At 67.3% G+C, this 56,383-nt stretch carries 53 protein-coding genes and 1 tRNA gene (2 of these 54 only partly in view); 26 read left to right on the top strand and 28 right to left on the bottom strand.

From position 1 onward, the window contains the following. Positions 1–2,329 carry the 3' portion of a DEAD/DEAH box helicase gene (locus ACYVGS_RS08010; protein ID WP_460588144.1) on the top strand. It extends 902 nt beyond the left edge of the window, so the window shows 2,329 of its 3,231 coding nt (coding positions 903–3,231); its start codon lies off the left edge, out of view; the stop codon is at positions 2,327–2,329. Positions 2,330–2,367: 38 nt separating this feature from the next. Here ACYVGS_RS08010 and ACYVGS_RS08005 read toward each other — a convergent pair whose 3' ends face one another. Continuing rightward, on the bottom strand, positions 2,368–3,471 hold the full coding sequence (locus ACYVGS_RS08005) for a glycosyltransferase (protein WP_460588143.1): 1,104 nt from the start codon (positions 3,469–3,471) through the stop codon (positions 2,368–2,370). Between the two features lie 219 nt (positions 3,472–3,690). On the opposite strand from ACYVGS_RS08005, the gene ACYVGS_RS08000 reads away from it, so the two are divergent. From ACYVGS_RS08000 to ACYVGS_RS07980, 5 genes are read left to right on the top strand one after another with little or no spacing between them, the layout of a single operon-like run. Further along, positions 3,691–4,995, top strand: a complete 1,305-nt coding sequence (locus ACYVGS_RS08000) for a hypothetical protein (RefSeq protein ID WP_460588142.1) — start codon at positions 3,691–3,693, stop codon at positions 4,993–4,995. After that, positions 4,995–6,416: a hypothetical protein gene (locus tag ACYVGS_RS07995; protein ID WP_460588141.1), complete on the top strand. Its 1,422-nt coding sequence runs from the start codon at positions 4,995–4,997 to the stop codon at positions 6,414–6,416. Before ACYVGS_RS08000 ends, ACYVGS_RS07995 begins: the two co-directional genes overlap by 1 nt. After that, positions 6,410–7,807 (top strand): undecaprenyl-phosphate glucose phosphotransferase, encoded by a 1,398-nt coding sequence (locus ACYVGS_RS07990; protein WP_460588140.1) that lies wholly within the window; start codon positions 6,410–6,412, stop codon positions 7,805–7,807. The genes ACYVGS_RS07995 and ACYVGS_RS07990 overlap by 7 nt, the downstream gene beginning before the upstream one ends. Then, entirely contained in the window at positions 7,797–8,729 is a 933-nt protein-coding gene (locus ACYVGS_RS07985; protein WP_460588139.1) for a sulfotransferase family protein, read from the top strand. Before ACYVGS_RS07990 ends, ACYVGS_RS07985 begins: the two co-directional genes overlap by 11 nt. Beyond that, positions 8,722–9,522 carry a WecB/TagA/CpsF family glycosyltransferase gene (locus ACYVGS_RS07980; RefSeq protein ID WP_460588138.1) on the top strand — a complete coding sequence of 267 codons (801 nt, stop codon included), beginning with the start codon at positions 8,722–8,724 and terminating at the stop codon, positions 9,520–9,522. Before ACYVGS_RS07985 ends, ACYVGS_RS07980 begins: the two co-directional genes overlap by 8 nt. A gap of 45 nt (positions 9,523–9,567) precedes the next feature. Here ACYVGS_RS07980 and ACYVGS_RS07975 read toward each other — a convergent pair whose 3' ends face one another. From ACYVGS_RS07975 to ACYVGS_RS07960, 4 genes are read right to left on the bottom strand one after another with little or no spacing between them, the layout of a single operon-like run. Beyond that, the gene (locus ACYVGS_RS07975) at positions 9,568–10,593 is read right to left on the bottom strand and encodes a glycosyltransferase family 2 protein (RefSeq protein WP_460588137.1); all 1,026 of its coding nucleotides are present in this window, start codon (positions 10,591–10,593) and stop codon (positions 9,568–9,570) included. Beyond that, positions 10,581–11,483, bottom strand: coding sequence for a sulfotransferase family protein (locus tag ACYVGS_RS07970; protein WP_460588136.1), 903 nt, complete (start codon positions 11,481–11,483; stop codon positions 10,581–10,583). The genes ACYVGS_RS07975 and ACYVGS_RS07970 overlap by 13 nt, the downstream gene beginning before the upstream one ends. Before the next feature lie 14 nt (positions 11,484–11,497). After that, the gene (locus ACYVGS_RS07965; RefSeq protein ID WP_460588135.1) at positions 11,498–12,868 is read right to left on the bottom strand and encodes a lipopolysaccharide biosynthesis protein; all 1,371 of its coding nucleotides are present in this window, start codon (positions 12,866–12,868) and stop codon (positions 11,498–11,500) included. A 29-nt stretch (positions 12,869–12,897) separates the two neighbouring features. Then, positions 12,898–13,872: a UDP-glucuronic acid decarboxylase family protein gene (locus ACYVGS_RS07960; protein ID WP_460588134.1), complete on the bottom strand. Its 975-nt coding sequence runs from the start codon at positions 13,870–13,872 to the stop codon at positions 12,898–12,900. A 185-nt stretch (positions 13,873–14,057) separates the two neighbouring features. Between ACYVGS_RS07960 and ACYVGS_RS07955 the strand changes: the two genes are divergently transcribed. The 8 genes from ACYVGS_RS07955 (at position 14,058) to ACYVGS_RS07920 (ending at position 18,744) form a co-directional block, all read left to right on the top strand. Beyond that, the gene (locus ACYVGS_RS07955) at positions 14,058–14,711 is read left to right on the top strand and encodes a midcut-by-XrtH protein (protein WP_460588133.1); all 654 of its coding nucleotides are present in this window, start codon (positions 14,058–14,060) and stop codon (positions 14,709–14,711) included. A gap of 202 nt (positions 14,712–14,913) precedes the next feature. Continuing rightward, positions 14,914–15,150 carry a hypothetical protein gene (locus tag ACYVGS_RS07950; protein WP_460588132.1) on the top strand — a complete coding sequence of 79 codons (237 nt, stop codon included), beginning with the start codon at positions 14,914–14,916 and terminating at the stop codon, positions 15,148–15,150. Then, on the top strand, positions 15,150–15,986 hold the full coding sequence (locus ACYVGS_RS07945; protein WP_460588131.1) for a hypothetical protein: 837 nt from the start codon (positions 15,150–15,152) through the stop codon (positions 15,984–15,986). The genes ACYVGS_RS07950 and ACYVGS_RS07945 overlap by 1 nt, the downstream gene beginning before the upstream one ends. Continuing rightward, the gene (locus tag ACYVGS_RS07940) at positions 15,986–16,882 is read left to right on the top strand and encodes an NHL repeat-containing protein (RefSeq protein WP_460588130.1); all 897 of its coding nucleotides are present in this window, start codon (positions 15,986–15,988) and stop codon (positions 16,880–16,882) included. Before ACYVGS_RS07945 ends, ACYVGS_RS07940 begins: the two co-directional genes overlap by 1 nt. Positions 16,883–16,891: 9 nt before the next feature. Next, entirely contained in the window at positions 16,892–17,320 is a 429-nt protein-coding gene (locus ACYVGS_RS07935; protein ID WP_460588129.1) for a phage tail protein, read from the top strand. Between the two features lie 19 nt (positions 17,321–17,339). Further along, positions 17,340–17,753, top strand: coding sequence for a phage tail protein (locus ACYVGS_RS07930; RefSeq protein ID WP_460588128.1), 414 nt, complete (start codon positions 17,340–17,342; stop codon positions 17,751–17,753). 15 nt (positions 17,754–17,768) lie between these two features. Beyond that, the gene (locus tag ACYVGS_RS07925; RefSeq protein WP_460588127.1) at positions 17,769–18,191 is read left to right on the top strand and encodes a phage tail protein; all 423 of its coding nucleotides are present in this window, start codon (positions 17,769–17,771) and stop codon (positions 18,189–18,191) included. A 34-nt stretch (positions 18,192–18,225) separates the two neighbouring features. Further along, entirely contained in the window at positions 18,226–18,744 is a 519-nt protein-coding gene (locus tag ACYVGS_RS07920; protein ID WP_460588126.1) for a GNAT family N-acetyltransferase, read from the top strand. A 46-nt stretch (positions 18,745–18,790) separates the two neighbouring features. On the opposite strand, the gene ACYVGS_RS07915 is transcribed toward ACYVGS_RS07920, so the two are convergent. Both ACYVGS_RS07915 and ACYVGS_RS07910 read right to left on the bottom strand, forming a co-directional pair. Beyond that, on the bottom strand, positions 18,791–19,123 hold the full coding sequence (locus ACYVGS_RS07915; protein WP_460588125.1) for a DUF6916 family protein: 333 nt from the start codon (positions 19,121–19,123) through the stop codon (positions 18,791–18,793). A 46-nt stretch (positions 19,124–19,169) separates the two neighbouring features. Then, positions 19,170–19,613, bottom strand: coding sequence for a hypothetical protein (locus ACYVGS_RS07910; protein WP_460588124.1), 444 nt, complete (start codon positions 19,611–19,613; stop codon positions 19,170–19,172). A 123-nt stretch (positions 19,614–19,736) separates the two neighbouring features. Here ACYVGS_RS07910 and rimK point away from each other — a divergent pair, with 123 nt between their 5' ends. Further along, positions 19,737–20,654, top strand: coding sequence for a 30S ribosomal protein S6--L-glutamate ligase (gene rimK, locus ACYVGS_RS07905; RefSeq protein ID WP_460588123.1), 918 nt, complete (start codon positions 19,737–19,739; stop codon positions 20,652–20,654). 76 nt (positions 20,655–20,730) lie between these two features. On the opposite strand, the gene ACYVGS_RS07900 is transcribed toward rimK, so the two are convergent. Next, positions 20,731–21,363, bottom strand: a complete 633-nt coding sequence (locus ACYVGS_RS07900) for a trimeric intracellular cation channel family protein (protein ID WP_460588122.1) — start codon at positions 21,361–21,363, stop codon at positions 20,731–20,733. Positions 21,364–21,507: 144 nt separating this feature from the next. On the opposite strand from ACYVGS_RS07900, the gene ACYVGS_RS07895 reads away from it, so the two are divergent. Next, positions 21,508–23,778, top strand: coding sequence for a fatty acid cis/trans isomerase (locus tag ACYVGS_RS07895; protein WP_460588121.1), 2,271 nt, complete (start codon positions 21,508–21,510; stop codon positions 23,776–23,778). A 78-nt stretch (positions 23,779–23,856) separates the two neighbouring features. Here ACYVGS_RS07895 and sohB read toward each other — a convergent pair whose 3' ends face one another. The 5 genes from sohB to ACYVGS_RS07870 all read right to left on the bottom strand — a co-directional run bounded on the left by sohB (position 23,857) and on the right by ACYVGS_RS07870 (position 27,804). Continuing rightward, positions 23,857–24,930, bottom strand: coding sequence for a S49 family peptidase (gene sohB, locus ACYVGS_RS07890; RefSeq protein WP_460588120.1), 1,074 nt, complete (start codon positions 24,928–24,930; stop codon positions 23,857–23,859). 92 nt (positions 24,931–25,022) lie between these two features. Then, positions 25,023–25,826, bottom strand: coding sequence for an NAD(+) diphosphatase (nudC, locus tag ACYVGS_RS07885; RefSeq protein ID WP_460588119.1), 804 nt, complete (start codon positions 25,824–25,826; stop codon positions 25,023–25,025). Beyond that, positions 25,823–26,548, bottom strand: coding sequence for a DNA polymerase III subunit epsilon (gene dnaQ / locus ACYVGS_RS07880; RefSeq protein WP_460588118.1), 726 nt, complete (start codon positions 26,546–26,548; stop codon positions 25,823–25,825). Before dnaQ ends, nudC begins: the two co-directional genes overlap by 4 nt. Positions 26,549–26,554: 6 nt before the next feature. Further along, positions 26,555–26,995 carry a ribonuclease H family protein gene (rnhA, locus tag ACYVGS_RS07875; RefSeq protein ID WP_460588117.1) on the bottom strand — a complete coding sequence of 147 codons (441 nt, stop codon included), beginning with the start codon at positions 26,993–26,995 and terminating at the stop codon, positions 26,555–26,557. Next, positions 26,992–27,804, bottom strand: a complete 813-nt coding sequence (locus ACYVGS_RS07870; protein ID WP_460588116.1) for a class I SAM-dependent methyltransferase — start codon at positions 27,802–27,804, stop codon at positions 26,992–26,994. The genes rnhA and ACYVGS_RS07870 overlap by 4 nt, the downstream gene beginning before the upstream one ends. 110 nt (positions 27,805–27,914) lie before the next feature. On the opposite strand from ACYVGS_RS07870, the gene gloB reads away from it, so the two are divergent. The 3 genes from gloB to ACYVGS_RS07855 all read left to right on the top strand — a co-directional run bounded on the left by gloB (position 27,915) and on the right by ACYVGS_RS07855 (position 31,259). Then, positions 27,915–28,697, top strand: coding sequence for a hydroxyacylglutathione hydrolase (gene gloB / locus ACYVGS_RS07865; protein ID WP_460588115.1), 783 nt, complete (start codon positions 27,915–27,917; stop codon positions 28,695–28,697). Next, a complete protein-coding gene (locus ACYVGS_RS07860; protein ID WP_460588114.1) occupies positions 28,694–30,058 on the top strand; it encodes a lytic transglycosylase domain-containing protein in 1,365 nt (454 codons plus the stop codon). Before gloB ends, ACYVGS_RS07860 begins: the two co-directional genes overlap by 4 nt. A gap of 145 nt (positions 30,059–30,203) precedes the next feature. After that, positions 30,204–31,259 carry a 3-deoxy-7-phosphoheptulonate synthase gene (locus ACYVGS_RS07855; protein WP_460588113.1) on the top strand — a complete coding sequence of 352 codons (1,056 nt, stop codon included), beginning with the start codon at positions 30,204–30,206 and terminating at the stop codon, positions 31,257–31,259. 48 nt (positions 31,260–31,307) lie between these two features. On the opposite strand, the gene nfuA is transcribed toward ACYVGS_RS07855, so the two are convergent. Further along, positions 31,308–31,883, bottom strand: coding sequence for a Fe-S biogenesis protein NfuA (gene nfuA, locus ACYVGS_RS07850; protein ID WP_460588112.1), 576 nt, complete (start codon positions 31,881–31,883; stop codon positions 31,308–31,310). 213 nt (positions 31,884–32,096) lie between these two features. On the opposite strand from nfuA, the gene metH reads away from it, so the two are divergent. Both metH and ACYVGS_RS07840 read left to right on the top strand, forming a co-directional pair. After that, positions 32,097–35,780: a methionine synthase gene (gene metH, locus ACYVGS_RS07845; protein WP_460588111.1), complete on the top strand. Its 3,684-nt coding sequence runs from the start codon at positions 32,097–32,099 to the stop codon at positions 35,778–35,780. Positions 35,781–35,792: 12 nt separating this feature from the next. Next, the gene (locus ACYVGS_RS07840) at positions 35,793–36,077 is read left to right on the top strand and encodes a DUF2970 domain-containing protein (protein WP_460588110.1); all 285 of its coding nucleotides are present in this window, start codon (positions 35,793–35,795) and stop codon (positions 36,075–36,077) included. Positions 36,078–36,173: 96 nt separating this feature from the next. Here the strand turns inward: ACYVGS_RS07840 and ACYVGS_RS07835 are convergent, their stop codons facing one another. Next, a complete protein-coding gene (locus tag ACYVGS_RS07835) occupies positions 36,174–36,287 on the bottom strand; it encodes a methionine synthase (protein ID WP_460588109.1) in 114 nt (37 codons plus the stop codon). Between the two features lie 168 nt (positions 36,288–36,455). Between ACYVGS_RS07835 and ACYVGS_RS07830 the strand changes: the two genes are divergently transcribed. The 4 genes from ACYVGS_RS07830 to ACYVGS_RS07815 all read left to right on the top strand — a co-directional run bounded on the left by ACYVGS_RS07830 (position 36,456) and on the right by ACYVGS_RS07815 (position 40,367). Then, complete coding sequence (locus tag ACYVGS_RS07830) at positions 36,456–38,120, top strand: nitrite/sulfite reductase (RefSeq protein WP_460588108.1); 1,665 nt, start codon at positions 36,456–36,458, stop codon at positions 38,118–38,120. Further along, positions 38,104–38,574 (top strand): DUF934 domain-containing protein, encoded by a 471-nt coding sequence (locus ACYVGS_RS07825; RefSeq protein ID WP_460588107.1) that lies wholly within the window; start codon positions 38,104–38,106, stop codon positions 38,572–38,574. The genes ACYVGS_RS07830 and ACYVGS_RS07825 overlap by 17 nt, the downstream gene beginning before the upstream one ends. A 97-nt stretch (positions 38,575–38,671) precedes the next feature. After that, positions 38,672–39,316: a hypothetical protein gene (locus ACYVGS_RS07820; protein WP_460588106.1), complete on the top strand. Its 645-nt coding sequence runs from the start codon at positions 38,672–38,674 to the stop codon at positions 39,314–39,316. Between the two features lie 34 nt (positions 39,317–39,350). Continuing rightward, positions 39,351–40,367, top strand: coding sequence for a GGDEF domain-containing protein (locus tag ACYVGS_RS07815; protein ID WP_460588105.1), 1,017 nt, complete (start codon positions 39,351–39,353; stop codon positions 40,365–40,367). A gap of 149 nt (positions 40,368–40,516) precedes the next feature. Here ACYVGS_RS07815 and ACYVGS_RS07810 read toward each other — a convergent pair whose 3' ends face one another. Beyond that, positions 40,517–41,446, bottom strand: coding sequence for an electron transfer flavoprotein subunit alpha/FixB family protein (locus ACYVGS_RS07810; RefSeq protein ID WP_460588104.1), 930 nt, complete (start codon positions 41,444–41,446; stop codon positions 40,517–40,519). Further along, a complete protein-coding gene (locus ACYVGS_RS07805) occupies positions 41,446–42,195 on the bottom strand; it encodes an electron transfer flavoprotein subunit beta/FixA family protein (RefSeq protein ID WP_460588103.1) in 750 nt (249 codons plus the stop codon). Before ACYVGS_RS07805 ends, ACYVGS_RS07810 begins: the two co-directional genes overlap by 1 nt. Before the next feature lie 337 nt (positions 42,196–42,532). Here ACYVGS_RS07805 and ACYVGS_RS07800 point away from each other — a divergent pair, with 337 nt between their 5' ends. Beyond that, on the top strand, positions 42,533–44,185 hold the full coding sequence (locus ACYVGS_RS07800; RefSeq protein WP_460588102.1) for an electron transfer flavoprotein-ubiquinone oxidoreductase: 1,653 nt from the start codon (positions 42,533–42,535) through the stop codon (positions 44,183–44,185). Between the two features lie 115 nt (positions 44,186–44,300). On the opposite strand, the gene ACYVGS_RS07795 is transcribed toward ACYVGS_RS07800, so the two are convergent. From ACYVGS_RS07795 to ACYVGS_RS07745, 11 genes are all read right to left on the bottom strand, one after another. Further along, positions 44,301–44,828 (bottom strand): DUF1285 domain-containing protein, encoded by a 528-nt coding sequence (locus tag ACYVGS_RS07795; protein WP_460588101.1) that lies wholly within the window; start codon positions 44,826–44,828, stop codon positions 44,301–44,303. 52 nt (positions 44,829–44,880) lie between these two features. Beyond that, entirely contained in the window at positions 44,881–46,056 is a 1,176-nt protein-coding gene (locus ACYVGS_RS07790) for a phosphoglycerate dehydrogenase (protein WP_460588100.1), read from the bottom strand. A gap of 156 nt (positions 46,057–46,212) precedes the next feature. Then, positions 46,213–48,093, bottom strand: coding sequence for a peptidyl-prolyl isomerase family protein (locus ACYVGS_RS07785; RefSeq protein ID WP_460588099.1), 1,881 nt, complete (start codon positions 48,091–48,093; stop codon positions 46,213–46,215). A gap of 92 nt (positions 48,094–48,185) precedes the next feature. Then, positions 48,186–48,461, bottom strand: a complete 276-nt coding sequence (locus tag ACYVGS_RS07780) for an HU family DNA-binding protein (RefSeq protein WP_460588098.1) — start codon at positions 48,459–48,461, stop codon at positions 48,186–48,188. Between the two features lie 137 nt (positions 48,462–48,598). Continuing rightward, positions 48,599–51,004 carry an endopeptidase La gene (gene lon / locus ACYVGS_RS07775; protein ID WP_460588097.1) on the bottom strand — a complete coding sequence of 802 codons (2,406 nt, stop codon included), beginning with the start codon at positions 51,002–51,004 and terminating at the stop codon, positions 48,599–48,601. A gap of 136 nt (positions 51,005–51,140) precedes the next feature. After that, positions 51,141–52,439 (bottom strand): ATP-dependent Clp protease ATP-binding subunit ClpX, encoded by a 1,299-nt coding sequence (gene clpX / locus ACYVGS_RS07770; protein ID WP_460588096.1) that lies wholly within the window; start codon positions 52,437–52,439, stop codon positions 51,141–51,143. A 122-nt stretch (positions 52,440–52,561) separates the two neighbouring features. After that, complete coding sequence (gene clpP / locus ACYVGS_RS07765) at positions 52,562–53,200, bottom strand: ATP-dependent Clp protease proteolytic subunit (protein ID WP_460588095.1); 639 nt, start codon at positions 53,198–53,200, stop codon at positions 52,562–52,564. 50 nt (positions 53,201–53,250) lie between these two features. Continuing rightward, positions 53,251–54,573: a trigger factor gene (gene tig / locus ACYVGS_RS07760; RefSeq protein WP_460588094.1), complete on the bottom strand. Its 1,323-nt coding sequence runs from the start codon at positions 54,571–54,573 to the stop codon at positions 53,251–53,253. Between the two features lie 84 nt (positions 54,574–54,657). Continuing rightward, positions 54,658–54,742, bottom strand: a tRNA-Leu gene (locus tag ACYVGS_RS07755). A gap of 183 nt (positions 54,743–54,925) precedes the next feature. Next, positions 54,926–55,996, bottom strand: coding sequence for a beta-N-acetylglucosaminidase domain-containing protein (locus ACYVGS_RS07750; protein WP_460588093.1), 1,071 nt, complete (start codon positions 55,994–55,996; stop codon positions 54,926–54,928). Positions 55,997–56,227: 231 nt separating this feature from the next. Continuing rightward, positions 56,228–56,383: the 3' portion of a PilZ domain-containing protein gene (locus ACYVGS_RS07745; protein ID WP_460588092.1), read on the bottom strand. Its footprint extends 198 nt past the window's final position; 156 of the gene's 354 nt are visible here — the last part of the coding sequence; the start codon falls outside the window, past its right edge — the gene reads right to left on this strand; its stop codon occupies positions 56,228–56,230.

Genomic DNA, 56,383 nt, shown 5'->3' with positions numbered 1-56,383 from the left:
CATGCCCGCCAGCCAGCTGCGCCTGCTGCTGGACATGCCCCCGGTGAGCAACGCCGAGCTCGGTCGGGTCGGTCAGCAACTGCGGCAGCATTTCCCCGCCACCACCCTGCCGCTGCCGGAAGAGCCGGATATCCTCACCCTGGATACCCCGGTACCCCACCTGATCCTGGTGGCCGCGGACGCCGGCGCCGGCTATCGCGTGCCCGGCGCGCTGCTGCACTTTAGCTACGGGCCGGTGCGCGTCGAGGCCATGTATCAGCCCGGGGCCGCAATGAACTGGGACAGCTTCCAGCATTGCGAAGGGCAGGATTATCTGGTCGCGCGCGACTGGGAGCGGGAAATCGCCTATGGCGACCAGCTGGTCGACCTGGGGCTGGCCCTGTATGACCAGATAGGCCAGCACGCCAATATCTGGACCGTGAACTCAGACACCAGTATCGAGCTGCTGCGCCGCTGGCGAATACTGGAGCGAGAGGCCCTGCCCCAGCTTCAGGACGAGGGCTGGCAGATCGACACCGATGTCGACTACCACATCCCCGTCCACACCCTGCAGATGGACCTGAGCATCCGTGACGCCGAGCGCAGCTGGTTCGACTTTGAGCTGTCCCTCAACCTGGGGGAGCGCAAACTGCCCACGGAGACACTGGTCGCCCACTGGCTGGAGAACGGCGCCCCCGACGACCTGCTGATACCCACCGAGGAAGGCTGGCTGCAACTCGATGCCCGCCCCCTGCAGGGCCTGCGCGACCTGATTGAGTCCCTGTTTGGCGAACAGCCCCTGGACGGTCCAATACGCCTGCCCGCTTTTCGGGCGGCGCAGCTGCCCGAGTCCGCCGCGCTCGACGACCGCGAAGCACCACTGACCCGCCAGTTGGCGGCACAGCTGCGGGAGTTTCGCGGTCTGGAGGCGGTACCGCCTTCGCCGCATCTGCAGGCCGCATTGCGCGCCTACCAGCAGCAGGGGCTGGACTGGCTCTACTTTCTCTACCGGCACGGTTTCGGCGGCATCCTGGCGGATGACATGGGGCTGGGCAAGACCCTGCAGACCCTGGCCCTGCTCCAGCACCTGAAGGACGAGGGGCAGCTGCAGCGCCCGGCTCTGGTGCTAGCCCCCACCAGCGTGGCGGCCAACTGGTTGCGCGAAGCGGCACACTTCGCCCCAACCCTGCGCAAGCTGTTGCTCCACGGGCCTGATCGCAAGGCGCATTTCGACAGCATCGACCAGCAGGACCTGGTGGTGAGCACCTACCCCCTGCTGCTGCGTGACCGCGAGGTCTATCGCGAGCGGGAGTTCAGCCTGATCGTGCTGGACGAGGCCCAGGCGATCAAGAACCCCAATACCAAGCTAGCGCGGGAAATGCGTCATCTGTATGCCCCCTGCCGCCTGTGCCTGAGCGGCACACCCCTGGAGAATCACCTGGGGGAGCTGTGGTCGCTGATGGACTTCGCCCTGCCCGGCCTGCTCGGCGGGCAGCAGCATTTTCGCCAGCACTTTCGCACCCCGATCGAAAACCACGGCGATCGCGAACGACAGCGGCAACTGGCGGCGCGGGTAGCGCCCTTCCTGCTGCGCCGAACCAAGGCCGAGGTGGTGGCCGAGTTGCCGCCGAAGACCGAAACCATCGAATACGTGGAGCTCTCGGGGCGCCAGCGTACCCTCTACGAAAGCATCCGGGTGAGCATGCAGAAGCGCATCCGCGATCTGATAGCCAGGCAGGGTATGGCGCGCAGCCATATCGCCTTTCTGGATGCCCTGCTGAAACTCCGTCAGGCCTGCATCGACCCGCGCCTGGTCAAGCTAGACAAGGCCCGCGGCATTCGTGAGAGCGCCAAGCTGGAATGGCTGCGGGAGGCCCTGCCGCAGCTGCTGGAGGAAGGCCGCAACCTGCTGATCTTCTCCCAGTTCACCGAGGTACTGGGGCTGGTGGAAGGCGAGCTCAAGGCCCTGGGTATCGACTACAGCAAGCTCACCGGGCGCACCCGCAAGCGCCAGGCTGCCATCGACCGTTTCCAGCAGGGCGAGGTGAGCGTGTTCCTGATCAGCCTCAAGGCCGGCGGCAGCGGCCTCAACCTGACCGCCGCGGATGTGGTGATTCATCTGGACCCCTGGTGGAACCCGGCGGTGGAGGCCCAGGCCAGCGACCGCGCCCACCGCATCGGCCAGGACAAGCCAGTGTTTGTCTACAAGCTGATCGCCGCCGGCACGGTGGAGGAGCGTATCCAGCAGCTGCAGGGGGAAAAGCGCGACCTGGCGAATACGCTGTTCGATGACACTGGTACCGCGGGTTTGCCCAAGGATGGCGAGGCGCTATTGGCATTGCTGGAATAAGCGGGGAAGCTGCACAGGAAGCTGTGCTTACTCCGTCCTCAGTTAGGGTCCTGTCTCACCCCCAGTACCGCCAGGTAGCCCACCACTGCGGCCTCCCGGGAAAAGTGCGCCGCGCGCTCCCGCCCACGGCCATCACGAGGTGTCGCTAATGCCGCCTCGATGGCCGAGGCCATGGCCACGACATCGCCTACCGGGACCAGCCGCCCCCAGCGGCCGCCTTCGAGAATCTCCGCGGGACCGTGGGGGCAGTCGGTGGCGATCACTGTCGCCCCACAGGCCAGCGCCTCAATCAGGACCGTGGGCATCGCCTCGGTCCGCGAGCTGAGCACGACCACGTCGGCGGCGCGCATGTAGGCGTAGGGGTTATCGACAAAGCCCGCCAGTTGAACGTCTTCGGCCAGGCCCAGTCGATCGATGCCGGCCTGCAGCGCCGCGCGTTCCGCGCCTTCCCCGAGAATCAGCAAGCGCGCCTCGCGCTGCTTCCGCACACGGGCAAAGGCCCTGATTAGGACCGGGAAATCTTTCTCCACCGACAGACGACCGACCGCGAGCATGACTGGGGCGGCGCCGGGCTCAAACCAGGGGTGCTGCAGCGCTTCGTTCGCCTGCGCATGGAGCTGCTCGCTGACCACCGGGTTATGCACAACCCGTACCTGGCGCGGGTCCAGGGCGGCACAGGCAGCGACATCGTCGGCAACCTGGCGGGACACTGCGACGACGGCGCTGGCATGTGGGTAGCTCCAGCGCATCAGGCGGGGCACGAGGCGCGCGCTGATGCCCCGCTGTGTACGCAGAAAGTGACTCGGTGTGGTGTGCTCACTCAGCACCAGCCGGCCGCGACGGCCCGCGAGCCACCAGGCGCACACGGCGGCGCAGTTGATTCGCGTGGTCGCCGACAGCACGGCCGAGGGTCTCTCCCTGGCAAGGTAGCGCAACAGGGGGAACAAGGCCCGCAGGGTGCTGGCGGCGCGCAAGTCCACCACCCTGGCACCCGGGGGAACCTGCGGCAAAAACTCCCCCGAGGCCCGCAGCACCAGCAGGTCCACCGCGATACCCCGGCTCAACAAGCCTTCCGCCAGGCTCAGCATCACACGGGTGACGCCGCCGCCGGCAAAGCTGATCATGAGCAGGGAGATTTTCACGGCGTCCAGTCGTATGCCAGGGCTTGCAAGGATACATGAGCACCCGGGCAGGAGCATCGCAGGGCGTGCGACCCCGCCCCCACGCCTGTCGCCGGCACAGGCCCGCGCGCGTCTCCGCGGGCACTTTCTCGAGATTTCCCCAATCCCCCGCCCCCCATCTCTGGCCCTGCCACCGGATACGCGTACAATCCCCTGAGCAAGAGGCAGGGCACCGGACGCATGACCGACACGGCAGGGCACAAGCAACAATCACCGCGGCGGGCAGGCAGATGGGGGCACACGGCCCTGCTGGTTATCCTGCCCCCCTTGCTCGCCCTGGCGCTGCTGTGGCTGAGCATCCCGCTGTTCTACCCCGACGACCTGCGCCCGACACCGGCCGGCGACACGCTGCGACTCAAGGGCGAGGATTTTCGCGCCGTGGTCGCGCGCCGTGCTGAACCCGGCGAGGACGGCAGCCTGAGCATCCTCGAATTGAAGCCCGCCCGGCGAAATGGCGCATGGATTGGCGAGGGCGTGTTCAGCGCGGATACCCGCTCGGGCCTGGACGCACCTTTGCCCGCAGAGGCATTCAGTCAGCTGCGCCTGCACCTCGAGGGTGTGCAGCCCCGGCAGCAGGTGCTGCTATTCTGGCGCACCACCACCGCGCCGACCCAGCAGCGCTTTATCAAGCTGGAGAACCTGCCCAACGGGGTCAGCTGGCACACCCTGCCCGCCGACGATGTCTGGGAGGGACAGATCCTGGAGGTGGCGGTCGGCGTGTTTGGGCGCGGCAAGCCGCAAGCGCTGACCTTGCACTCGCTGACTCTGGCCGCAACAGACCGAAACACGGTGGCGCAGCGCGCGCTGGAGGAGTGGCGGCGCTTCGTGCCCTGGTTGCAGTCCTCCACCAACCGCTATGACCCGGGCCGGGGCGCGACGATCTGGGAGCCCGGCGCGGCGGCCGCCCTCTGGGCCGGCCTGGCCCTGCTGATCCTGGTCACCTGGGTATTGCTGACGCGGGGCTACCGGAACCCCCGGGGCCCGGTGATTGCCGGCCTGTGCAGCGTCTTCCTGCCCTGGCTGTGCCTCGACCTGCTGTGGCAGGAACAGTTGCAGCAGCAGCTGGATGTGACCCGGGCGCGCTACGCCGGGCTGGACCAGCAGGCCAAGCACCAGCGCGAAGATGACGCCAACCTGCAGGCCTTCGCGGCCGAGCTGCAACAGCAGCTGGCGCCCCTGCGGGGCAAGCGGGTGTTCCTGCTCAACGACCTGGATGTCGGCCACAAGTACCACCGCCTGCGCCTGCAGTTTCATCTGCTGCCCCTGAACATCCACAACTACGGTCGCTACCTGCTGCCCCCCGGGCAGATGCGCCCCGGTGACCATGTTCTTCTGCTCGAGCCGGCCACGGCGGTCGAGTTCGATGTCGTGAACGGCCTGCTGGAGGACGCCTTCTTCCGCTATCGCGCCACGCGCCTGCTCAAGCACCCCCTCGGCGCGCTGTACCGGCTGGAGGCCCCCCTGCCCATGGAGGGACAGCCCTGATGCCCCTGCTCGATGGAATCAGCCTGAGCGGCCTGTTGCTGGCGACGCTGCTGCCCTGGCTGGCGGGCACCGCCCTGCTGCGCCTGCTCTTGCCGAAGTCACCCTGGACCCTGTCCCTGGGACACGGCTACCTGCTGGGGCAACTGCTGGTGGTGCTGCTGTTGCTGGCCTGGGATCGCGCGGGCCTGGATCTGGCCTGGTGGCCGCTGGCCGGTTTGCTGGCGCTGCTGACCCTGGTATTCGGCGCACCCTCCCTCTGGCGCGCCCCGGCGCGTCCGCGGCTGCCGTCCCTGGGCTGGCGCGACGCCCTCTGGCTATTGCCGCTGCTGCTCTTCCTCGGGCTGCGCGGCAGCCTGATGGCGGAGGAGCTGGCCCTGCGCCCGCTCTTCCCCTGGGACGCCTGGATGAACTGGGCGCCGCGGGCGGTGGTCTGGTTCGAGCATGCCCAGCTGACCGCCTTCGGCTCGCCCGAGGCCTGGCTGCAAACCGCCCCGGGGGAGGAGCTGTACACCCTCGGCAACCGCCCCGCCGGCAACTACCCGCCGGGCATTCCCCTCCTGCTGCTCTGGCACATGCTCGGTGCGGGCAGCGCCGACCACACCCTGGTCTACCTGCCCTGGCTGCTGCTGGGGCCGGCGATGGCGCTGGCCCTGTGGGGTCACCTGCGCGAAGCCGGGGCCGGGCGCGTCCTCGCCGCCCTCGCGGTCTACACCCTGCTCAGCATGCCGCTGCCGGCATCCCACATGATGCTCGCGGGTTACGCCGACCTCTGGCTGGGGGTGGCGTTTACCCTCGGGGTACTCGCCCTGGCACAGTTACAGGCCAGCGGCCGTCCGGGCTACGCGCTACTGGCCGTCGCCATGTCCCTGTTCTGCGGGCTGCTGAAAAACCCGGGGCTGGGCTTTGCCGCACTGCTGCTCGGCGGCCTGCTGCTGGTCTACTGGCGCCCGCCCCTGCGCTGGCTGCTAGCGCCGACCCTGGCGGGCCTGGCCCTCTTGCTCGCCGGCCTGCTGGCAGGCCTGAACCCGGACTGGGTCGCGGCCATGGATGCCCGCCCGGCGCTGGACCTGCCGGGCAATCTGCCCGACCTGAAGCTGCGCCTGAGCCCCCTGCTGCCCTACCTCGGCGAGACCTTCTTCCTGGGTGCCAATTGGCACCTGCTGGGGGTACTGGTGGTGGCCGCCCTCGCCGCCAGCCTGGTGCTGCCCGGCCGCGGCAGTCTCTGTGATATCGCCCTGTTCCTGCTGGTCGCCGGCACCGCCCTGCTGGTCTTCGTGTTCGGCTTTACCCAGTACGCCGGGAACGTGAGCGTGGGGGTCACCTTCCACCGCGCCTTCCTCTACGTGGTGCCGCTGGCCGTCTACGTCGCCTTCGCCCGACTGGCACCGCTGCTGCGCGCGCAGGGAGCGGGGCGATGCTGAGCCCGACACCCCCGCCCGCCGACAACCCCGCCGCCCTGCGCCTGGCGCCTTTACTGGACGCACTCGCCCTGGGGCTGGCCAGCTACGCCGCCTGGTGGTGGCGCTTCGAGCGCGGGGAGATGCCGCCCAATTACCTGACGGCCACGGTCCTGGGGATGCTGCTCGCGCTGGTGCTGTTGCCCGCGGCGCGCGCCTACCGCTCCGCCTTGTGGAGCCATCCCCTGCGCGGGGTCATTGCCGCTGGCCCCGGCGTGATCGCGGTGTTCGCAAGCCTGGTGCTGCTGGCAGCCCTGACCAAGAGCACCGCCGACTTTTCCCGCCTGTGGATGGCCGGCTGGCTCGCCCTGGCGCTGCTGGCCATGGCCCTGTGGCGCCTGGCCTGCCGCCCCCTGAGCGCAAGCCCGCTGCGGCAGGTGCTGGTGCTCGGCAGCGGCAAGCTGGCCGGGGCGCTGTGCCAGCGCCTGGCCGCCTCGCCCCGGGTGCGGGTGGTGGGCTGCGTCTCGCTGCCCGGGGAGACTCCGCTGGAGGCGCGGGACAGCGTGCCCGCCGTCCTGCCCCTGGGGAGTCTCGATGAACTGGAGGGCCTGCTCGCCGCCAGCGAGACTCCCGTCGACGAACTGTGGCTGGCCCCGGACCAGGCGCCGGGGCCCGGTGACGAAGACCTGGTGACCCGCCTGCGCCTGTACAGCCTGCCGGTGCGCTACGTCCCCGACCTGAGTGTGCTGCAGCTGATCGGCCAGCGCCCCAGCCAGGTCGAGGGCATCACCCTGATCGAGCTCAACGCCACGCCCCTGGACGGCCCCGACGCCCTGATCAAGGCCGTCATGGACCGGGTGCTCTCGGCCCTGCTGCTGGTGCTGCTGTCGCCGCTGCTGCTGGGCATTGCCCTGGCCATCCGCCTCGACTCCCCCGGGCCGGTGCTGTTTCGCCAGCCGCGCCACGGCGGTGGCGGGCGCATCATTCCGGTGCTCAAGTTCCGCAGCATGTTTCACCACGACAATCCCGGGGACCACCGCCAGGCGAGCCGGGACGACCCGCGCATCACCCGGGTGGGCGCCTTTCTGCGCCGCAGCAGCCTGGACGAGCTGCCGCAGCTGATCAACGTGCTGCGCGGGGAGATGTCCCTGGTCGGGCCGCGCCCGCACCCGGTGGCCCTGAACGAGGAGTACGCCCTGCGCCTGGGCACCTTCATGCAGCGCCACCGGGTGCTGCCGGGCATCACCGGCTGGGCGCAGATCAACGGCTACCGGGGCGAGACCGATACCCTGGAAAAGATGGCCGGCCGCCTGCAGCACGACCTCTACTACATTGAACACTGGTCCCTGGGCCTGGACCTGTACATCCTTATGCGCACTGCACTGATCGGCTGGGGGGGCCGCAATGCCTACTGAAACACGACGGCCCAACCTGTTCCTGGTGGGGGCCCAGAAAAGCGGCACCACCACCCTGGCGGTGATGCTCCGCCAGCACCCCGAGGTGTTCATGTCCACGCCCAAGGAGCCGGGCTACCTGGCCTTTGGCGAGGCCGGCTACACCGGTCTCGACGGCTACGGGCGCCTGGCCCACGCCGCGAGCTGGGTGGTCCGCTCGGAGGCGGCCTATCTCGACCTGTTTCGCGACACCGATGCGCGTCAAAGCGTGCTGGGGGAAGCCAGCACCTGGTACCTCTCGGAGCCGGGCTGCGCCGAGCGCCTGCGCGCCTACAGCCCGGAGGCGCGCATCGTGATGATCCTGCGCCAGCCGGCAGAGCGCGCCTACTCCGCCTGGAGCCACGCCCGGCGCGACGGCGAGGAACCCTGCGAGCGCTTCGCCGACGCCCTCGACGCCGAAGCCACGCGCAGCAATCCCTCTCACCTGCTGCGCTACCGCGAGATGGGGCACTACGCCCGCTACCTGCGCCACTACCGCGAGGTCTTCGGGCGCGAGCGGGTACTGGTGCTGTTCTACGAAGACCTGCGGGACCACCCGGAACGGCTCTGGCGGCAGTGCTGCGACTTCCTGGGTATTCAGGCAATTCCCGCGCCCACGGCCCACCGGCAGAACCGCTCGGGCATGCCCCGCAGCCGTCTGCTGCACAAGGTCCTGCGCGCCGAGGGTTTCAAGCGCGCGATCAAGGCCCTGCTGCCCCTGGGCTTCACCGCCTGGGTCAAGGGGCAGGTGGACGCGGTCAACCTGCAGAAGTTGCCGCCCATGGACGCCGAGGATAAAGCCCGGCTGACGGCCGAATTTGCCGACGAGATCCGCGAGCTGGAGGCCCTCACCGGTCGCGACCTGCGGCACTGGCTGACAGCGGGGCGAGGCGCCAATGGCTGACCCCCGCCTGCAGGGGAAGGCCGTGCGCACTTTCGCCGGCTGCGGCATCCAGCCGGAGACCCAGGCCGAGTTGCTGGCGCAGCTGCTGCCCCGCCTGCAGGCCGGGGAGCGCCGGCTGCTGGTGGGCCACCACAACCTGCACAGCCTCTACCTCTGCCAGCGCGACACCCGGGTGCACGACTTCTATCGCCAGTGCTGCCGCTGCTATGTCGATGGCGTGCCGGTGCTCTGGCTGCTGCGCGGCGCCGGCCTCGACCTGCGCGGGGCCAGCCGCTTCAGTTTCATGGACAGCCTGCCGGCGCTGTTCGACCAGGCCCAGTCCCTCGGCGTGCGGGTCTTCTACCTGGGCAGTGCCCCCGAGGTGGTGGCCCGCGCTGAACGCTGGGTGGCGCGGGAGTGGCCGCAGCTGGCGGCGGGGTTTCACCACGGCTACTTTGACTCGCGCGGCGAGGCCGGGGACAGCCGCGCGGTGATCGACACCATCAATGCCTTTCGCCCCGACCTGCTGCTGGTGGGCATGGGCATGCCGCGGCAGGAAGCCTGGGTGCTGGCACACCGGCAGGCGCTGGACGCGGGGGCAATCCTGCAGGCGGGGGGCACCCTGGACTATTACACCGGGGCCCAGGCCCGCCCCCCCGAGCGCTGGAGCCGCCTGGGCTTCGGCTGGCTGTACCGGCTGCTGCACGACCCGCGACGGCTGTGGCGGCGCTACCTGGTCACCCCCTGGGCCCTGCTGGGCCCGTGGTGGCGACTGCGCCGCGACCTGCGCCGCGTGGCCCCGGGGACGGACTGACCACCGTCACCGGGTTCTCCTTCCGCCGCGCACCGCGGGCCCGACTCAGCCGAAGGCGCGCAGTACCTGTACCAGCGCAGCGGGCTTGCGCCACCAGGGCCCGCGCGCCATCAGCACCGCCAGCACGTAGTTGAGCCGCAAGCGCAGCCGCCGGCGCCGGTAGCGGGGCCGACTGCGCTGCCCAGCTTCCGCGACCACCTCCGCCAGCGCCGGGCGCGGGTCGACCGCGAGGGCCCGCGCGGTCATTCCGGCGATGCGGTGGTTGCGCCGCAGGCGCACCCAGATGCGCCCCCACCAGCGCATCGAGGCAAAGGCATTGCCGCCGTGAATGCGATAGAAAAAACCCGGCTCGGGGTCGTGGCATTTGTCCAGATCGGCGATCGAGGCGGCTCGCACGATGATGCCGTCGGCCCCGAGGCGCAGCGCGGTATGTGCCCCCCGGGGCATGCCCACCCAGCGCGCGGTGCGCGGGGACAGGGGCATCCAGTCACTGAAGCTCTCGCGCGTCGACAACAACAACTCGACAAAGCTGCGCCGCAGGGCGAGGCCAGAGGTCGGTGCCCCCAGGTATTCACCCAGTACCAGCGCGCTGCAGCGCGAGCGGCCGGTCGGGCCGGGCTCGAGCCGCATGCGCTCCTGCATCTGGCGCATCTGCGCCACTCCCCGGGGGTTCTCGCCTCCGGCCTGGAAGCTGCAGAAAAAGAGTGCCGGATCCGGGTTGTCCCGCGCCTGCCGGCGCACCCGCTCGAGATAGCCCGGCAGGAAGTAATCGTCGCTGTCCAGCAGCAGGCACAGGTCGCCGCCGGCACGCGCCAGCCCATTGAAGATCGCCGCCAGCTGGCCCTGGTTTTCCTGGAGCACCACCTGTACGCGGGGGTCCTCCGCATAGCCGGCCAGGATTTCCCGAGAGCCGTCGGAGGAACCGTCGTCCACCACGATCAGCTCGTCCCCCGGCGCCAGCTGGGGCAGCGCCGAGTCCAGGGCCTCGCGCAGGTAAGGCGCGTAATTGTAGTTGTCCACCACCACGGAGAGGCGCGGCAGCGGGCGGCTGTCCGGCGTCACGAGGGCCACCCCCAGTCCTCTCCGAGTAAATCAAACAACTGGCGGTTCCAGGGGCGGTAGAACTCGGTGAGAAACTCGCGGCAATCGTTGGGCATGGGCTCGGGATACACGCCGCGGTTGGAGCGGCGCGCCTGGTAGGGATGCGGCGGTAGCCCGAGGAACTCGGTCACCCGCGCCGCCGCCTGCTCGGGTTCGCGCTTCCAGGTATCGAAGTTGAGGATCAGCATCTGCTCCCGCGGGAAGTGGCGCAGCCAGTGCGCCAGCTCCAGGGCATAGCGACCGCGGTTGAGGTAGCCGAACTTGACCAGCCGCTGCCCGTGTTGCCGAAAGTTGTCAGGGTTGACGCTGATCCCCTGCTCCAGCAGCGCCTGCTCGGTCCGCAGCGCCTCGGCAAAGGACAAACGCTCGGGCCGTGGGTGGTGGCGCATGTGCTGAAAGTGGGAGTAGGCCCGCTCCACCGGGTTGCGCAGGGTGACCACAAGCCGCGCGCCGGGCACCAGGGCGGCCGCATTCTCGGCGTACATGGGCACCGACATCGCGGGCGTCGCCTCGCCGGTCAAGGGGCGGTAGCCGAGCTGGTCGGCCAGGCGCTGCATGCGCTGCTCGCCGGGAAAATGGGCGCGGTACCAGGCTTCTCCCCGGGCGTGATTCCAGGGCTGGTTGAAGAACTGAATCTCCTTGGTCGCTGGCGGCTCCACCCCCGGATGGGTCGAGAGCATGTGGAACAGGGTGGTGGTGCCGCACTTCATGGAACCGATAATCAGAAAATCCGGCAGCACGCCGGGTGGCAGCAAGTGCTGCTTGAGGGTCATGCCCCGGCGCCGCAGGCGTCTGCGCGTGAAGGCCTGGAAGCGTCTTGTACGGTGTTGCAGGGACAGCAGGGAATCTCGCAGTGACATGATCGACCTTGGAGTCAGGGATGGTGCCAGCTGCGCGGTGACAGCAGGCCACTATGGAGTTGCAGACGGCGGCGCACCAGGACCCAGCAGGCCACGGCAATCAAGGTGGTGCTGCACCAGCTGGCCACCGCCGCCCCGAGGGCACCGAGGGTGGGGATCAGCAGCAACAGGGCCAGTAGGTGGACGACGGCGCCGCCCATGACCACGCGCATCACCAGCTGCTGGCGACCGCTCATGGACAGCAGCTGCTGGCAGGGCCCCAGCACGCTGCCCGACACATGCGCCACCACCAGCATGACCAGCACCGGGTAGGCCTGGCCAAAATCGGCGCCGAACAAGCCGAGCAGAAAATGCCCGGCCCAGATCAGCACCAGCCCCACGGCAATGCCCGGCCAGATGCCGACGTGGGTCGCCTGGGTGATCACCTGCTGAAGGCGATCGCGCTGGTCATCGGCGTAGGCGCTGGCCAGCCAGGGCTGGATCACCGCCGAGGTCACCGAGCCGGGTACGCTGCTGATCTGGGCCAGGCGCTCCGCTACGAAGAAGCTGCCCGCCGCCAGCGGGCCGCCCAGCACCCCGAGAATCAGGGTGTTGCCGTAGGTCATGGCCAGGTCCGCCAGGCGCGTCGCGAATACCGGCAGCGACTGCCGCAACAAGCCCCGGGGCAACTCGCGGCGCTCTGCTGTCGCGGCGCCCTCGATGGGGGCTTGCGGATGACCGGGCGGCGTCAACAGCTGAACCAGCAGCACGACGGCCAGGCTCAGCCAGAGCGCAACCAGGATATCCACGGCCTCGAGGGAACGCTGCAGCCACAGGAAGGCGACCAGGGCCAGCAGCCCGGTGAGCAGTGGCCGCAGGACCTGGGTGGGCAGGAAGGCGCTGAGCAGGCGCGAACCCGCGCGGGCCAGGGCCTGTCGCAGCATGGTCAGGGACACCAGGGGCGCGGTCAGCAGGGCCAGGCAGACAACCTCCCGGGACAGGCTGTGAAACAGGCTGTCGGGGAGTTGCCAGACAAGCAAAAGCCCGAGTGCCGACAGAAGCAGGCTGGTACCGCCGACCCAGCGGTGGGCCTCGCGGGTCACCTCCCGCTGGCGTTCCCGCTCCCCCCGGGCCAGGAAAACCGACACCTGGCGGCTGGCGATCACCGGCACCCCGAGGGCAAACAGGTTGCCCAGCAGGAAGAGCAGGTTCTGCCCCCAGGCGTAGGCACCGTAGGTGGTGGCGTCCACCGCCAGCCGGGCCAGCAGGATCTGCAGCAGGAAGACCACCCCCATGCCGAGCACGCGGATCACCGCGGCCACCGCGCTGGAGCGCAGCACCTCGCTTCGGCGCAGACGGCCCGCGCCGAGGAAACCGCGTAAACGCGGAATCAGACCGCTGCCCACCGGCTGCTGTCCGGGAGGTGGCGCGGCACTCACGGCAGGGGCCGGGCGCCACTCTCCGCCAGCTGGCGGCGGAAGTAATCGATGGTGGGCTGCAGCCCCGCCACCAGGTCGACCCGCGGCTCCCAGCCCAGCAGCTCCCCCGCCAGGCGGATGTCGGGCTGCCGCTGGCGCGGGTCGTCCTGGGGCAGCGGCAGCCGGGTCAGGATGGAGCGGGACCCGGTCAGCTGCACAATCTGCTCCGCCAGCTGGCGCATGGTGAACTCGCCCGGGTTGCCCAGGTTGACCGGGCCCGTGACCTCGTCCGGGGTGTCCATCAGGCGCATCAGCCCGTCCACCAGGTCGTCGACGTAGCAAAAGGAACGCGTCTGCTCGCCGTCGCCAAACAGGGTAATCGGCTCGTTGCGCAGGGCCTGGAGGATGAAATTGGATACCACGCGCCCGTCATTTGGGTGCATCCGCGGGCCGTAGGTATTGAAGATACGCGCCACCTTGATCGGCAGCTGGTGCTGGCGGTGATAGTCGAAGAACAGGGTCTCCGCACAGCGCTTGCCCTCGTCGTAGCAGGCCCGCGGACCGACCGGGTTGACCCGGCCCCAGTAATCCTCGGACTGCGGGTGCACCTCCGGGTCGCCGTAGACCTCGCTGGTGGAGGCCTGGAGGATCTTTGCCTTCACCCGCTTGGCCAGGCCGAGCATGTTGATCGCCCCGTGGACGCTGGTCTTGGTGGTCTGCACCGGGTCCAGCTGGTAGTGGATCGGCGAGGCCGGACAGGCCAGGTTGTAGATCTCGTCCACCTCGACATACAGCGGGAAGGTGACATCGTGGCGCATCAACTCGAAATGCGGGTTCTCCAGCAGCGGGAGGACATTGTCCCGGGTGCCGGTGAAAAAGTTGTCGACACAGAGCACGTCGCAACCCTGCTCGAGCAGGCGCTCGCAGAGGTGACTGCCGAGAAAACCGGCACCGCCGGTGACCAGAACGCGCTTGCGCAGGGAGTAATTCATGGGAACTCTTTATTGGAAAAGCACCATTTTGGCACGCAAAAACCGGCGCTGCCCCCTTTTTTGCGACTTTTCATGCCTTTACAGGGCCACGGGCCAGGACTAGGATGGGAGCTTGAGTTTTAGCAACGTTTGCCACAAAAACAAACGACTGTATATCGACAACAACAAACAACAAGGCCACTCCCATGAAAAGCAGCTTCGCGCGGCGGATCCCGATCCCGGCCCTTGCCACCCTTCTCCTCAGCAGCCCCCTCGCCAGCGCCGGTGTAGCGGGCGGTGCGGGGACCATTACCTACGGCCCCTTCTCCACCGCGGCGGTACCCACCCTGGGTGCCGGTGCCCTGGGCCTGCTGGCGGTTCTGCTGGCGCTTGTCGTCTACCGGATGCACCGCAACGGCCAGCTGCGTGACAGCGGCCTGCTGGGTGTTGCCCTGATGGTGGGCGTCGTCGCCACCGGTGCCGGTAGCGCCAAATTGGCCCAGGCCATCGTGGTCATTCCCCAGGTCGCCCTCAGCCAGGCCGGTGGTGGCCAGGGCGATCTGTCACCGGGACTAAACTGCGTGGGCAACACCTCTGGCGTCGCCCAGCAAATCATCGACATCCAGGCGGCCCCGGGACTTGTCTTCCTCGCGGGCGTGGCCAACGGTGGCATCGTCAACGGGGGTGTAGTCAACGGTGGAGCCAACGGCGGCGTTATCGTGCCCCTCAACGGCGGCGGCTGTCCGGATACCACCATTGCCAATGCCGGCGGGCCGGCCCCGGCCTGTGCCATTGGCGACACGCTGCAGCCCGATGCGGTCTGCGCGGCGCGCCTCGAGTCTGAGCTGCGGGAAGTCTGAGCCGAGGCCCCAGGCGTCTGCCATGCGTGGTGAGCGCTGGCGCCCAGGCGGAGCCAAAGGCTGCGTTTTGTGCGCTGGCTCACGGCCCGGGCCAAAACCTTTGGCCCGAGTCACCTGGCACTGCTAACGTCAATCCAATCTGATAACGCCAGCGGCAGGCGCCCACGTGACGCAAGCCGCAGGCTTCTGCATGGAGCACAGCATGACACGGAGGTTATCGTCGTGCCTGGCAACCCTGATTGCCGGCCTTCTCTCCGCCACCCCTGCCTTCGCCTTTACCTGGGGGACAGGAACCTGGGGCACTAGCCTCTGGGGCGTGCTCGATGCCCTTGGCATTCCCGCATTACCGGGGCCGCTGCTGGGCCTGCTGGCCCTGTTGGTCGCCCTCCTCCCCTTGCATCGACGGATGCGTCAACGCCGATCTGGAGATTCTCGATAATGAAGGCTGCTGTTTCCCGCCCCGCCCGGGCGCTGCTCTGGTGCCTGGCTGCCGCGCTATCCGGCACGTCCGCCCTGGCCGACCAGATCGACATCCCCCACCGCTTCAGCAACGGCGACCGCGCCGATGCCAATCAGGTCAACCAGAACTTTGATGTGCTGGCGAACGAATCCAACAGCCAGGATACGCGCCTGACGACCCTGGAGTCCGCCGGTGTCGAAGGCCCGCCCGGCCCGGAGGGTCCTCAAGGTCCCGAGGGCCCCCAGGGGCCGGAAGGTCCGCAGGGCGAGCCCGGGCCGGAGGGCCCACAAGGACCGCAGGGTGAACCCGGCCCCGAAGGTCCACAGGGTCCTGTCGGTGCCACCGGTGCCCAGGGCGAAACCGGTCCCGCTGGCCCACAGGGTCCCGTCGGTGCCACCGGACCGCAGGGTGAAGTTGGCCCCGCTGGTCCGCAAGGCCCGGAGGGGCCGCAGGGCCCTGTCGGTGCCACCGGTGCCCAGGGTGAAACCGGCCCGACCGGTCCCGTCGGACCCGCTGGCCCGATCGGGCCACCCGGTGCTCCTGGCCCGCAGGGGCCCCAGGGCCCGGCGGGGGCCGACGGTGTGGTCAGCGCCGCGGCGGTTACCCTGCGCAGCTGCAACGGCAGCTACAACTGCGCCTGCCTGGCCGGTGAGCTGCTGATCAGCGGCGGGGCCAGCTGTAGCAAGAACCAGTACCTGTACCGCTCCCAACCCATCAGCACCAGCACCTGGGAGGCCCGCTGCGAAATCTTTGCCAACGGCCTGGATACCCCGCCCAGCAACATCACTCTGATGTGTGCCCAGGAGGGCAGCTGATGGCAAGTCACGCTGACCTGCGCCCCGCGCTGCGCCGGCGTGCCCTGCTGCGCGGCGGCGCCATCCTTGGGGGCAGCAGTCTGCTGACCCCGCTGTCCCTGGCGTCGGCGGCTCCGGCCTCCACACAGGTGCAACTGGAACCCGGCCGGCGTGCGCTGAGCACCGGGCGCGAACTGCTGTGGAGCGACCGCACCGGCCGGCTCAGCCGGGAGTTGCGCGGCGGCACCCTGGCACCCCTGCCGAAAGCCGTCGAGGTCAATGCGGATACCGCTGCCGGCCCCGAGTCAACTGCGCTCCCTGCCCCGCACCACGCATCGCCCTATATCGCCGCTGTAGCCCTCGCGGGCGGCGAGTTGGCTCTGCTCGACCGCGAGCGAGCCCGGCTGCAGTTGCTGGCTGCCGATGGCACCCCGCGCGGCAGTCTCTCATTGCAGGATATCGCACCGCGCCCGAGCGCCATGCTCGCCGGCAGCGAGGGCCTGTCCCTGTGGCTGGCGGACAGCGCCCACCATCAACTGACCCTGATCGACCTGGAGGGCCGCATCCTGCGCCGCTGGGGCGGCCAGCCCTGGCAGCGACACGCGAGCAACGGCCCGCTTGCCCTGGCCCGCGACCGTCGCGGTCACTTGCACAGCCTGGAGTCGGGCCACGGCTGCGTGCTGGTGTGGAACGAGCAGGGTGACTGCCTGGGCCGCTACGCCGAGGGCCTATCCCCCGGTGTGCGCCACCTGGTGCCCGCCGGCCCGGAGAGCCTGTATACCCTCGACACCTGGCAGAACCGTCTGCAGGCCCTGGCGCCGGGCAAACAACAGGCAACCGCCTTGCACCTGGGACAGGATTTCCGCCCTGTGCAGCTGGCTCACGTCGCCGGGCGCGGCTACCTGCTCACCGCTTAGGAGAAACCCATGTCGGAACCCTTCATCGGCGAAGTACGCATGGTGGGCTTCAATTTTGCCCCCCGCGGCTGGGCCCTGTGCAACGGGCAACTGCTGCCGATCGCCCAGAACACCGCCCTCTTCTCACTCCTCGGCACCACCTACGGCGGCGATGGCCGCAGCACCTTCGGCCTGCCGGATCTGCGTGATCGCGGGCCGATGCACGCCGGCCGTGGGCCAGGCCTGACCGAGCGCCGCCTGGGCGAAAAAATCAACAATCCCGATAGCAGCCGGGTCAGCGCCGTCAACGATGCCAGCGTGGCGCGCGGCCTGGCATCCAGCGCCCAGCGCAGCAGCTTCGACGCTTACCCGGTGGACAGCGAGACCGACGGTCATCGCCCGGCGCTGGTCGTGAATTTCGCCATCGCCCTGGTCGGGCTGTACCCCTCACGCAGCTGATACATCGCCGGAGTTAATCATGTCAGAACCTTTTCTCGGCGAGATACGCCTGATGGCCTTCAACTTCGCACCCCGTGGCTGGGCCTTCTGCGACGGGCAAATTTTGCCGATCAACCAGAACCAGTCTTTGTACTCCCTGCTCGGCACCACCTACGGTGGCGACGGGCGCGTCAGTTTCGCACTGCCGGACATGCGCGGGCGCATGCCGATGCACCCGGGCAATGTCCTGCAACTGGGACAGAAGGTGGGCGCGGAGAATTTTTCCAGCGGGTTGGTGGAGGTCGTGGACAGCATCAGCGTCGACCGCGGACTGGTGTCGAACCGCAGTCAGCAGCTTGCCGCGACCGGCACCCAATCGCTGCCCCCAGCGGTGCCGGAGCTGACCCTCAACTTCTGCATTGCCCTCCAGGGGCTGTTCCCCTCACGCAATTGACCGGAGCTCCGCACCATGTCTGAACCCTTTGTTGGCGAGATTCGATTGTTTGCGGGTAACTTCGCGCCCCGCGGCTGGGCCTTCTGCGACGGGCAGCTGCTGGCGGTGTCCCAGAACGATGCGCTGTTCTCTCTGCTCGGTACCATCTACGGCGGCGACGGCCGCACCACCTTCGGCCTGCCGGATCTGCGCAGCCGGGTGCCAGTGCACGCTGGCAGTGGTCCGGGCCTTAGCCCACGCAACCTGGGGCAGAAGCTCGGCAGCGACAACCTGGGGCTGCCTACCCGCAATACCACCAACGGGATCAGCACCGAGCGCGGGGTCGCGGTCAACCAGACGACGCAGGCCCTCGGCACGCCCCGGGGCATGCCCGGCAACCCCGCCCTGGGGCTCAATTTCATCATCGCGCTCTTCGGCATCTACCCCTCGCGTTTCTGAAATGCCTCCCGCTTGCCAGCTGCCACGGGCTGCGGTGTCACAGGCTCCGGGGGAACCCTCCCTCGCGGGCCGCGAGCAAAACGCGGACGCCCTCCCCTGCAAACTGCGCCCCGAGACCCCCGACGACCGCGACTTACTGATCGCACTCTATGTCGACAGCCGCTGGCAGGCACTGGCGGCACTGCCCTGGGACGACGACCAGAAAACGGCCTTCCTGAGCCAGCAGTACCGGGCCCAGGAGGCCCACTACCGGCAGGCCTACCCCGCCGCGGTGCGGGAAATCATTGAAGTGGAGGGAGAAGCGGCGGGGCGTTTATCTTGGCATTTCACTGCCGATGAAAACCGCCTGATTGACCTCAGGCTGCTGGCGACCTATCGCGGCCAGGGCATCGGCTCGGCCCTGTTGCGCGCACTCCAGTTACGCAGCCAACAACAGGCGCTGCCCCTGCGCCTGAGCGTGGCCTGCGACAACCCCGCCCGGCAGCTCTATGAGCGACTGGGCTTCGTGGTCAGCGCTGACGACGGGCTGTACTGCCAGATGGAATACCGCTGAGCACTGGTTCAGACCCTCACGGGTGCCGGTCATGGCAAGCGCTCAGCTAGCTGCGACTGATCACCGCCTCATAGCGCCAGCGTTCCGGCGGCGCTGCGTCGTCCCCTGGCGCAGCGCCGGCCGGCCCCAGGGGCACCAGGAACAGGCCCAGCTCCCCCAGGCGTTCGTGTGCCAGCAGGTAGATGCCCTGCTCCGCGGACGCCGCCCCGGGGGCGGAGAACAGCAGACTGAAGCGCCCCGGGCTGGCCGGATCGAAGTCCACCGCCTCCAGGGTCGCCGGCTCGCCGCCGTCCCAGTGGAAAAAGTCCCCGCGGCAGGCCGCGAAATCCTCGGCCGCCAGGGCCTCCAGTGCGGCGAAGTGCCGCGCTTCCAATGTCACGCTATGACGTCCCTGTGCCTTGTTGCCTGTGAATCCAGTGCCGCCGTTACTCCTCGGCCTGGCTGTCCTCGCCTTCCACCGCGCGCTCCACCGCCTCGAACTTGCCCAGGGGGCAGGAGCCGAGCCGCATGCCAATCATGGTATCGATCTGGGTGATGATATCCAGGTCGCAGTAGTTGCTGGTCGAAGTGGCGTGCATGAAGGCGCCGCGACGCTTCAGCCCGGTGCAGCGATAGGGCAGATGGTTGAGATAGTCCGGGCCACTGCCGCGCATGTGGAACTTGAGGGTCTGGTCGTCGACCACCTCGATGCGCCGGATCTGGTTCAGCGACAGGCAGCGACGCTGCGTGCTCTCGCTGCTTTCGCTGCCGTTTTCCGCGGCGCTCTCGGATGCGGCCTTGCCCCCGTGCTCGTCGGCGGAAGCCGCGAGGGGCAGACTCGCTGCCAGGGTGGCCAGGCCCAAAGTGCGGAACAGTTTTTTCAGTTGCATGGCATGCCTCCTGGAAAATTATTCCTGTCGCATCACCGGGACAAGGTGCACGATGCCCCGCCGAACCGCTATGATTGCCTTGTGGAGCTCTCCACGTCAAATCCCCGCGCCCAAGGACGTCTCATGAAAATCGGCATTCTCTCCCGCAACCGCAGACTGTACTCGACCCGGCGCCTGGTGGAGGCGGCCACGGAACGCGGCCACGAGGTGCGCGTGGTGGACGTGCTCAAATGCTACATGAACATCACCGCCAACGACCCGACGGTGGTGTACCAGAAGTCCGCCCAGGATGTGGAAGACCTGGAGTTCGACGCGGTGATCCCGCGCATCGGCGCCAGCATCACCTCCTACGGTTGCGCGGTGCTGCGACAGTTCGAAGTTGGCCACGTCTATTCCATCAACGAGTCCATCGCCATCACCCGCTCCCGGGACAAGCTGCGCGCCCACCAGCTGCTGGCCCGGCGCGGCATCGGCCAGCCGGTAACCAGCTACGCCCACTCCGCGCGGGCGACCGACAAGCTGATCGAATCGGTGGGCGGCGCGCCCTTGATCCTCAAGCTCACCGCCAGCACCCACGGCAACGGCGTGCTGCTGGCGGAAACCAAGAAGGCCGCCGAGGCACTGATCAACGCCTTCCGCGGCATCGGCTCGGACTTCCTGGTGCAGGAGTTCATCAAGGAGGCCGGGGGCTCCGACATCCGCTGTTTCGTGGTGGGCGACAAGGTGATCGCCGCGATGCAACGCAAGGCGGTCAAGGGCGAGTACCGCTCCAACCTGCACCGCGGGGGCACCGCGGAAGTGATCAAGTTGCGCCCCGAGGAGCGCCGCCTGGCGATCAAGGCCGCCAAGGTCATGGGGCTGGACCTGGCGGGGGTGGACATTCTGCGCTCCGCCCACGGCCCCCTGGTGATCGAGGTCAACTCCTCCCCGGGCCTCGAGGGCATCGAGAAGGCCACCGGCATCGATATCGCCGCCAAGATCATCGCCTATATCGAGAAGGACTGCCTGGCCGGGCCCAACAAGCCGACCGGTAAAGGCTGATCCGGCACAGGCAATCCCCCCGGGACTCAGGGTCTGTTTCGCTCGGGACAGAAAGCAGCCGTGCCCTGAACTGGCTTCAGTGCTGCGGCCGGTACTTGGGCAACTGCAGGTTGAACAGGATGGCGCTGCCGCGCAGCAGGAAGGCGGCGCCGATAGAGACCGGCACCGCCCAGTCGGCCACCCAGTCCCAGCCCGGCAACCCCGCCAGGGCGGTCAGCCCGACATAGCTCAGGGCCCCCAGGGCCGCCGCGGTGACGTAGATGTCCGCCTCCAGCAGCACCGGGGGCTGCCCCAGCAGGCTGTCGCGGATCAGCGAGCCAAAACTGGCGGTCATCATACCCATGCCCACGGCCACCAGCACCGGGGCCTCCCAGATCAGTGCCTTCTGCGCCCCGATCACGCTGAACACCGACAGCCCGATGGCGTCCGCCCACAGCAGCACCCGCCGCAGTGATTGCAGGTGATGGGCAACAAACCAGGTGGCCACGCTGGCCAGGATGCACACCCACAAGTAGCGCGTGTCGCTGAACCAGAACACCTCGTCCGCCTGCAGCAGCAGGTCGCGGATGGTGCCGCCGCCGATGCCGGTGATGGTGCCGAAGAGGATGAAGCCGAGGATGTCCAGGCGTCGCTCGGCGGCGGCCAGCGCCCCGCTGATGGCGAAGACCACCATCCCCAGCATGTCCAGGAACCCTACGATTTCGTGCACCCTGCTTTCTCCTGTTCCCGGTCCCCGCCGGCACGCCCGTGGCGCTGCGCGGCCCGCCTGCCCCGCTTGGGCCCCTGATGCTGCCGGTCTGCCGGTGCCTATTATGCGTGCTACCATGGCGCTTCGACACCCCGGGACACACCCATGCACCAGATGATCCGCCTGCTCACGGCACTGTGGGCCAGTTTCGCCCTGCACAGCGCCCTGGCGGCGCCCCTGGAAACGCCGGGGCAAGTCATCGAGCAGCGCTGCGTGGTTTGCCACGCCTGTTACGACGCCCCCTGCCAGCTCAAGCTGGAAGCCCACATCGGCCTCGAGCGCGGGGCCAACCAGACCCTGGTCTACGACTCCACCCGCCTGCTGGCCGGCGACCTGACGCGACTGTTCGACGACGCCCAGGGCGAAGCGGCCTGGCGCAAGAAGGATTTTTACCCGGTGCTGGACCGCGAGCAGCCGGAGCGGGGCCTGCTCTACCGCATGCTGGCCCTGAAGCAGGCCCACCCCCTGCCCGCCCGCGGCCCCCTGCCGGAGGGTTTTGACTTTTCCCTGCACCGGGACCAGCAGTGCGTGAAGCCCGGCGGCTTCGACGACTTCGCCGAGGACTACCCGCAGTGGGGCATGCCCTACGGGCTGCCGGGGCTGCGCCCGGAGGAGCACAGTCTGATGCTCGACTGGCTGGAAGCCGGGGCGCCGGCGCCACCGGTCCCCGCCCTGCCCGATGCCCTGCAGGGGGAAGTCGCGGCCTGGGAGCGCTTCCTCAATCAGAACGATAAGCGCAGCCAGCTGATGGCGCGCTATATCTACGAGCACCTGTTCCTGGCCACCCTGTACCTGGAGGACGCCGGCCAGGACTCCCACTGGTTCCGCCTGGTGCGTTCGTCCTCGCCACCCGGGGAGCCGGTGGAGGTGATCGCCACCCGCCGGCCCTACGACGATCCCGGGCGCGAGCGCTTCTGGTATCGCCTGCAGCCGATGCCGATTGTCGCCGTGGCCAAGAGCCACCTGCCCTACCGCTTCGACGCCGCGCGCCGGGACTGGTACCGGGAGCTGTTCCTGGCCCCCGACTATACGGTGGACAGCCTACCGGGCTATGACAGTGATCTCAGCGGCAATCCCTTCCGCAGTTTTGCCGATCTGCCGGTGCGCGCCCGCTATCGCTTCATGCTGGAGGAATCGGAGTTCACCATCATGAACTTCATCAAGGGGCCGGTGTGCCGGGGGCAGATTGCCCTCAACGTGATCGAGGATCGCTTCTGGGTGCTGTTCATGGACCCGGAAGCCCTGGACCCGGAGCTCGACGGCGCTTTCCTGGAACAGGAAAGCCACAACCTGCGCCTGCCGGTGCCGCGCACCGAGTCAGTGATCGACATCGCCAGCTGGCTCAAGTACGCCCGCGCCCAGGCGCGCTACGAGAAGGCCAAGGCGCAGCACATCGAGGCGGAAATGGCCGAGGGGCGCCGGCGCCCCGAGCTCGACCTGCTGTGGGATGGCGACGGCGACAACAGCAATGCCGGGCTGACCATCTTCCGCCACTTCGACACCGCCTCGGTGGTCCGCGGCCTGGTGGGGGAAACGCCGAAAACCGCCTGGGTCATCACCTACTCCCTGCTGGAGCGCATCCACTATCTGCTGGTGGCCGGCTTCGACGTCTACGGCTCGGTGGCCCACCAGCTGGAGTCGCGCCTCTACATGGACTTCCTGCGCATGGAGGGGGAGTACAACTTCCTGATGTTCCTCCCCGCCGATCAGCGCAAGCCGCTGCGAGACCACTGGTACCGGGGGGCGCCGGAATCCGCGCGGGAGCCGGTCTTCGTGCGCAGCGAAGCCATGCAGCTGCCCACCGGGGTGGACTACCAGACGGACGACCCGAAAGCGGAGTTCCTGGCCCGGGCCCGGGCGCGGGTGCCCGGCGGCGCCGTGCCGCGCTTTGACTACCACCGCCACAGCAGCCCCGAGATTGCCCAGGCCCTGGACGCCCTGGTGGCCCACCGCGGCGCCCACAACCGCTTCCTGCCGGAGGTGAGTTTCGTGCATGTGATCGGCGGCGAGGACGGCGACAAGGCCTTTACCCTGCTGCGGGATAGCGGCCACAGCAACATTGCACAACTGTTCGAGGAAGACGAGCGGCGCCTGCCCGAGGAGGATGCGCTGACGGTGGTGGCGGGCCTGATTGGCGCCCACCCCAACCAGTTCTTCCAGGTCCACGCCCGGCAGATGCCCCTGTTCGCGGCGGATATCGCCGCCCTGGAAAGCGCCGAAGACTACGCCACCCTGCTCCACCGCTACGGCGTGCGGCGCAACGCCCCCTGGTTCTGGGATGTCAGCGACCGCCTGCAGCGGCTGTCAGTGGAACAGGACGGGATCGCCGCCGGCATCTTCGACCTCAATCGCTACCACGGTTATCGCGAAGAGTAGCGCCCGCGTGCCTGCCCCGCGCCCCGGGTCAGGCAGGAGCCCCACCGCACCAGGCCCGGGAAGCCAGGGCAGCGGCTGTCAGCGAAACAGGTCGCTGCCGCGCTTGTGCCAGAGCTTGAGGCTCAGGCGCTCCATCGCTCCCTCGGCCGCGAGCCCGAGCTTCTCCTGCCAGGGCTTGCGCTCGACGTAGGCCACCTGGAACACGTCCCAGTCCGCCAGGCGCGCCTGGATCCAGGCATCGGAGGTCTCCACCGCGTCCACCAGCCCCTCGCGCAGGGCGTCGCTGCCGTACCAGATTTCCCCGGTGGCGACCTTGTCAATATCCAGGCTCGGTCGGTTCTCCGCCACGAAGGCCTTGAACAGCTGGTGGGTGGTTTCCAGGTCCTCGAGGAACTTGGCCCGGCCCTCCTCGGTGTTTTCCCCGAACAGGGTCAGGGTGCGCTTGTAACGGCCGGCGGTGAGCACCTCCACGTCGACGTCGTGCTTTTTCAGCAGGCGGTGGAAGTTGGGCACCTGGGCGACCACGCCGATGGAGCCGATCACCGCGAAGGGGGCGGCGATGATCTTCGGCGCCACACAGGCCATCATGTAGCCGCCGCTGGCGGCGACCTTGTCCACAGCCACGGTCAATGGCACCCCGGCTTCGGTGATCCGGCGCAGCTGGCTGGCGGCCAGGCCGTAGCCGTGCACCAGGCCACCGGGGCTCTCCAGGCGCAGCAGGATTTCGTCGCCGGGACGGATCTCCGGCAGCAGCGCGGAGACCTCCTCGCGCAGGTTCTCGCTGGCGTCGGCGCGGATATCGCCATCGAAGTCCAGCACATACAGGCGCTTGCGCTCGCTGCCCTCGGCCTCAGGCGCTTCGTCGCCAGACTTCTTGAGCTGTTTCTTGCGCGCCTTGGCCTCGGCCTTCTCGCGTTTGCGCCGGGCCTTGTGCTCGGCCTTCCAGGCGGCCTTGTCCAGCACCCCGTGACGCAGGCTGTCGCGCAGGTCCTGGTAGCGCTCGTTGAGCTTGTGCACCTCGAGCTGGCCCTCGCTGCCGTGGTGGCGGCGGCGCTGGGCCGCGGCGGCCAGGCCACCGGCCACCAGCAGGATGGCAACGACGACGGTCAGGGCCTGGGCCAGAAACAGGCCGTAGTCATACAGGTGTTCCAAACGTATCTCCTGAGTCTCAGTTGGGGCGGCGACCGCCGAGGCCCGTCGCCGCGAAAGGCGGGCGCGAGGGCCTGGCGGTGCCGCGGGTTCAGTCAGAGCTTGCGGCGGTGCTCCACGTAGTCCCTGATCAGGCGGCCGGCGATGGAGCTGGGTGGCGGCACCTGGGGCAGCGCGCTGTGGTGGAACCAGCGGGCGTCGGCGATCTCTTCCTGGTCACAGACGATCTCGCCGCCGGCGTACTCGGCGAAGAAACCCAGCATCAGCTGGCTGGGGAAGGGCCAGGACTGGGAGCCGTAGTAGCTCAGGTTGCACACCGACACCCCGACCTCCTCGGCCACCTCCCGGTGCAGGCAGGCCTCGGCGCTCTCCCCCGCCTCGATAAAGCCCGCCAGGGTGCTGTACATCTCCCCGGGGAAACTGGCGTTGCGGGCCAGCAGCAACTCGTCACCGCGGGTAATCAGGGTGATGATGCAGGGGGAGATGCGCGGGTAGACCAGGTGGCAGCAGGGCTCGCAGCGCATCGCCCGCTCGCCGAGGTCGGCCTGCATCGGCGATCCGCAGCGGCCGCAGTACTGGTGATCGCGCTCCCAGGCCAGCAGCTGGGCGGCGCGCCCGGCGAGGGCGAAGAGGTCCTCGTCGGCCCCCAGCAGCTGGTAGAGGCTGCCGCGCTGCCAGTGCATCGGGTCCAGGTCCAGCTGCGGGTCGATTTCCACCGCGAAGCAGGGCCGCCCCTCCCAGTAGCCGAGGAACTGCTCCTGCACCACCGGCCAGTCGTGGCGCGCCGGCAGCAGCGGGTCCGCGGCGCGCAGGTCGCGCACCAGCTGGCCGCCCTGGAAAACCAGGTGCAGGCTGTCGGCGGCCCGCCCCGGGGGACGATTGTCGGGTTTGAACCTCATGCCTCGATCCTCTCTCTCCACAGTACCGTGCCCCCGCTGGCCTTGGCGATGGCCTCCAGCTGGGCCTCGTGGGCCGCCAGCTCCTCGGCGCTGGCGCGCAGCACCGGCAGCGGCGGCCGGTCCGCGGGCAGCCGGCGCAGGCTCTCCCCGCGGTGTTCGCCGCCATCCCCGTCGCTGTCGCCACTGCCCAGCTGGAAGGTGGTCTGGCCACCGGTGAGCAGCAGGTAGACGTCCGCCAGGATCTCGGCGTCGAGCAGCGCGCCGTGGAGATCCCGCTGGGAGTTGTCCACGCCGTAGCGGTTGCACAGGGCGTCCAGGGTATTGCGCTGGCCGGGGTGGCGCGCCCGGGCCATCTGCAGGGTGTCGGTGATCTTGCACAGGCTGGCCAGCCCCGGGTGACTGGGATCGACCCGCGACAGCTCGGCGTCGAGAAAGCCGATATCGAAGGGCGCGTTGTGAATCAGCAGCTCGGCCCCGCGCACGAAGTCGAGAAACTCCGCCGCCACCTGCGGGAACAGCGGCTTGTCGGCGAGGAACTCGTTGGTGATGCCGTGCACCTCGATGGCGCCCTGGTCGACCTCCCGCTGCGGGTTCACGTAGCGGTGGAAATGCTGGCCGGTCAGGCGCCGGTTCTCCAGCTCCACGCAGCCGATCTCGATAATCCGGTGCCCCTGGCTGACTTCCAGGCCGGTGGTCTCGGTATCCAGCACAATCTGGCGCATGCGCGATCAGGCCTCCTGCAGTTGGTCGATGCCGCGGTTGGCGAGCTGGTCCGCGAGCTCGTTTTCCGGGTGGCCGCTGTGACCCTTGACCCAGTGCCAGTGCACCTCGTGGCGCTGGTTCTGTTCGTCCAGGGCGCGCCACAGGTCATCGTTCTTGACCGGTTGGCGGGCGGCGGTCTTCCAGCCGCGGCGCTTCCAGTTGGGCAGCCACTGGGTGATGCCGTCGCGCACATAGACCGAGTCGGTGGTCAGCTGCACCCGGCAGGGCTCCTTGAGGGCGGCCAGGGCCTCGATCGCCGCGCGCAGTTCCATGCGGTTGTTGGTGGTGTGGGGCTCGCCGCCCCAGAGGTGCTTTTCGCGGCCGTTGAAGCGCAGCACGGCACCCCAGCCGCCGCGCCCCGGATTGCCGCGACAGGCGCCGTCGGTAAAGATGTCCACGTCTTTCATGCTGCACTGTCTCGGGATTTGGTAGCCGCGGCAACAGCGTCGCCGCGGGCTGGAATGGGGGCGCAGGCGGCGACATTGCCGCCCCGGGGTGTGGGTGTGGGGGCCGGCTTGCCCACCTTGATGCCCATCAGGGCCGGCCGGGTCCGCGCCAGCCGCAGGGGGCGCACGCGCCCCGCTACCTGTTTGATCGCATGCACCAGGTAGAGGCTGCCGAAGGGCAGCTGGTGGGCCTCGCTCCAGCGGTTGCCGCGGCGGGCGAGGCGCGCCAGGCGCCCCTCGCCGCTGGCCACCGGCAGCGGCAGGAGGAAATCGCTGCCCTGGGCCTCGCAGCCGAGCAGGCGCAGCCAGTCCAGCAGACGCCCGCGGCTGACCGCCCTGCGCGCCCGCCACAGGGGGTTGCCGGCCGCGGCGCGCAGTGAGTGATTCAGGGCCAGCAGGCTCCAGGGGTTGAAGCCCACCAACAGCAGGTGGCCCTGGGGCGTGAGGACCCGGTGCAGCTCGCGCAGCACGGCGTGGGGGTCCTCGGTGAACTCCAGGCTGTGGTGGGCAATCAGCACGTCGACACTGTCGCTCTCCAGGGGCAGCTCGTCGGCCCGGGCCTGCAGCCCGATGCGCGCCCCGGGGGCCGCGGCAATATACAACTGGTGGCGAATCCGGCTGCTGCAGAACAGCGGCTGTTCGCGGCTGCAGCCAACCTGCACCAGGTGGTAGCCGAAGGTGGTCTCGAGCAGCGGCTCCAGCTGGTCCTGCAGGCCGCGGTAAAGGCTTTGCCCCAGCGGCGTGCGGTACCAGGATTCCAGTTCCGTCAAAATGTCGTTACACTCGCCCATCGATTCCAGACAGCCCGTCGGTGGCCCGCGTGGCCACGCCTGCAGAACAGAACGGGCATGGTACTGTATTTTTTGCGGGAATGTGCTTCATGTTGTCGATCGAGCCGATCCACGCCTTCAGTGACAATTACATCTGGCTGCTGACCCGGGCGGGCAGCCGTGACTGCGCGGTGGTAGACCCCGGCGAGGCCGCCCCGGTGCTGCGGGTGCTCGACGCCCGGGGCCTGCGCCTGGACACGGTGCTGGTCACTCACCACCACTTTGACCACGTCGGCGGGATTCCCGAGCTGCTGGCGCAGCATCCGGCGCGGGTCGTCGGCCCCCACAACCCCGCCATCGAGACACTGACCGAGCGGGTCGCCGCGGGCGATCGCGTCGAGGTCCTGGGCGCCACCTTCGAGGTACTGGAAGTGCCCGGGCACACCCTCGACCATATCGCATTCTACCGCCCCGCCACCGCCGACCAGGCCCCGCTGTTGTTCTGCGGCGACACCCTGTTTGCCGGCGGCTGCGGCCGCCTGTTCGAGGGCAGCCCGGCGCAGATGCACGACTCCCTCGGCCAGCTGGCGGCGCTGCCCGGCGAGACCGCGGTCTACTGCGCCCACGAATACACCCAGGCCAACCTCCGCTTTGCCCGCGCCGCCGACCCCGACAACGCCGCCCTGCAGGCCCGGGAGGAAGAGGTGGCGCAACTGCGCGCGCAGGAGCGCCCCACGGTGCCCTCGAACATCGCCCTGGAGCGCGCCACCAACCCCTTCCTCCGCAGTGGGGAAGCGGCCCTGGTGGACACGCTCCGACGACAGGGAAAGTGGCAGGGCGATGACCCGGAGACGGTCTTCGCCGCACTCCGTTCATGGAAGGACGAGTTTTGACAAAGTACGGATATTTCAACGCTTTAAGAAAATTAGTTATTGTAGTTTCCGGAGTTTTACTGCTCTCGGGCTGCAGCCATCTGGGCTCCCTGGGTGAACGCGAGGAGACTACCGCCGCCACCGACGAAGCCCTGCACCCCTACACCCCCACCGTCACCCGCAAGGCGCCGGTGCGCCTGCAGACCGTGCCGGTGCGCGAGGACGACGTCTGGGCGCGCATCCGCAACGGCCTGAGCTGGGAGGCCCCGGACAACCCCGCCATGCAGGAGGCCCTGAATTACTACCTCAACCAGGAGCGCTTCCTGGAGAGCATCAACGGCCGCGCGGCGCTCTACCTGCACTACATCGTCGAGCAGGTGGAAGAGCGGGACATGCCCCTGGAGCTGGCGCTGCTGCCGATCGTCGAGAGCAGCCTCAACCCGGTGGCCCGCTCCCGCCAGCAGGCCCTGGGGCTGTGGCAGATCATGCCCGCCACCGGGGAATATCTCGGCCTCGACAGCGATTGGTGGTACGACGGGCGGCGCGATGTGCGCGCCTCCACCCACGCGGCCCTGGACTACCTGCAGAACCTCTACGAGGCGGTGGACGGCGACTGGACCCTGGCCATTGCCGCCTACAACGCCGGCATCGGCCGGGTGACCCGTGCGGTGCAGCGCAATGCCGAGGCCCGCCGCCCCACCGACTACTGGTCCCTGCGCCTGCCGGCGGAAACCCACAAGTACGTACCGCGCCTGCTGGCCCTGTCGATGCTGATCGCCGACCCCGAGGGCTGGGGCGTCGCCCTGCCCGCGGTGGCCAACAGTCCCGCCTTTGCCGCCGTCCCCACCGGCGGGCAGATCGAACTGGCCCGCGCCGCGGAGTTGGCCGATGTGCCCCTGGCCACCCTCAAGGCCCTGAACCCGGGCCACCTGCGCTGGGCCACCGCGCCCTCGGTCAATGAGCTGCTGCTGCCCCCCGCCGCCGCGGAGCAGTTCCGCCAGCAGCTCGCGACGCTGCCCGCCCAGGAACGTGTCAGCTGGCAGCGGCACCAGGTGCGCAATGGCGAAACCCTGAGCCACATCGCCCGCCGCTACGACACCAGTGTCGCCATGCTGCAGCAGGTCAACGGCCTGCGCGGGCACATGATCCGCGCCGGCAGCCAGCTGATGATCCCCCGCGGCGGCGACTGGCAGGGCAGCCTGGCCCAGCGCGAGAGCGCGCCCCAAGCCCAGGGTTATCGCGTTCGCCGCGGCGACTCTCTCTACCGGATCGCGGGCCGCTTCAAGGTCAGCGTCGAGGAGCTGCTGGCCTGGAACGCCCTCAACCCGGGGGAGCCGATCTACCCGGGCCAGCGCCTGACCGTCTACCCCGGCGGCGGCTGAGCCAGCCGCGCCACGCCCAGCCGCCTGCCGGCAAGCACCCAGCCTCGACGCCGGCGCGGGATGCGCAGGCGGCGCCGCTGCTTTAGAATAGCGGCCCTTTATTCCACGCGGGCGCCCCGCCGCCCGCCTCCAGCTGTGAGCACTTATGGAAGTACATAACATTAACGTGGCGTCCAAGGACGTCCTGATCACCCCGGCGGAACTCAAGCGCGACCTGCCCCTGAGCGAGGCCGCCCGCGAGCAGATCACCCACAGCAGACAGGTGATCCAGGATATCCTGGACCACAAGGACCCGCGGGTTTTCGTGGTCATCGGCCCCTGCTCGATTCACGATCCCGCGGCGGCCATGGACTACGCACGGCGCTTGCAGTCACTGGCCGAGGAGCTCTCCGACACCCTCTACATCGTCATGCGCGTCTACTTCGAGAAGCCCCGGACCACGGTGGGCTGGAAGGGGCTGATCAACGACCCCCACATGGACGACTCCTTCAAGATCGAGGAAGGCATGCGCATCGGCAGGCGCCTGCTGCTGGACGTGCTGGAGCTGGGCCTGCCCACCGCCACCGAGGCCCTCGACCCGATCTCGCCGCAGTACCTGCAGGACCTGATCAGCTGGTCGGCCATCGGCGCGCGTACCACCGAGTCCCAGACCCACCGCGAGATGGCCAGCGGCCTGTCCTCCCCGGTCGGCTTCAAGAACGGCACCGACGGCGGTTTCGCGGTGGCGGTCAACGCCCTGAAGTCGGCGGCCAAGCCGCACCGCTTCCTCGGGGTCAACAGCGAGGGCCGGGTCGCGGTCTACACCACCCGCGGCAACCGCTACGGGCACATTGTGCTGCGCGGCGGCAGCGGCGGCCCGAACTACGACTCGGTGCACGTGAAACTGTGCGAGGAGGCCCTGGACAAGGCCGGCCTGCCCCGCAACATCATGATCGACACCAGTCACGCCAACTCCAACAAACAGCCGGAGTTGCAACCGCTGGTGGTTGAGAACGTGGGCAACCAGATCCTCGAGGGCAACCGCTCGATCGTCGGTTTGATGATCGAGAGCAACCTCAAGGCCGGGAATCAGTCGATCCCCGAGGACCTGTCACAGCTGGAATACGGCGTGTCGGTCACCGACGGCTGCATTGGCTGGCCGGAGACCGAAGCCGCCCTGCGCAAGCTGCGCGAGCAGATCCGGGGCGTGCGTCAGGTCTGAGCCGGGCGATCCGGGAGCAGCAGGAAAGCCGGGCGCGGCGGCCCCGGCTCAGTAATAGGCCTGGCTGCGATCGGAGTGGTCGGTGGTGTCGCGCACACCCTTGAGCTGGGGCAGCTGCTCCAGCAGGGTCTTCTCCACCCCGCCCTTGAGGGTCATGTCGACCATGCCGCAGCCCTGGCAGCCACCGCCGAACTGCAGGATGGCGACCTTGTCCTCGGTCAGCTCGACCAGGCTCACTTCGCCCCCATGGGCGGCCAGCGAGGGGTTCACCTCGTTGTAGAGAATGTAGTTGACGCGGTCCTCCAGGGGGCTGTTCTCGTCCACCCGGGGCAACTTGGCGTTGGGCGCCTTGATGGTCAGCTGGCCGCCCATGCGGTCCTTGGCGTAGTCGACCAGGGCGTCTTCCAGGAAGGGCAGGCTGCGACCGTCGAACCAGGCCTTGAAGCCCTCGAAGGCACGCTCCTCATCACCTTCCTGGATATCCCCTTCCCGGCAGTAGGCGATACAGGTCTCCGCCTTGGGGGTACCGGGCTGGTTGATGAACACACGCACTCCCAGGGCATCGTCCTGCTTGCCGAGCAATTCTGCGAGGTAGGCCTGCGCGGATTCCGTGATGGTGATCATGCTTCACATCCATTCCGAGTAATTTGGTCAGGTATTCTAGCAAATCCCGCCCCGCCTGTGCACTCCGACCGCTATCGCCCACTGCCGGGGGAGCCGCAAACGTGTCGCAGCGGGATCGGATACGGGGCCAGCGGCCGTTCTACCGAGCACCTAAAGCCGGGGCCGATCTGCTAGAATAGGCGGCTTTGTCAGCCATCCACAGAAGGAAGCCCGATGATCCCCGACAGCCACCCCCTGGTAGAGGCCCTCAAGCAGCGCATTCTGATCCTGGATGGCGCCATGGGGACCATGATCCAGGGCGAGGGGCTCGAGGAGGCGGACTACCGCGGCGAGCGCTTTGCCGACCACAGCGGGGACCTCAAGGGCAACAACGACCTGCTGTCGCTGACCCGCCCGGAGGTGGTGGTGCGGATTCACCGCCGCTACCTGGAGGCCGGCGCCGACATCATCGGCACCAACACCTTCAACAGTACCCGCGTGGCCCAGGGCGACTACGACCTCTCCCACCTGGCCGCGGAGCTGAACGAGGCCGGCGCGCGCCTGGCCCGGCAGGCGGCGGACGAAATCACCGCCCGCGACCCCTCCCGCCCGCGCTACGTGGCGGGGATTCTCGGCCCGACCCCGCGCACCGCCTCCATCTCGCCCGATGTCAACGACCCGGGCGCCCGCAATATCCGCTTCGACGAGCTGGTGCGCGACTACAGCGAGGCCACCCGCGCCCTGATCGCCGGCGGCGCCGACCTGCTGATGATCGAGACCATTTTCGACACCCTGAACGCCAAGGCGGCGATCTTCGCCGTGCAGTCGGTGTTCGAGGAGGTCGGCCGCGAGCTGCCCCTGATGATCTCGGTGACCTTCCCCGACACCAGCGGCCGCGTGCTCTCGGGCCAGAGTCCCGAGGCGTTTTGGAACGCCATCGCCCACGCCCGCCCGCTGATCGTGGGCAGTAACTGCGGGCGCCGCTTCAAGGAAATCCGCCCCTTCCTGGAGGAGCTGGCCTCGGTGGCGGAATGCTACTTCAGCGCCCACCTCAACGCCGGCCTGCCGAATGCCTTCGGCGAGTACGACGAGACCCCCGAGGACATGTTCGCCGACTTCCGCGGCTTCGCCGAGCGCGGCTTCCTCAACCTGGCGGGGGGCTGCTGCGGGACCACGCCGCATCACATCGAGGCGATTGCCCGGGCGGTCGAGGGCATCGACCCGCGCCCGCTGCCGAAGCCCGAGCCCGCCTGCCGGCTGTCGGGCCTGGAGCCCTTCAACATCACTGCCGACAGCCTCTTCGTCAACGTCGGCGAGCGCTGCAACGTCACCGGCTCGGCGGCCTTCAAGCGGCTGATCCTCTCGGACGACTACGACACCGCCCTCTCGGTGGCCCGCACCCAGGTCGAGGACGGCGCCCAGATCATCGACATCAATATGGACGAGGGCATGCTCGACGCCGAGCGCGCCATGGTCACCTTCCTCGACCTGGTGGCCTCGGAGCCGGACATCTCCCGCGTGCCGATCATGGTCGACTCCTCCAAGTGGTCGGTGATCGAGGCGGGCCTCAAGTGCATCCAGGGCAAGCCGGTGGTCAACTCCATCAGCCTGAAGAACGGCGAGGAGGAGTTCATCGAGCAGGCGCGCCTGTGCAAGCGCTACGGCGCGGCGGTGGTGGTCATGGCCTTCGACGAACAGGGCCAGGCGGACACCCTGCAGCGGCGCCAGGAGATCTGCGAGCGCTGCTGGGACATCCTGGTCAATCGCATCGGCTTCAATCCCCGGGACGTCATCTTCGACCCCAACATCTTCGCCGTGGCCACCGGAATCGAGGAGCACAACCACTACGCGGTGGACTTCATCGAGGCCACCCGCTACATCAAGGAGCACATGCCCGGGGCCCTGGTGTCCGGTGGCGTGTCCAACGTCTCCTTCTCCTTCCGCGGCAACAACGTGGTGCGCGAGGCGATCCACTCGGTCTTCCTCTACCACGCCATCCGTGCCGGCATGGACATGGGCATCGTCAACGCCGGCCAGCTGGCGGTCTACGATGAACTGCCCGCGGAACTGCGCGAGGCGGTGGAGGACGTCATCCTCGACCGCCGCGACGACGGCACCGAGCGCCTGCTCGACCTGGCCGAGCGCTACAAAGACAGCGGCGGTCCGGCGGCGCGCCAGGAGGACCTGAGCTGGCGCGAGGCGCCGGTGGGCAAGCGCCTCGAGCACGCCCTGGTCAAGGGCATCAACAGCTTCATCCTGGAGGACGCCGAGGAGGCCCGCCAGGCCTTCGACCACCCGATCGAGGTGATCGAGGGGCCGCTGATGGACGGCATGAACGTGGTCGGCGACCTCTTCGGCGACGGCAAGATGTTCCTGCCCCAGGTGGTCAAGAGCGCCCGGGTGATGAAGCAGGCGGTGGCCTACCTGCAGCCCTACATCGAGGCGGAGAAAACCGACGCCACCCAGACCAACGGCAAGATCCTCATGGCCACGGTCAAGGGCGACGTCCACGACATCGGCAAGAACATTGTCGGCGTGGTACTGCAGTGCAACAATTTCGAGGTCATCGATCTCGGGGTGATGGTCCACTGCGAGGAAATCCTGCGCGTGGCCCGGGAGGAGAAGGTGGACATGATCGGCCTGTCGGGCCTGATCACCCCCTCCCTCGACGAGATGGTGCACGTGGCCAGCGAGATGCAGCGCCAGGACTTCCAGGTGCCCCTGATGATCGGCGGCGCCACCACCTCCAAGGCACACACCGCGGTGAAGATCGAGCCCCGCTACCAGAACGACCTCACGGTCTACGTGCCGGACGCCTCCCGCAGCGTGTCGGTGGCCACCGCCCTGATGGGCAAGGGTAAGCCGGCCTTTGTCGCCGAGCGGCGGGCCGAATACGAGAAAGTGCGCGAGCGTATCGCCGCCCGACAGCCCCGGGTTCGCCAGCTGCCCTACCCCGAGGCGATCGCCAATGCCCCGCGTTTCGACTGGCAGGCCTACACCCCGCCGAAGCCGAGCTTTATCGGCACCCGGGTCTACGAGGACTTTCCCCTCGAGCCCCTGCTGGAGACCATCGACTGGACGCCCTTCTTCATCTCCTGGGACCTGGCGGGCAAGTACCCGAAGATCCTCGAGGACGATGTGGTCGGCCCCCAGGCCCGGGAGCTGTTCGCCGATGCCCAGGCCATGCTGCGCCGGCTCATCGACGAGAAGCTGATCACCGCCAAGGCCACCGTGGGCTTCTGGCCGGCCCAACGGGTGGGCAGTGACGACATCGCCCTCTACGCCGACGAGTCCCGCGGCGAGGTGATTGCCACCCTGCACCACCTGCGGCAGCAGATGGAAAAGCCCAGCGGCGAGCCCAACCTGTGCCTGGCGGACTACATCGCCCCGCTGGAATCCGACACACCGGATTACATCGGCGCCTTCTGCGTGACCGCCGGCCACGGCGTGGACGAGCTCTCCAACAGCTTCCTGGCCGACCACGACGACTACAACAGCATCATGCTCAAGGCCCTGGCCGATCGCCTGGCGGAATCCCTGGCCGAGTACCTGCACCGGGAAGTGCGCCGGGAGCTGTGGGGCTATGCCCCGGAGGAGAACCTGGGCAATGACGAACTGATTCGCGAGCGCTACCGGGGGATTCGTCCGGCACCGGGTTACCCCGCCTGCCCGGACCACACCGAGAAGGGCGCCCTGTTCCAGCTGCTGGATGCCCCGAACACCTGCGGTGTCGAGCTGTCCGACAGTTATGCCATGCTGCCCGCCTCTTCGGTGAGCGGCTTCTACTTCTCCCACCCGGAGGCGCGCTACTTCGCCGTGGGCAAGATCAGCCGCGACCAGGTGGCCAGCGTGGCCGAGCGCAAGCGCATGAGTATCGAGGATGTGGAGCGCTGGCTGGCGCCGGTGCTGGACTACTGAGGGCAACGAGTGATGAGCGAAGACAGGACTGACAAACGGCCCGCCGCGGCGGCAGACAGCGGGTCATCCGCAGACAGGCAGGCGCCGGAGCAGGCGGACAACAAGCGGGTCAAACCCTGGCATGTGGTCTTCAGCACCCTGGCCGCCGGCTTCGGGGTGCAGAGCAGCCGCAACCGCGAGCGCGACTTCAAGCAGGGCAAGGCCGGCCCCTTCATTGTCGCCGGGCTGCTTTTTACCGTGCTCTTCGTGGCCGGTGTGGCCCTAGTGGTGAACCTGGTGCTGAGTGCCGCGGGCTGAGCGGGCGCCCGGGCGGGTGGGCAGCGGGGCTGCAACCGTGGCAGCCCCGGGGGTGACGCGTGCCGGCCAGTGGCGCAAGCCGCGTCAATACCGCCTTCAGCCGGGCATGCCGGACAGCCAGAGGTAGAGCGAAAAGACCACGATGCTGATAATCGCGGTGGCGGCAATGGCGTCGGCGGAGCCGTCGTTCTTGATCGGCGAATCGGACATGGTGCAAAAAACCTCTTTCTGACGGATCGGGAAGGAAGCGCGATTATAGCAGGAAAGCCGGCCGCGCCAATCTCCCTCCCGGGCCGTTCTAACCTTATGAAAAATCTGACTAATTGGCGCGACCCAATTCTGTTAAGGTAGCGCCTCTCTCAAGCCTGGAACGAATTGATGTACGTTTACGACCACTACGACCAGCGCCTGATCGACGAGCGCGTCGCCCAGTTTCGCGAACAGACCCAACGCTACCTGGCCGGCGGCCTGAGCGAGGCCGAATACCTGCCGCTGCGCCTGCAGAATGGCCTGTATGTGCAGCGCCTGGCGCCGATGCTGCGTATCGCGGTGCCCTACGGTCTGCTCAACAGCACGCAGTTGCGCAAGCTCGCCCATATCACCCGGCACTACGACAAGGGCTATGCCCACGTCAGCACCCGGCAGAACATCCAGCTCAACTGGCCGGAACTGGAAGAAGTCCCGGATATCCTGGCCGAGCTGGCCAGTGTGCAGATGCACGCCATCCAGACCAGCGGCAACTGCATCCGCAACACCACCACCGACCAGTTTGCCGGGGTGGCCCGTGACGAGCGCGAGGACCCGCGCCCCTGGTGCGAGATTATCCGCCAGTGGTCGACCTTCCACCCCGAGTTCGCCTTCCTGCCGCGCAAGTTCAAGATCGCCGTCTGTGCCAGCGAGGAAGACCGCGCGGCCATCCACTCCCACGACATCGGCGTCGAGCTGCTGACCAATGCCCAGGGGGAGTCGGGTTTCCGCATTCTCGCCGGGGGCGGCCTGGGCCGCACCCCGGTGATCGGCTCGGTGGTCTGGGACTGGGTGGAGAAACGCCACCTGCTGACCTGCCTGGAGGCCATCCTGCGGGTCTACAACCAGCACGGCCGCCGCGACAACAAGTTCAAGGCGCGCATCAAGATCCTGGTCAAAGCCATGGGCATCGAGGCCTTCCGCGCCGCCGCCGAGCGCGAGTGGGCGGCCCTCAAGGACGGCCCCTCGACCCTGACCGACGAGGCCATCGAGCACGCCAAATCCTTCTTTACCGCCCCGGCCTACCGCAGCTGCGACGCCGCGACCAGCGACGCGGAACTGACAGCACTGTGCCAGGCGGACCCGATCTTCGCCCGCTGGGTGGAGCACAACACGGTGGCCCACAAAATGCCCGGCTACCGCGCGGTGAGCATTTCCCTCAAGGCCACCGGCTATGCCCCCGGGGACGTCACCGATGGCCAGCTGGAACTGCTGGCGGAGCTGGCGGATGACTACTCCTTCGGCGAGATCCGCACCACCCACCAGCAGAACATGGTGCTGGCGGATGTCGAGATCGGCGCCCTGCGCGGCCTCTGGCAGCGCCTGCAGCAGGCCGGCCTGGCCACGCCCAACATCGGCACCCTGACCGACCTGATCTGCTGCCCCGGGGGCGACTACTGCTCCCTGGCCAACGCCAAGTCGATTCCAGTGGCCGAGGCCATCCAGGCGCGCTTCGACGACCTGGACTACCTCTACGACCTCGGCCCCATCGAGCTCAACATCAGCGGTTGCATGAACGCCTGCGGCCATCACCACATCGGCCACATCGGTGTCCTCGGCGTGGACAAGAAAGGCGCCGAGTTCTACCAGGTGAGCCTCGGCGGCAGCCAGTCCAAGGATGCCAGCCTGGGCAAGATCCTCGGCCCCTCCTTCAGCCAGGAGGAAATGCCCGACGTGATTGGCCGCATCATCGACACCTATGTCGACCTGCGCCAGGAAGAGGAAACCTTCCTGCAGACCTACAACCGGGTCGGTATCGACCCCTTCAAGGAGCGCGTCTATGCAAGCTCTCATTAAAGACGGCAAGTCGGCCACCTGCGATCGCTGGGCGCCGGTCCAGGCCGAGGCGGAGCAGGCACCCGCGGGGCACATCGCCACCCTGAGCCAGTGGCAGGCCCTGGCGGACAAGCGCGACAGCGCCGTGCAGATCGAGCCCGGCGAGGGCATCGAGCCCCTGTTGGAGCACCTGGATGCCCTGGAACTGGTCGCCGTCAGCTTTCCCGTCTTCACCGACGGGCGCGGCTTTTCCTACGGACGCGAGCTGCGCGAGCGCGGCTACCGCGGAGAACTGCGCGCGGTGGGGCATTTCCTGCCCGACCAGGTATACTACCTGCGGCGCTGCGGTTTCGACGCCTTCCAGTTCGCCGACGAGAGCCGCCTGGAAGAAGGTCTGCGCCAGTACCAGGTCTTCAGTGACGCCTATCAGGCCTCGATCGATCAGCCTCTGCCGCTGTTCCGTCGCCGGGCCTGACAGACCACTCGGCTCGCAGCCCCGCAAGCTACATGCTGCCGCCCAATCCCGGGCGCAGCATGGACTTCCAAGAACAACAATCCTAAGGGGGATTTTCATGCAGTATCTTTCCGCACGCAGTCTGCGTGCTGCCACGGGCGGCCTCGTTGTCATTGCGACCACCGCGGTGCTTTCCCTGGCCGCCACCAACGAAGCCAATGCCCAAAGCGTGTCCGCGTGTCCCAATGTCATCGTGGGCAGCAGTCCCGACGGTGTCTCCGTGTACAGTGACTGCACCATGGAAAACGCCGTCGGCCAGCCCGGATTTCACCTCACCCTGAGCGCCAACAGCGGTGCCGCCCAAGTGCTCGCCAATGGCTATCTAGCGACCAGCCTGAGTCCCGCACCTGCGGGGGATGTCTCCTTCGGTCGCTGGGACGGAATCACGCTGTACACGGAAGACATGGGTCCGGGCTACGCCGGCAACTGCCTGGACATGACCTCGACCAGCAACAGCATCCCCCTGGTCGATCAAGCTGTCTACTGTGGCCGGGTTGGCAACGAAGAAGGGAATTTTGTACTCCTGCGCGGCACCTGGGACGCCGGCGGCAACACCTTCAACAACCCGGCAGTCTTCAGCACCCAGCCCGGCGTGGGCGAACCGGTGGAAGCCCGCGCCATTCCCGCGCTACCCGGGGTCGCCCTGGGGCTACTGGGGCTGTTGATGGCCGCGCTCGGTCGCCGGCATCTGGGCCAGCGCTGAGAGATCCCGGAGCGGCGCAGCCGCTCCTGCTTTCATGACAGTGAGTGCCCCCCCGGATGTTACCCTGCAGGCCCGCCAGGCGCGCCTGCTGCGGGTCACACTCTGGGTCATCTGCGCCTACGGCACGCTGATCGGCGCCCTGAACCTCACCCTGTTCGACGACCCGCTGATCGCGGCTTTCGATGCCGCACTTGCGGTACTCGCCGGTGCCACCCTCTTCCTCTCCCACCGGAGCGGGCGCCTGCAACTGGCCAGCTGGCTGACGGTCGGGCTCCTGATCGCGGTGCTGAGCGCCTTTATTGCCGTTTCCAGCGGCGGCAACTACGCGCTGCTGTGGGTCACCGTACTGCCCCCGCTGGCCTTCTTCCTGCTGGGCTCGCGCCACGGCGCCTGGGTGACCGCGCTGTTTTTCGCCGCGGTGCTGGTCTATATCTGGCTGCGCCTGCCACACTTCCAGCCGCGCCCCTTCGGTATCGCCACCCTGCTCAATTTCGCCGAGGTGATGACCGCCCTGTGGCTGCTCTATCGTTACAGCGAGAAAACCCGCGAGGAAGCCTGGGCCCGGCTGCGTCACCTCTCCCACACCGACCCCCTGACCGGACTGTGGAACCGAGCCCGCCTGGACGAAGCCCTCGCCCAGTCCCTCGCGCTCGGCCGGCGCAGCGGTCAAGCGACGGCCATGCTGCTGATCGACCTCGACCACTTCAAGGTGATCAACGACAGTCGCGGCCACCTGGCCGGTGACGGCGTGCTGACACAGCTGGCAACACGCCTGCGGGATACGGTGCGCGGCACGGATTATCTCGGCCGCTGGGGCGGCGAGGAGTTTGTGGTGGTGTGCCCGGACACACCCCGAGAGGGTGCCCTGCAACTGGCGGAGAAGCTGCGTGAGGTCGTCGCCGCGAGCCCCTTTCAGCCGGATATCCCGCTGACCATCAGTATCGGTGTGGCGGTGACCGACGGCCACCTGACAGCCGCGGAACTGCTGGCCCAGGCCGACGCCCGGCTCTACCGGGCCAAGGCCGAGGGGCGCAACCGGGTCTGCGGCTAGCACACCCCCTGAGCTGACACAGGACCGCCGGCTGCCCTGGGCCTGTCAGGACACCCGGCTTTGCCCGCCCCCGAAAACAAGAAAGCCGGCACAGGGGCCGGCTTTCGAGGAGCATCCGGGCGAGCCCGGACGCGGGTATCACGAGGGCTTTACAGCGCGGATTCCAGTTCCGGCAGAGCCTCGAACAGGTCGGCCACCAGGCCGTAGTCCGCCACCTGGAAGATCGGCGCGTCCTCGTCCTTGTTGATGGCCACGATGACCTTGGAGTCCTTCATGCCCGCCAGGTGCTGGATCGCCCCGGAGATGCCCACGGCGATGTACAGGTCCGGCGCCACGATCTTGCCGGTCTGGCCGACCTGCATGTCGTTGGGCACAAAGCCGGCGTCGACCGCCGCGCGGGAGGCGCCGATGGCGGCATTCAGTTTGTCGGCGATACCGTCGAGCAACTTGAAGTTGTCGCCGTTCTGCATGCCGCGACCCCCGGAAATCACCACGGAGGCGGCCGTCAGGTCGGGACGATCGGACTGGGCCAGTTCCTCGCCCACGAAGGTGGACAGGCCCGCGTCGTGTACCGCGTCGACGCTTTCGGTGGACGCCGAACCGCCTTCGGCAGCGGCGGCATCAAAGGCGGTGGTGCGCACGGTAATGACCTTCTTGGCATCCTTGCTCTTCACCGTGGCAATCACGTTGCCCGCGTAGATGGGACGCTTGAAGGTATCCGCGCCCTCGACGCCGATGATGTCGGAGATCTGGCCGACATCCAGCAGAGCGGCAACCCGCGGCATGGTGTTCTTGCCGTTGGTGGTGGCCGGGGCAACCACGTTGTCGTAGCCGGCGCCCACTTCGGCGATCAGCAGGCTCAGGTTCTCCGCCAGCTGGTGCTCGTAGGCGGCGTTGTCGGCAACCAGCACCTTGTTGACACCGGCGACCTTGGCCGCCGCTTCGGCAACAGCGCCGCAACCGGCACCGGCCACCAGGATGTCGATGTCCGCGCCCATGGCCTGGGCCGCGGTGACCGCGTTCAGGGTGGCGGGGTTGAGGCTGCTGTTGTCGTGTTCTGCAATAACCAGAGTACTCATCAGATTACCTTCGCCTCGTTCTTCAGTTTGTCCACCAGCTCCGCCACATCGGCCACCTTGATGCCAGCCTGGCGCTCGGCCGGCGGCTCAACCTTGACCTGCTCGATGTGGGACGTGACCTCGACGCCGAGGTCGGCGGGGCTGAATACATCCAGCTGCTTCTTCTTCGCCTTCATGATGTTAGGCAGCGACGCGTAGCGCGGCTCGTTGAGGCGCAGGTCGGTGGTCACGATAGCCGGCAGTTTCAGGCTGACCGTTTGCAGGCCGCCATCGACTTCCCGGGTCACATTGACCTTGTCGCCGTCGACCTTGACTTCGGAGGCAAAGGTACCCTGGGCCATGTTGGCCAGCGCGCCCAGCATCTGCCCGGTCTGGTTGTTGTCGCCGTCAATCGACTGTTTGCCCAGGATGACCAGCTGCGGCTCTTCCTTGTCGACGACGCCCTTGAGCAGCTTGGCGACCACCAGCGGCTCGACCTTGCCTTCCGTCTCGACGTGAATGCCGCGGTCGGCACCCAGGGCCAGGGCGGTGCGGATCTGCTCCTGGCAGGGCTTCTCGCCGATGGATACCGCGATCACTTCGCTGGCGACACCGGCTTCCTTGAGGCGTACGGCCTCTTCCACGGCGATTTCACAGAACGGGTTGATGGCCATCTTGACGTTGTTCAGATCGACGTCACTGCCATCGCCCTTGGCGCGTACCTTGACGTTATAGTCAACCACGCGCTTGACGGCAACAAGAACCTTCATAGGAATTCCAATGGTAGTTTCAGGTGGGTTTCCGGGGCCTTGAAACTCGCCCCCGTGACAATTCGGCCGGCTATGTTGCCGTCAAAGCCCCCGCAGGTCAATAGCGTGCCCCGGGGCTGTCCAGGCCCGATACAGGCCATTCGCGGGCTGAATGTCGCCCCGCCGCGCAGGCCGGGCGCGCTTGTGGCGGGCCTGACCGGGCGCTTCCCGGCAAGTGGCGCTTACCTCTTGAAAATTATATACTTGCGCCACTTTTATTGGACCCAATCGATAATTTCTCACCCGTGACCCGGGGGCCTGGCGGCCCGCTCGGGAACACCCAGCAAGAGGATCCGACGTGGAACGCGAATCAATGGAAGTCGATGTGGTGATCGTTGGCGCAGGCCCCGCCGGCCTGTCTGCCGCCTGCCGCATCATGCAACTCGCCCAGGAGCAGGAGCGCGAAGTCAGCGTCTGTGTCGTGGAGAAAGGCTCCGAAGTCGGGGCACACATTCTGTCAGGGGCAGTCTTCGAGCCGCGGGCCCTGAACGAGCTGTTCCCGGACTGGGAGTCCCTGGGCGCGCCCCTGCCCACCCCGGTCAGCAAGGACCAGTTCCTCTTCTACACCAGCGGCAGCAAGGCCATCACCCTGCCCAATTTCCTGATCCCCAAGCCCACCCACAACGAAGGCAACTACATTGTCTCCATGGGCAACCTGTGCCGCTGGCTGGCAGAGCAGGCGGAGAACCTCGGCGTGGAGGTCTACCCCGGCTTTGCCGCCGCCGAAGTGCTCTACCACGAGGACGGCAGCGTCAAGGGCATCGCCACCGGCGACATGGGTATCGGCGCCGACGGTGGGAAGAAGGACAGCTACACCCCCGGCATGGAGCTGCACGCGAAATACACCCTCTTCGCCGAAGGCTGCCGCGGCCACCTGGGCAAGGAACTGATCCGCAAGTTCGGCCTGGACGAAGGCAAGGACCCTCAGCACTACGGCATCGGCATCAAGGAAATCTGGGAGATTCCCGCCGAGAAGCACCAGCCGGGCCTGGTGGTACACGGGGTGGGCTGGCCGCTGAAGGAAAACGGAGCCAGCGGCGGCGCCTTCCTCTACCACGCGGAAAACAACCAGGTCTACCTGGGCCTGATTACCGACCTCAACTACAGCAACCCGCACCTGAGCCCCTTCGAGGAGTTCCAGCGCTGGAAGAAGCACCCGGAGACGCTCAAGTACCTGGAGGGCGGTTCGCGCCTGTCCTACGGCGCCCGCGCCATTGCCAAGGGCGGCTACAACTCCCTGCCGAAAATGCACTTCCCCGGCGGCCTGCTGATCGGCTGTGACGCCGGCACCCTGAACTCGGTGAAAATCAAGGGCAACCACACCGCGATGAAGAGCGGCATGCTCGCCGCCGAAGCGGTGGTCGAGGGGCTGCTCCAGGGCGAATCCGCACCGCGGGACCTGGTCAGCTATGCCGACAAGGTGCAGAACTCCTGGCTGCACGAGGAGCTCTACACCACCCGCAACTTCAGCGGCTTCATGCACAAGCTGGGCCTGCTGCTCGGCGCCGGCATGGTCTGGGTCGACCAGAACCTGTTCGGCGGCAAACTGCCCTTCACCCTGCACGACCGGGTGCCGGACTACGCCACCCTGAAGCCCGCCTCGGAGTGCCCCAAGCCGGAGTACCCCAAGCCGGACAACAAGTTCACCTTCGACAAGCTCTCCTCGGTGTTCCTGTCCAACACCAACCACGAGGAAGACCAGCCCTGTCACCTGACCCTGCTGGACCCCGAGGTGCCCCTGCGCGACAACCTGCCGCGCTACGACGAGCCGGCCCAGCGCTACTGCCCGGCGGGTGTCTATGAAGTGGTGGAGGATGCCGAGGGCAAGCGCTTCCAGATCAATGCGCAGAACTGCGTCCACTGCAAGACCTGCGACATCAAGGACCCGGCGCAGAACATCCAGTGGGTGACCCCGGAAGGCTTCGGCGGCCCGAACTACCCCAACATGTAAGGCCTGCACACGGGCCAGTACCCTGGCCCGCGGAAAGCCCGGCTCGACAGCGTCGACCCGGGCTTTTTTGTGCCTGCGAGGCGCTAAAACGTCAGGGCCGCGCGGCCCGGGGGTTTCAGGAGGGTAGCAGCGGGAACCATTGCCCGGCACTGCTCACGCCGGGCTGACCGTCGCGCTCTTCCGCCTGCTCCACCAGGCGCAGCCAGGCGGCCCGTGTCGCCAGGGCCGTGAGCCCGTGGGGCAGACGGACCACCGCCACGTTCTCGCAGTCGGGATCCAGGTAGAGCGAGCGCTCGGCATCCACCCGCCAGCGGCGCCCGGTATTCAGGGTAACCAGCAGGTCCTCGCCCTCGCGATCGAAATCGGTGATCATCAGGGGATGCCGCTGCACGCGCAGGCGCCACTTTTCCCCGGGGGTCACCAGGTAGTAGTGCCCGTCCGACTCCCGGCGCAATATCGAGGCGAACAGGCGCACGATGGCCTCGCGGTGGATCGGTGCGCCCTCGTGGATCCACTGCCCCTCGCTGTCGATCTCGATATCGATCTCGCCACTGAGGGGCGGGTCCCACTTTTCCAGGGGAGGATCCTGGAAATTGCGCGTCTTCCCGGCCGCCTTCTCGACGGCCTCCAGTGCCTGACTCATGTGCGGTCCTCCACGTTATCGCAAGTGGCTTACCCCACAGTGTACGGCAAACTCAGGGAATCAGACGTACGTTGATCACGCCCTCCAGGGCGCGCATGGCCACCAGGCTCTCCTCGGTCGGCTCGCGGTCGATGTCGATCAGGTTGTAGGCCAGCTCCTCGCGGCTCTTGTTGAGCATGTCCACCACGTTGATGTTCTGCTCGGCGAGGATCGACAGCACGCTGCCCAGGATGCGCGGCACGTTGGTGTTGGTCACCGCCAGCCGGCAGTGCCCCGCCCGCTCCAGCTGCAACGCCGGGAAATTGACCGAGTTGCGCACGTTGCCGTTTTCCAGGAAGTCACGCAGCTGTTCCGCAGCCATGATGGCGCAGTTGTCCTCGGCCTCGTCGGTGCTGGCACCGATGTGCGGCATCAACACCACGTCCTTGCGCCCGATGAGTTCCGGCGCCGGGAAATCGGCGATGTACTTGCGCAGCTGGCCATTCTCCAGCGCCGCCAGCAGTGCCGGGCCGTCGACAATCTCCTGCCGCGCGAAGTTCAGCAGGCAGGCCTCGGGAGACATTGCCGCCAGCAGTTCGGCGTTGACCAGGTTGCGGGTCGACTCCAGTACCGGCAGGTGCAGGGTAATGTAGTCGCTGCGGGCAAACAGTGCCGACAGGGTATCCGCCTTGCGCACCTGGCTGGACAGGCGCCAGGCGGCATCCACCGACAGCGCCGGATCGTAGCCGACCACTTGCATGCCCAGGCTCAGGGCCATGTCGGCCACCAGGGAGCCGATGGCCCCCAGGCCGACCACGCCGAGGGTCTTGCCCGCCAGCTCCTGGCCCTTGAACTGCTTCTTGCCGGCCTCCAGCACCTTGTGCAGTTCGGCGGGGTCCTGGACGTCGGAAAGAGTATCCACCCAGGCCAGCCCCTCGAGGATGCCGCGGGAGCCGAGCAGCAGGCCGGCGGCCACCAGTTCCTTGACCGCGTTGGCGTTGGCCCCGGGTGAGTTGAACACCGGGATGCCTCGGCGGGTACAGTCCGCCACCGGAATGTTGTTGACACCGGCACCGGCGCGGGCAACGCCGAGCACCGAGGCGGGAATGTCCGCCGCCTGCAGTTTGTGGCTGCGCAGCAGGATCGCGTCCGGGTGGGTGAATTCACTGGCGATTTCGTAGCCATCCCGGGGGAGCCGCTCGAGCCCTTTTACGGAAATCTGGTTGAGGGTAAGAATACGTCTGGCCATGGGTCCTGGTCTGTCAGGGGAATACGCTCGGCCCGCCGCGGCGAACCGGATGTGTCCCGGTGAATGAAAGAGCGAGCTGGCCACGGGGTCCGCGGCAGCTGCATCCGAGTGCCGCGCCCCGCCACTGCGCGCAGCGGCCCGGCGCGGCAGTAAAACTCAGAGAACGGTGATTTCCGCGCGATCGCGCAGGCCCTGGCGCTGCTCCGCCTGCAGGGTCTGCCCGTATTCGCCGCGCAGCTGCTGGCGCAACTGCTGCTGTTCCGCGGCCGGCATCTGCTCCAGGCTGCCGGGGGATACGCGTACCAGTTCCAGCACCCGGGCCTCGCCACTGTCGGCGAGCAGCACGTCCACCACGCTGCCATCACCCTGCGGTGCCGGCAGGCTGAACAGCCGCTGGCTCAGGGCGCGCGGCAGTGCCGGGGAGTTGCGCCGGGCACCCAGCTCCACCTGCCAGTCGACGCCCAGCCTGCGGGCTACCGACTCCACGCTTTCGCCGCCGCGAATCGCCTCCGCGGCGGCCTCTGCCTCGGCCAGCCGGGCCTCGCGAGCCCGCTCCTCGGCAATCGCCCGGGCAATCTCCTCGCGCACCTCGTCCAGGGGGCGCTGGGCCGGTTCGCGGTGCTCGGCAACATGCACCACCACGAACTGTTCGGGGCCCGCCTCGATGACCTCGCTGTTGTGGCCCTCCTCCAGTACCTCCTCGGAGAAAGCGGCTTCCAGCACCGCGCGGGCATACAACGGCCCCTCGCCGCGGGCATCGCGGGTCAGCGGCTCGCTGCGCTGAAGCTCCAGGCCGAGTTTCTCCGCCGGCTGCGCCAGACCGTCGGCCATGAAGGCGAGGTCGCGCAACTCTTCAACCGTGCTCAGCAGGGCCGCCTGAGCTTCGCGCTGCTGCAGCCGCTGCTCCAGCATCGGACGCAGTTCCTCGAAGTCCGGGGCCTCGCCACTGCGACGCTCGGTAACCTTGATGAAGTGCACGCCGGCATCGGTTTCCACCGGACCGGAAACCGCGCCCTCTTCCAGCTCGGCAATCGCCGCTTCCATCGGCTCCGGGAAGGCATCCCCCGCGGTAAAGCCGAGATCGCCGCCGCTGCTGGCGGAACCGATATCGTCGGAATAGGCCTCGGCGACCTCGGCGAAATCGCGACCGGCATCCAGGGCGGACTGCACCTCGTCCACCCGCGACTGGAAGTCGGCCTCCGACTGGTCGCTGCCGGGCTCCAGCAGCACGTGGGAAACGCGACTCTCGTCCTGATACTGGTAGCTGCCGATCTCCAGCTGGTAGGCTTCCTGGAGAGCCGCCTCGTCCACCGGCTGGAAGAAGTCCTCGGCGGTCAGCACCAGGTAGTTCAAGACCACCGACTCGGGGCGGGTATAGGCCTCGGGGTTATCGCGGTAGTGCGCTTCGATCGCCTCGTCGGAAACGGCGGCGACATCCGCTTCCAGCGGCGGCAGGGTCAGGTAGCGCACATCGCGCTGCTCCGCCAGGAAGCGCGCATTCAGGGCCAGTTCCGACGCGGTGGCGAACTCACTGCCGAGCAGACCGGCCTGGAGCTGGCCCAGGAGGATGTCTTCGCCCAGGGCGTTGCGGAAGCTGGCGGGGGTGTAGCCGGCGCTGGCCAACAGGCTGCGGTAGCGCTCGGGGGAAAACTCGCCGTCAATCTGGAACTGCTCCATCCCCGCCACCACGGCGCCGAGCTGCTCGCTGGAGGTGGCCAGGCCCAGATCCGCGGCGTGCTGCAGCATCACCCGGCGGCCGATCAGGCTGTCCAGGGCCTGGGGCCGCAGGCGCTGCTCCTCGAGCATGGCCGGGTCCAGGTTGTCGCCCAGCATGCTGATCAGCTGGCGGCGCTGCAGGTCCACCGCCTGCTGCAGTTCCTGGGCGGCGATCGGTTCGCCGTTGATCTCGGCGATACTGTTGTCGCTACCGCCGACCAGAATCGACTCGATCCCGAACAGCGCGAAGGACAAGACGATCAGGCCGATCACGACCTTGGCCGCGGTTCCCTGGGTGCTTTTGCGAATATCCTGGAGCATGCAAGCGTTTCCGTGCGGAGTAACAAAAAAGGCGCACCGCGGTGCGCCTTTACTGTAGGGACAGCATCAGCGGGCAAGCCCGCCGGAGCCGGTCAGGCGTTGACCGCGTCCTTCAGTGCTTTCCCGGGCTTGAAGCCGGGGACATTGGAGGGCGCGATCTGGATGGTCTGGCCGGTTTGCGGGTTGCGGCCTTCACGACCGGCGCGGTGCTTGACCGCAAAGGTGCCAAAGCCCACCAGGCTGACCTGTTCACCTTTGCTCAAGGCATCGGTGACGCTGTCCAGGACAGCGTCCAGTGCACGGCCGGCAGAGGCCTTGGGCAGATCAGCAGCGGCGGCGATAGCTTCAATCAAATCAGTCTTGTTCACAAGAGTCCCCTTGAGAGTGTTATGTCGCGATGGCGTAAAGCACGCCCCAACAGTGAATGGTTCAGCCCTGACGGCCATGTATCCGGACGGAGGACTTTATACCAGTCCCGAGAGAGCGGTCAACCGAGCCGCCCGGATTAGTGCGTGTTGATCCGGTTTTTTTCTGCCGACTCGGCATCCGAACCCGCCACCGGACTACCCGCCAGGTAGGCCTCGTCGCTGATCGGTTCGGGCATCTGCTCCAGGGCGATGGACAGAACCTCGTCAATCCATTTCACCGGGCGGATGTCCAGGTGCTGCTTGATGTTCTCCGGCACTTCCTTCAGGTCGCGCTCGTTCTCCCGCGGGATGATCACCGTCTTGATGCCACCGCGGCGGGCGGCCAGCAGTTTTTCCTTGAGGCCACCGATCGGCAGCACCTCACCGCGCAGGGTGATCTCGCCGGTCATGGCGACATCCGCGCGCACGGGAATGCCGGCGCAGACCGAGACCAGTGCCGTGCACATGGCGATACCGGCACTCGGGCCATCCTTGGGTGTCGCGCCCTCGGGCACGTGGATGTGCACATCGTGCTTTTCGTGCCAAGAGGCCGGCACACCGAGCAGTTGCGAGCGGCTGCGCACCACCGTGGTGGCCGCCTGGATCGACTCCTGCATGACATCCCCGAGGGAGCCGGTCTTGACGTAGCGACCCTTGCCGGCCACCGCCACCGTCTCCACGGTGAGCAGCTCGCCGCCCACCGAGGTCCAGGCCAGGCCGGTGACCTGCCCGATCTTGTTCTCTTCCTCGGCGATGCCGTAGTTGTACTTGCGCACACCCAGCAGGTCGGGAAGCATGTCCGGCGTAACCTCGGCGCTCACCGACTTGTTCAGGGTGAAGGCCTTGACCATCTTGCGACAGATCTTGGCGATCTCGCGCTCCAGGGCGCGCACCCCGGCCTCGCGGGTGTAGTAGCGAATGATGTCGATCAGGGTGTCATGGCCGATGCTGATCTCGTCCTTGCGCAGGCCGTTGCGGGACAGCTGCTTGGGCACCAGGTAGCGCTCGGCAATATTGACCTTCTCGTCCTCGGTGTAACCGGGAATGCGAATGACCTCCATCCGATCGAGCAGCGGCCCGGGAATGTTCATGGTGTTGGAGGTGCACACGAACATCACATCGGAGAGGTCGTAGTCGACTTCCAGGTAGTGGTCGTTGAAGGCGTGATTCTGCTCCGGGTCCAGCACCTCGAGCATCGCCGAGGCCGGATCGCCGCGATGGTCCATGCCCATCTTGTCGATTTCGTCCAGCAGGAACAGCGGGTTGCGTACGCCCGCCTTGGACATTTTCTGCAGCAGCTTGCCCGGCATCGACCCGATATAGGTGCGCCGGTGGCCGCGGATCTCCGCCTCGTCGCGCACACCACCCAGGGCCATGCGGACGAACTTGCGGTTGGTGGCGCGGGCCAGGGACTCCCCGAGAGAGGTCTTGCCAACGCCGGGCGGGCCCACCAGACACAGCACCGGGCCCTTTACCTTGCGCACGCGCTTCTGCACCGCGAGGTATTCGAGGATGCGCTCCTTGACTTCCTCCAGGCCGTAGTGGTCCTCGTCGAGGATCTTCTGCGCGCGCTCCAGGTCGTGCTTGACCTTGCTGCGCTTGGACCAGGGTACGCTGACCATCCAGTCGATGTAGCTGCGCACCACCGAGGCCTCGGCGGACATCGGCGACATCATCTTCAGCTTGCCGAGTTCCGCCTCGGCCTTCTTGCGCGCCTCTTCGGGCATCTTCGCCTCTTCGATGCGCGCCTGCAGGTCATCCAGTTCGTTGGGGGCGTCGTCCATCTCGCCCAGCTCTTTCTGGATAGCCTTCATCTGTTCGTTGAGATAGTACTCGCGCTGGCTCTTCTCCATCTGCTTCTTGACGCGGCCGCGGATGCGCTTCTCGACCTGGAACAGGTCGATCTCCGCCTCCATCAGCCCCATCAGGTGCTCCAGGCGGGTGCGGATATCGGCGATCTCCAGGACCTGCTGCTTCTGCTCCAGGTCGACACCCATGTGGGCGGCGATGGTATCCGCCAGGCGGCCGGGCTCATCGATGCCCGACAGCGAAGTCAGCACCTCCGCCGGCACCTTCTTCGACAGGTTCACGTACTTCTCGAACTGGGTCACCGTGGAGCGGACCAGGGCGTCGGCCTCGGGCTCGGGAATCTCCTCGCTCTCGACCTCCTCCACCGTGGCCACGGCGAAAGGCCCGCTCTCCTCCACGCTCTGGATACCGGCGCGGTAGGTGCCCTCCACCAGCACCTTGATGGTGCCATCGGGCAGTTTCAGCAGTTGCAGGATATTGGAAACGGTACCCACCCGGTACAGTTGCTCGGCACCGGGATTGTCGTCGGCGGCGTCGCGCTGGGCGACCAGCAGGACCTGCTTGTCGCCGGCCATGGCGTCTTCCAGGGCCTGGATGGATTTTTCCCGGCCCACGAAAAGAGGCAGCACCATGTGGGGATAGACCACCACATCGCGCAGGGGCAGCAGGGGAAGTTCAACGAGGGGAGAACCCATAAGTCTACTCCGGGTCAGCAGATGCTTCTGAATATGAGTATGTGGGGGCCCACAGACGGATTGCAAGGTGCGAGGGGAAGATTGCCCGCCCCGCGCTGCGGGGAGCGCGGGGCGGGCACGGGGAGGGGCAGATCAATCAGTCGTCCGCGGAGGCCGCGCGGCTGCGGGCTTCGCCGTTGTGATAGACCAGCAGGGGTTCGCTGTCACCCCGGATCACCGACTCGTCGATAACCACCTTGCTGACGTCGTTGCGGGACGGAATGTTGTACATGGAGTCGAGCAGGATGCCTTCCAGAATGGAACGCAGGCCCCGGGCGCCGGTCTTGCGCTCCATGGCGCGCTCGGCGATGGCGCGCAGGCCGTCCTCGCGGAAATCCACCTCGACGCCTTCCATCTCAAACAGCTTGGCATACTGCTTGGTCAGGCTGTTGCGGGGCTCGGTGAGAATCTGCACCAGGGCATCCACATCCAGCTCTTCGAGGGTGGCGATCACCGGCAGACGCCCCACGAACTCGGGGATCAGGCCGTACTGCACCAGGTCCTCGGGCTCCAGGTCGAACAGCAGCTCGCCCACCTTGCGCTTGTCGTCCTTGCTCTTCACCTCGGCGTTGAAGCCGATGCCGCCCTTCTCGGAACGCTGGCGAATCACCTTGTCCAGGCCGGCAAAGGCGCCGCCGACGATGAACAGGATGTTCGAGGTGTCCACCTGCAGGAATTCCTGCTGGGGATGCTTGCGACCGCCCTGGGGCGGCACCGAGGCCACGGTGCCCTCGATCAGCTTGAGCAGGGCCTGCTGCACGCCCTCCCCGCTGACATCGCGGGTGATCGAGGGGTTGTCGGACTTGCGCGAGATCTTGTCGATCTCGTCGATGTAGACAATCCCCACCTGGGCCTTGTCGACGTCGTAGTCGCACTTCTGCAGCAGCTTCTGGATGATGTTCTCGACATCCTCGCCCACATAGCCCGCCTCGGTGAGGGTGGTGGCGTCGGCGATGGTAAAGGGCACATCCAGCAGGCGCGCGAGGGTCTCCGCCAGCAGGGTCTTGCCGCTGCCGGTGGGGCCAACCAGCAGGATGTTGCTCTTGCTGAGTTCGACATCTTCGCCGCGATTGCCGGCCTTGCCGTGGCGCAGGCGCTTGTAGTGGTTGTACACCGCTACCGAGAGCACCTTCTTGGCGCGCTGCTGGCCGATCACGTACTCGTCGAGAATGGCCTTGATTTCCTGGGGCGTGGGCAGGCTTTCCCCGCGGGACTCGGCGCCATTTTCCTGGACTTCCTCGCGAATGATGTCGTTGCACAGATCAACACATTCATCGCAGATGAAAACCGAGGGTCCCGCAATCAGCTTGCGCACTTCATGCTGGCTCTTGCCGCAAAACGAGCAATACAGCAGCTTGCCGCCGTCGTCGCCTGATTTCGAGGAGCTGTTGCTCATGCTGGACTGGTACTCCGAATAGCAGTGAATGCCTCATCCCTTGAGGCAAAGATGATGTTTTTTGCCGGGGTTTGCAAGTCCCGGCGCCACCCAGCGGGGTGACGAGCGGGACAAAAGGCGGGTCAGTCGCCGGTCACGCGGCGAGTCACCACCTGGTCAACGAGGCCGTACTCGCAGCTCTGCTCGGCATTCATGAAGCGATCGCGCTCGGTGTCGCGCTCGATGGTTTCCAGGTCCTGCCCCGTGTGCTCGGCCATCAGTTCATTGAGGCGACGACGGATGATCAGGATCTCGCGGGCGTGGATGTCGATGTCCGAGGCCTGCCCGTGGGCACCGCCGCTGGGCTGGTGGATCATGGTGCGGGCGTTGGGCAGGATGAAGCGCTTGCCCTTGGCGCCGCCGCTGAGCAGGAAGGCCCCCATGGAGGCGGCCATGCCCAGGCACATGGTGCTGACATCCGGCTTGATGAACTGCATGGTGTCGTAGATCGACATGCCCGCCGTCACCGAGCCGCCCGGCGAGTTGATGTAGAGGTGGATATCCTTGTCCGGGTTTTCCGATTCCAGGAAAAGCAGCTGGGCCACCACCAGGTTGGCCATGTGGTCCTCGACCGGGCCGACGACAAAGATCACCCGCTCCTTGAGCAGGCGAGAGTAGATGTCGAAGGCGCGCTCGCCGCGGGAGGTCTGCTCGACCACCATCGGCACCAGGCCGAGGTTGTTGATGGTGCTGCTGTTCCGGCCTTCCGGGATGTAAGACATGCAAAGTTCCTTCGCTGTGCGGGGTGGGCCCGGCCCACCCCGCCCGGGGGTCAGGCCTGGGCCTGCTGCCCCTGGCTGATTGCTTCCTGGTAGCTGCAGGGCTCCTCGGTCACCTCGGCGTCCTGCAACAGGCGTTCCACCAGGCTGTCCTCGAGTACGCGGGACTCGACCGCGGACAGCTGGTCCTGGTTGCTATAGTACCAGTTGATCACCTCTTCCGGGTCCTGGTAGGTGGAAGCGAGTTCCTCGATGGTCTCGCGCACCTGCTCGGCGTCGGCTTTCAATTCGTACTGGCGAATCATCTCCGCCAGCAGCAGGCCCAGGCGCACCCGGCGCTCGGCGTTCTCGGCGAACATCTCGTCGGGCAGCAGGGAGCTCAGATCGAGATCCTGCGGCGCCTGGCCAAACTGCTGGAACATCTGCCGGCGCAGGGCGTCGACTTCCTGGGCGATCAGGGCCCGGGGCACTTCCAGCGACTCGTGGGCCGCGAGTACGGCATCCATGACCTGCTGCTTCACGCGGTTTTGTACGGCGTTCTTCAGCTCGCGGTTCATGTTTTCGGCAACTTCCTTGCGGAATTGCTCTTCACCGCCCTCTTCCACGCCGTAGGTGCGGAACAGCTCCTCGTCCAGGGGCGCCGGGGTCAGGGCCTTCACGCTGTTGACCTTGACCGCGAAGCTGACGGCGGCGCCGCGCAGCTCTTCGTTGTGGTAGTCCTCGGGGAAGCTCAGCTCGAGGGTTTTCTCGTCACCGGCCTGCATGCCGACAATGCCGTCCTCGAAGCCGGGGATCATGCGCCCGGAGCCCAGCTCCAGATCGCTGCCCTCGGCGCTGCCGCCCTCGAAGGGCTCGCCGTCGCGGGTGCCGGTGTAGTCGATATTGACCCGGTCGCCGGTCTCGGCGGCGCGCTCGACTTCGTCCCAGCTGCCCTGCTGCTTGCGGAACACCTCGATGATGTTTTCGACGTCGGCGTCACCCACCTCGGCCACCGGGCGCGATACCGCGAAGCCCTTCATCTCCGCGACCTGCACCTCGGGGAAGACTTCGAAGGTGGCCACGTACTCGAGATCCTGGCCGGGTTCGAGGTTGCGCGGCTCGATGTTGGGCTGCCCCGCGGGGCGCAGCTCTTCCTGGATCACCGCCTGCTGGAAGCTGCGGCTCATGACCTCGCCCAGCACTTCCTGACGCACACCGGCGCCGAAGCGCTGGCGCATCACCTTCATCGGCACCTTGCCGGGGCGGAAGCCGGGCAGGCGCACGTTACGGGCCGCCTTCTGCAACCTGGAATCGACTTCGCTGTCTACCTCTGCGGCGGGTACGCCGACGGTCAGACGGCGCTCCAGGCCGGAAGTCGTTTCAATGGACACCTGCATCGTTTTTCCTCGCAAACATGAACAATGAGGGCTGCTGGCCCTCCGTAAATACAGGGCGGCGACCCACGGGCCGCCGCCGTAATTTGGTGCGGAAGGGGAGACTCGAACTCCCACGCCTTGCGGCACTGGAACCTAAATCCAGCGCGTCTACCAATTTCGCCACTTCCGCGCTGAACCTTGCCGGCAACCACCGGCGCGCCGGCCGCATGCGCTCCACTAAGGGTCGAACCGGGCTGGAAAATCCTTGATCAGCCTGCTGTAAGTCCCTGAATTACCGCTTGTTGAATGCCTTAAACACGGCCATCCGAGACCCTTATAGGGGCGCAGAGTTTGCCACAAAGCCCAGGGGCGATCAATCGGTGAGACAGGCGGGGTCGAAAGTGTACTCCCCGCGCAGCCAGGCGCAGACTTCCGCGGCGGCCGGACCCTGCAGACAGCTGTAGCGCTGCAGCAGCTGGCGCTGCTCCGCCGGGCCGATGGCGTCGAGCCCGCCGTCGCGAAACAGCGCGCTGTCGGCGCGCAGCGCCGCCCGCAGGGGCCCGCCCAGCAAGGCGTCCAGAAGTCCCTCGATCTGTTGCCGGGAATCCTCCCCGAGGGTGCCATGGAGTGCGGCGAGTCCGGCCACCCCCGGCAGGGAGCACCAGGGCTGGGTCATGGGGTTGCAGAAGTGGCCGAGGGTGGTCTGCGGCGGGCCGGCCTCGCGCTTTGGCAGCGGGTCCAGGTAGAGCCGGCGGCTGCGCTTGGCGCCGTCGTTCACCGGGTAATTGTCCCAGAGCACGACCGGCCGCCCCAGGGCGGCGGCCGCCGCCGCCTGGTCCGCGCTATCCAGGCTCTCGGAGCAGACCTGCGGCCCGGTCCAGAAAAGACCCACGCCGGGCGGCAGCGCGGCGCCGAGCTGCTCCCAGTAGCCCGCGGGTCGGCGGCCAAAATGCTGCTCCAGGACCGGGTCGAAGCTGTAGTAGGTGGGACACACAAACACCTGCCGCGCGCGGGTCACGGCCAGCACGTCGGCGACGATCTCTGCCTGGCGGCAGGCCAGGTCATCGAGATCGCCGGGCATGTCGTCAAAGAGAATCGCCAGCAGGGGCGCGTCGAGGGCGTTGAGCCGCCGCACCTTGTCGCGCAGGGCGCGCTGCTGGGGCGCGCGGTAGTCGCGGTAGAGGGCAAAGGGCGAGAGGCCCACGCCGAAGTGCACGCCCCGCCCCGCGCACGCTGCCGACAAGCCATGCAGCTCGTGCCACTGGGCCGCCGGCCAGTCCGCCTGCCAGTCCCGTCGCAGCCAGGGGTCGGCCTTGGGGGCATAGAGGTAGCTGTTGAGACCGAGGCGCGCCAGGCACTCCACCCAGGCAAGGCGGGCACCCCAGGACCAGGGGCGGCCGTAGAAGCCTTCGACGATGCCAAGCCAGGGGGGTGTCGCGCGCATTTATTCTCTCAGGCGATTAATAATTGACCACTTAGACCGAATCAGCCTAATAAATGATCACTTCCCGTGTGGAAAATTACCGGTTTTCGACGATACTTGTAGCGTGGCCGCAGTTCCCCTGCATGAAAAGGCGGCCACGCAGGGTATCCCCAATACCCTCTCAGGGAAGCAATCCCTTTGTGTTTCACTCCTAATGGTCTTCTTGGGTCCCTGAACGGGGCCCTCTTTTTTCTACATCGTGTGAGTCGGGCGGTCGGAATGCAGGGAGCCTGCGAGATGGTTCTCGATCTTGCTGTTGGCGACCGCGTCCTGCTCGCTGAACTGCACGCCGATACCCGCGGTCCGGTTGCCCTGGGCGCCGCGGGGGGTGACCCATACCACACGACC

It is taken from the genome of Haliea atlantica, assembly GCF_054779855.1.
The sequence above is the reverse complement of the archived record's forward strand: the minus strand, read 5'-3'. Positions and strand labels throughout refer to the sequence as shown.

Coding starts and splice junctions, on each gene's coding strand:
- ACYVGS_RS08000 (WP_460588142.1), top strand. CDS start 3,691: ATGACCGACACGGCAGGGCACAAGCAACAATCACCGCGGCGGGCAGGC.
- ACYVGS_RS07995 (WP_460588141.1), top strand. CDS start 4,995: ATGCCCCTGCTCGATGGAATCAGCCTGAGCGGCCTGTTGCTGGCGACG.
- ACYVGS_RS07990 (WP_460588140.1), top strand. CDS start 6,410: ATGCTGAGCCCGACACCCCCGCCCGCCGACAACCCCGCCGCCCTGCGC.
- ACYVGS_RS07985 (WP_460588139.1), top strand. CDS start 7,797: ATGCCTACTGAAACACGACGGCCCAACCTGTTCCTGGTGGGGGCCCAG.
- ACYVGS_RS07980 (WP_460588138.1), top strand. CDS start 8,722: ATGGCTGACCCCCGCCTGCAGGGGAAGGCCGTGCGCACTTTCGCCGGC.
- ACYVGS_RS07970 (WP_460588136.1), bottom strand. CDS start 11,483: ATGTCACTGCGAGATTCCCTGCTGTCCCTGCAACACCGTACAAGACGC.
- ACYVGS_RS07960 (WP_460588134.1), bottom strand. CDS start 13,872: ATGAATTACTCCCTGCGCAAGCGCGTTCTGGTCACCGGCGGTGCCGGT.
- ACYVGS_RS07955 (WP_460588133.1), top strand. CDS start 14,058: ATGAAAAGCAGCTTCGCGCGGCGGATCCCGATCCCGGCCCTTGCCACC.
- ACYVGS_RS07950 (WP_460588132.1), top strand. CDS start 14,914: ATGACACGGAGGTTATCGTCGTGCCTGGCAACCCTGATTGCCGGCCTT.
- ACYVGS_RS07945 (WP_460588131.1), top strand. CDS start 15,150: ATGAAGGCTGCTGTTTCCCGCCCCGCCCGGGCGCTGCTCTGGTGCCTG.
- ACYVGS_RS07940 (WP_460588130.1), top strand. CDS start 15,986: ATGGCAAGTCACGCTGACCTGCGCCCCGCGCTGCGCCGGCGTGCCCTG.
- ACYVGS_RS07935 (WP_460588129.1), top strand. CDS start 16,892: ATGTCGGAACCCTTCATCGGCGAAGTACGCATGGTGGGCTTCAATTTT.
- ACYVGS_RS07930 (WP_460588128.1), top strand. CDS start 17,340: ATGTCAGAACCTTTTCTCGGCGAGATACGCCTGATGGCCTTCAACTTC.
- ACYVGS_RS07925 (WP_460588127.1), top strand. CDS start 17,769: ATGTCTGAACCCTTTGTTGGCGAGATTCGATTGTTTGCGGGTAACTTC.
- ACYVGS_RS07910 (WP_460588124.1), bottom strand. CDS start 19,613: ATGCAACTGAAAAAACTGTTCCGCACTTTGGGCCTGGCCACCCTGGCA.
- rimK (WP_460588123.1), top strand. CDS start 19,737: ATGAAAATCGGCATTCTCTCCCGCAACCGCAGACTGTACTCGACCCGG.
- ACYVGS_RS07895 (WP_460588121.1), top strand. CDS start 21,508: ATGCACCAGATGATCCGCCTGCTCACGGCACTGTGGGCCAGTTTCGCC.
- nudC (WP_460588119.1), bottom strand. CDS start 25,826: ATGAGGTTCAAACCCGACAATCGTCCCCCGGGGCGGGCCGCCGACAGC.
- dnaQ (WP_460588118.1), bottom strand. CDS start 26,548: ATGCGCCAGATTGTGCTGGATACCGAGACCACCGGCCTGGAAGTCAGC.
- rnhA (WP_460588117.1), bottom strand. CDS start 26,995: ATGAAAGACGTGGACATCTTTACCGACGGCGCCTGTCGCGGCAATCCG.
- gloB (WP_460588115.1), top strand. CDS start 27,915: ATGTTGTCGATCGAGCCGATCCACGCCTTCAGTGACAATTACATCTGG.
- ACYVGS_RS07855 (WP_460588113.1), top strand. CDS start 30,204: ATGGAAGTACATAACATTAACGTGGCGTCCAAGGACGTCCTGATCACC.
- nfuA (WP_460588112.1), bottom strand. CDS start 31,883: ATGATCACCATCACGGAATCCGCGCAGGCCTACCTCGCAGAATTGCTC.
- metH (WP_460588111.1), top strand. CDS start 32,097: ATGATCCCCGACAGCCACCCCCTGGTAGAGGCCCTCAAGCAGCGCATT.
- ACYVGS_RS07840 (WP_460588110.1), top strand. CDS start 35,793: ATGAGCGAAGACAGGACTGACAAACGGCCCGCCGCGGCGGCAGACAGC.
- ACYVGS_RS07835 (WP_460588109.1), bottom strand. CDS start 36,287: ATGTCCGATTCGCCGATCAAGAACGACGGCTCCGCCGACGCCATTGCC.
- ACYVGS_RS07830 (WP_460588108.1), top strand. CDS start 36,456: ATGTACGTTTACGACCACTACGACCAGCGCCTGATCGACGAGCGCGTC.
- ACYVGS_RS07825 (WP_460588107.1), top strand. CDS start 38,104: ATGCAAGCTCTCATTAAAGACGGCAAGTCGGCCACCTGCGATCGCTGG.
- ACYVGS_RS07820 (WP_460588106.1), top strand. CDS start 38,672: ATGCAGTATCTTTCCGCACGCAGTCTGCGTGCTGCCACGGGCGGCCTC.
- ACYVGS_RS07815 (WP_460588105.1), top strand. CDS start 39,351: ATGACAGTGAGTGCCCCCCCGGATGTTACCCTGCAGGCCCGCCAGGCG.
- ACYVGS_RS07810 (WP_460588104.1), bottom strand. CDS start 41,446: ATGAGTACTCTGGTTATTGCAGAACACGACAACAGCAGCCTCAACCCC.
- ACYVGS_RS07805 (WP_460588103.1), bottom strand. CDS start 42,195: ATGAAGGTTCTTGTTGCCGTCAAGCGCGTGGTTGACTATAACGTCAAG.
- ACYVGS_RS07795 (WP_460588101.1), bottom strand. CDS start 44,828: ATGAGTCAGGCACTGGAGGCCGTCGAGAAGGCGGCCGGGAAGACGCGC.
- ACYVGS_RS07790 (WP_460588100.1), bottom strand. CDS start 46,056: ATGGCCAGACGTATTCTTACCCTCAACCAGATTTCCGTAAAAGGGCTC.
- ACYVGS_RS07785 (WP_460588099.1), bottom strand. CDS start 48,093: ATGCTCCAGGATATTCGCAAAAGCACCCAGGGAACCGCGGCCAAGGTC.
- lon (WP_460588097.1), bottom strand. CDS start 51,004: ATGGGTTCTCCCCTCGTTGAACTTCCCCTGCTGCCCCTGCGCGATGTG.
- clpX (WP_460588096.1), bottom strand. CDS start 52,439: ATGAGCAACAGCTCCTCGAAATCAGGCGACGACGGCGGCAAGCTGCTG.
- clpP (WP_460588095.1), bottom strand. CDS start 53,200: ATGTCTTACATCCCGGAAGGCCGGAACAGCAGCACCATCAACAACCTC.
- tig (WP_460588094.1), bottom strand. CDS start 54,573: ATGCAGGTGTCCATTGAAACGACTTCCGGCCTGGAGCGCCGTCTGACC.
- ACYVGS_RS07750 (WP_460588093.1), bottom strand. CDS start 55,996: ATGCGCGCGACACCCCCCTGGCTTGGCATCGTCGAAGGCTTCTACGGC.